This window comes from Salibacterium lacus, from assembly GCF_042684865.1.
GTDB lineage: Bacteria > Bacillota > Bacilli > Bacillales > Marinococcaceae > Salibacterium > Salibacterium lacus.
In genome coordinates, this window is record NZ_JBHUML010000002.1 from 845632 (window position 1) to 903302 (window position 57671).

The 57671-nt window shown below is 49.4% G+C and carries 53 protein-coding genes (2 of these 53 only partly in view); 1 reads left to right on the forward strand and 52 read right to left on the reverse strand.

Translation table 11 applies throughout. The features are described from left to right. From rpe to ACFSUB_RS05235, 14 genes are all read right to left on the reverse strand, one after another. Nucleotides 1-258, reverse strand: the 5' portion of a protein-coding gene (rpe, locus tag ACFSUB_RS05170; RefSeq protein ID WP_380712120.1) for a ribulose-phosphate 3-epimerase. 393 nt of this gene lie to the left of the window's left edge; 258 of the gene's 651 nt are visible here — the first part of the coding sequence; the start codon lies at nucleotides 256-258; the stop codon falls past the left edge of the window. 2 nt (nucleotides 259-260) lie between these two features. Further along, nucleotides 261-1139 carry a ribosome small subunit-dependent GTPase A gene (rsgA, locus tag ACFSUB_RS05175; protein ID WP_380712121.1) on the reverse strand — a complete coding sequence of 293 codons (879 nt, stop codon included), beginning with the start codon at nucleotides 1137-1139 and terminating at the stop codon, nucleotides 261-263. Nucleotides 1140-1155: 16 nt separating this feature from the next. Then, complete coding sequence (gene pknB / locus ACFSUB_RS05180) at nucleotides 1156-3135, reverse strand: Stk1 family PASTA domain-containing Ser/Thr kinase (protein WP_380712122.1); 1980 nt, start codon at nucleotides 3133-3135, stop codon at nucleotides 1156-1158. Continuing rightward, nucleotides 3136-3888, reverse strand: a complete 753-nt coding sequence (locus tag ACFSUB_RS05185; protein ID WP_380712123.1) for a Stp1/IreP family PP2C-type Ser/Thr phosphatase — start codon at nucleotides 3886-3888, stop codon at nucleotides 3136-3138. It lies immediately after the preceding gene. Nucleotides 3889-3896: 8 nt separating this feature from the next. Next, on the reverse strand, nucleotides 3897-4982 hold the full coding sequence (rlmN, locus tag ACFSUB_RS05190) for a 23S rRNA (adenine(2503)-C(2))-methyltransferase RlmN (RefSeq protein WP_380712124.1): 1086 nt from the start codon (nucleotides 4980-4982) through the stop codon (nucleotides 3897-3899). A 21-nt stretch (nucleotides 4983-5003) separates the two neighbouring features. Further along, entirely contained in the window at nucleotides 5004-6353 is a 1350-nt protein-coding gene (rsmB, locus tag ACFSUB_RS05195) for a 16S rRNA (cytosine(967)-C(5))-methyltransferase RsmB (protein WP_380712125.1), read from the reverse strand. Next, complete coding sequence (fmt, locus tag ACFSUB_RS05200) at nucleotides 6346-7305, reverse strand: methionyl-tRNA formyltransferase (protein WP_380712126.1); 960 nt, start codon at nucleotides 7303-7305, stop codon at nucleotides 6346-6348. Before fmt ends, rsmB begins: the two co-directional genes overlap by 8 nt. 95 nt (nucleotides 7306-7400) lie before the next feature. Then, nucleotides 7401-9815, reverse strand: a complete 2415-nt coding sequence (gene priA, locus ACFSUB_RS05205; RefSeq protein WP_380713181.1) for a primosomal protein N' — start codon at nucleotides 9813-9815, stop codon at nucleotides 7401-7403. Then, on the reverse strand, nucleotides 9812-11020 hold the full coding sequence (gene coaBC / locus ACFSUB_RS05210) for a bifunctional phosphopantothenoylcysteine decarboxylase/phosphopantothenate--cysteine ligase CoaBC (RefSeq protein WP_380712127.1): 1209 nt from the start codon (nucleotides 11018-11020) through the stop codon (nucleotides 9812-9814). Before coaBC ends, priA begins: the two co-directional genes overlap by 4 nt. Before the next feature lie 200 nt (nucleotides 11021-11220). Then, nucleotides 11221-11427 carry a DNA-directed RNA polymerase subunit omega gene (rpoZ, locus tag ACFSUB_RS05215; protein ID WP_380712128.1) on the reverse strand — a complete coding sequence of 69 codons (207 nt, stop codon included), beginning with the start codon at nucleotides 11425-11427 and terminating at the stop codon, nucleotides 11221-11223. A 1-nt stretch (nucleotide 11428) separates the two neighbouring features. Beyond that, nucleotides 11429-12043, reverse strand: coding sequence for a guanylate kinase (gmk, locus tag ACFSUB_RS05220; RefSeq protein ID WP_090925561.1), 615 nt, complete (start codon nucleotides 12041-12043; stop codon nucleotides 11429-11431). Nucleotides 12044-12070: 27 nt separating this feature from the next. Beyond that, complete coding sequence (remA, locus tag ACFSUB_RS05225) at nucleotides 12071-12334, reverse strand: extracellular matrix/biofilm regulator RemA (protein ID WP_090925560.1); 264 nt, start codon at nucleotides 12332-12334, stop codon at nucleotides 12071-12073. 85 nt (nucleotides 12335-12419) lie between these two features. After that, nucleotides 12420-13304, reverse strand: coding sequence for a YicC/YloC family endoribonuclease (locus tag ACFSUB_RS05230; protein ID WP_380712129.1), 885 nt, complete (start codon nucleotides 13302-13304; stop codon nucleotides 12420-12422). Between the two features lie 75 nt (nucleotides 13305-13379). Continuing rightward, on the reverse strand, nucleotides 13380-16019 hold the full coding sequence (locus tag ACFSUB_RS05235) for a calcium-translocating P-type ATPase, PMCA-type (protein WP_380712130.1): 2640 nt from the start codon (nucleotides 16017-16019) through the stop codon (nucleotides 13380-13382). 100 nt (nucleotides 16020-16119) lie between these two features. Here ACFSUB_RS05235 and ACFSUB_RS05240 point away from each other — a divergent pair, with 100 nt between their 5' ends. Then, entirely contained in the window at nucleotides 16120-17838 is a 1719-nt protein-coding gene (locus tag ACFSUB_RS05240; protein WP_380712131.1) for an Rqc2 family fibronectin-binding protein, read from the forward strand. A 64-nt stretch (nucleotides 17839-17902) separates the two neighbouring features. On the opposite strand, the gene pyrE is transcribed toward ACFSUB_RS05240, so the two are convergent. The 38 genes from pyrE to rsmH form a co-directional block, all read right to left on the reverse strand. Then, nucleotides 17903-18553: an orotate phosphoribosyltransferase gene (pyrE, locus tag ACFSUB_RS05245; protein ID WP_380712132.1), complete on the reverse strand. Its 651-nt coding sequence runs from the start codon at nucleotides 18551-18553 to the stop codon at nucleotides 17903-17905. 1 nt (nucleotide 18554) lies between these two features. Beyond that, the gene (gene pyrF / locus ACFSUB_RS05250) at nucleotides 18555-19262 is read right to left on the reverse strand and encodes an orotidine-5'-phosphate decarboxylase (protein WP_380712133.1); all 708 of its coding nucleotides are present in this window, start codon (nucleotides 19260-19262) and stop codon (nucleotides 18555-18557) included. Continuing rightward, nucleotides 19259-20176: a dihydroorotate dehydrogenase gene (locus ACFSUB_RS05255; RefSeq protein ID WP_380712134.1), complete on the reverse strand. Its 918-nt coding sequence runs from the start codon at nucleotides 20174-20176 to the stop codon at nucleotides 19259-19261. Before ACFSUB_RS05255 ends, pyrF begins: the two co-directional genes overlap by 4 nt. Then, nucleotides 20173-20949: a dihydroorotate dehydrogenase electron transfer subunit gene (locus ACFSUB_RS05260; RefSeq protein ID WP_380712135.1), complete on the reverse strand. Its 777-nt coding sequence runs from the start codon at nucleotides 20947-20949 to the stop codon at nucleotides 20173-20175. The genes ACFSUB_RS05255 and ACFSUB_RS05260 overlap by 4 nt, the downstream gene beginning before the upstream one ends. Beyond that, nucleotides 20946-24170, reverse strand: coding sequence for a carbamoyl-phosphate synthase large subunit (gene carB, locus ACFSUB_RS05265; RefSeq protein WP_380712137.1), 3225 nt, complete (start codon nucleotides 24168-24170; stop codon nucleotides 20946-20948). Before carB ends, ACFSUB_RS05260 begins: the two co-directional genes overlap by 4 nt. 13 nt (nucleotides 24171-24183) lie before the next feature. Continuing rightward, the gene (locus tag ACFSUB_RS05270; RefSeq protein WP_380712138.1) at nucleotides 24184-25272 is read right to left on the reverse strand and encodes a carbamoyl phosphate synthase small subunit; all 1089 of its coding nucleotides are present in this window, start codon (nucleotides 25270-25272) and stop codon (nucleotides 24184-24186) included. Continuing rightward, nucleotides 25269-26213, reverse strand: coding sequence for an aspartate carbamoyltransferase catalytic subunit (locus ACFSUB_RS05275; RefSeq protein WP_380712139.1), 945 nt, complete (start codon nucleotides 26211-26213; stop codon nucleotides 25269-25271). The genes ACFSUB_RS05270 and ACFSUB_RS05275 overlap by 4 nt, the downstream gene beginning before the upstream one ends. A gap of 53 nt (nucleotides 26214-26266) precedes the next feature. Then, the gene (locus ACFSUB_RS05280; RefSeq protein ID WP_380712140.1) at nucleotides 26267-27601 is read right to left on the reverse strand and encodes a uracil-xanthine permease family protein; all 1335 of its coding nucleotides are present in this window, start codon (nucleotides 27599-27601) and stop codon (nucleotides 26267-26269) included. 155 nt (nucleotides 27602-27756) lie between these two features. Further along, nucleotides 27757-28305, reverse strand: coding sequence for a bifunctional pyr operon transcriptional regulator/uracil phosphoribosyltransferase PyrR (pyrR, locus tag ACFSUB_RS05285; RefSeq protein WP_380713182.1), 549 nt, complete (start codon nucleotides 28303-28305; stop codon nucleotides 27757-27759). 204 nt (nucleotides 28306-28509) lie between these two features. After that, complete coding sequence (locus tag ACFSUB_RS05290; protein WP_380712141.1) at nucleotides 28510-29427, reverse strand: RluA family pseudouridine synthase; 918 nt, start codon at nucleotides 29425-29427, stop codon at nucleotides 28510-28512. Then, nucleotides 29420-29908 (reverse strand): signal peptidase II, encoded by a 489-nt coding sequence (gene lspA / locus ACFSUB_RS05295; RefSeq protein WP_380713183.1) that lies wholly within the window; start codon nucleotides 29906-29908, stop codon nucleotides 29420-29422. Before lspA ends, ACFSUB_RS05290 begins: the two co-directional genes overlap by 8 nt. Before the next feature lie 40 nt (nucleotides 29909-29948). Continuing rightward, on the reverse strand, nucleotides 29949-32726 hold the full coding sequence (gene ileS / locus ACFSUB_RS05300; RefSeq protein ID WP_380712142.1) for an isoleucine--tRNA ligase: 2778 nt from the start codon (nucleotides 32724-32726) through the stop codon (nucleotides 29949-29951). 368 nt (nucleotides 32727-33094) lie between these two features. Continuing rightward, complete coding sequence (locus ACFSUB_RS05305; protein ID WP_380712143.1) at nucleotides 33095-33616, reverse strand: DivIVA domain-containing protein; 522 nt, start codon at nucleotides 33614-33616, stop codon at nucleotides 33095-33097. An 81-nt stretch (nucleotides 33617-33697) separates the two neighbouring features. Then, a complete protein-coding gene (locus tag ACFSUB_RS05310) occupies nucleotides 33698-34489 on the reverse strand; it encodes a YlmH family RNA-binding protein (RefSeq protein ID WP_380712144.1) in 792 nt (263 codons plus the stop codon). Beyond that, the gene (locus tag ACFSUB_RS05315) at nucleotides 34490-34744 is read right to left on the reverse strand and encodes a YggT family protein (protein WP_380712145.1); all 255 of its coding nucleotides are present in this window, start codon (nucleotides 34742-34744) and stop codon (nucleotides 34490-34492) included. A 25-nt stretch (nucleotides 34745-34769) separates the two neighbouring features. After that, entirely contained in the window at nucleotides 34770-35183 is a 414-nt protein-coding gene (locus tag ACFSUB_RS05320) for a cell division protein SepF (RefSeq protein WP_380712146.1), read from the reverse strand. A 29-nt stretch (nucleotides 35184-35212) separates the two neighbouring features. Further along, nucleotides 35213-35908 carry a YggS family pyridoxal phosphate-dependent enzyme gene (locus ACFSUB_RS05325; protein ID WP_380712147.1) on the reverse strand — a complete coding sequence of 232 codons (696 nt, stop codon included), beginning with the start codon at nucleotides 35906-35908 and terminating at the stop codon, nucleotides 35213-35215. Between the two features lie 7 nt (nucleotides 35909-35915). After that, nucleotides 35916-36791 carry a peptidoglycan editing factor PgeF gene (pgeF, locus tag ACFSUB_RS05330; RefSeq protein WP_380712148.1) on the reverse strand — a complete coding sequence of 292 codons (876 nt, stop codon included), beginning with the start codon at nucleotides 36789-36791 and terminating at the stop codon, nucleotides 35916-35918. A gap of 58 nt (nucleotides 36792-36849) precedes the next feature. Then, a complete protein-coding gene (locus tag ACFSUB_RS05335; RefSeq protein WP_090925541.1) occupies nucleotides 36850-37095 on the reverse strand; it encodes a YlmC/YmxH family sporulation protein in 246 nt (81 codons plus the stop codon). A gap of 178 nt (nucleotides 37096-37273) precedes the next feature. Further along, nucleotides 37274-38059 carry an RNA polymerase sporulation sigma factor SigG gene (sigG, locus tag ACFSUB_RS05340; protein WP_380712149.1) on the reverse strand — a complete coding sequence of 262 codons (786 nt, stop codon included), beginning with the start codon at nucleotides 38057-38059 and terminating at the stop codon, nucleotides 37274-37276. Nucleotides 38060-38241: 182 nt separating this feature from the next. Beyond that, entirely contained in the window at nucleotides 38242-38955 is a 714-nt protein-coding gene (gene sigE, locus ACFSUB_RS05345) for an RNA polymerase sporulation sigma factor SigE (protein ID WP_380712150.1), read from the reverse strand. Between the two features lie 22 nt (nucleotides 38956-38977). Continuing rightward, a complete protein-coding gene (locus tag ACFSUB_RS05350; protein WP_380712151.1) occupies nucleotides 38978-39904 on the reverse strand; it encodes a sigma-E processing peptidase SpoIIGA in 927 nt (308 codons plus the stop codon). A 168-nt stretch (nucleotides 39905-40072) separates the two neighbouring features. Further along, nucleotides 40073-41221, reverse strand: coding sequence for a cell division protein FtsZ (gene ftsZ, locus ACFSUB_RS05355; protein WP_380712153.1), 1149 nt, complete (start codon nucleotides 41219-41221; stop codon nucleotides 40073-40075). Nucleotides 41222-41332: 111 nt separating this feature from the next. Continuing rightward, a complete protein-coding gene (gene ftsA, locus ACFSUB_RS05360) occupies nucleotides 41333-42616 on the reverse strand; it encodes a cell division protein FtsA (RefSeq protein WP_380712154.1) in 1284 nt (427 codons plus the stop codon). Between the two features lie 193 nt (nucleotides 42617-42809). Next, nucleotides 42810-43154, reverse strand: coding sequence for a DUF1290 domain-containing protein (locus tag ACFSUB_RS05365; RefSeq protein WP_380712155.1), 345 nt, complete (start codon nucleotides 43152-43154; stop codon nucleotides 42810-42812). After that, on the reverse strand, nucleotides 43154-43846 hold the full coding sequence (locus ACFSUB_RS05370) for a DUF881 domain-containing protein (protein ID WP_380713184.1): 693 nt from the start codon (nucleotides 43844-43846) through the stop codon (nucleotides 43154-43156). Before ACFSUB_RS05370 ends, ACFSUB_RS05365 begins: the two co-directional genes overlap by 1 nt. Nucleotides 43847-43856: 10 nt before the next feature. After that, nucleotides 43857-44549 (reverse strand): DUF881 domain-containing protein, encoded by a 693-nt coding sequence (locus ACFSUB_RS05375; protein ID WP_380712157.1) that lies wholly within the window; start codon nucleotides 44547-44549, stop codon nucleotides 43857-43859. Next, nucleotides 44536-45324, reverse strand: coding sequence for a cell division protein FtsQ/DivIB (locus ACFSUB_RS05380; protein ID WP_380712159.1), 789 nt, complete (start codon nucleotides 45322-45324; stop codon nucleotides 44536-44538). Before ACFSUB_RS05380 ends, ACFSUB_RS05375 begins: the two co-directional genes overlap by 14 nt. Nucleotides 45325-45339: 15 nt before the next feature. Beyond that, nucleotides 45340-46254 carry a UDP-N-acetylmuramate dehydrogenase gene (murB, locus tag ACFSUB_RS05385; protein ID WP_380713185.1) on the reverse strand — a complete coding sequence of 305 codons (915 nt, stop codon included), beginning with the start codon at nucleotides 46252-46254 and terminating at the stop codon, nucleotides 45340-45342. 3 nt (nucleotides 46255-46257) lie between these two features. After that, nucleotides 46258-47376, reverse strand: a complete 1119-nt coding sequence (murG, locus tag ACFSUB_RS05390) for an undecaprenyldiphospho-muramoylpentapeptide beta-N-acetylglucosaminyltransferase (protein WP_380713186.1) — start codon at nucleotides 47374-47376, stop codon at nucleotides 46258-46260. 21 nt (nucleotides 47377-47397) lie between these two features. Further along, complete coding sequence (gene spoVE / locus ACFSUB_RS05395) at nucleotides 47398-48504, reverse strand: stage V sporulation protein E (RefSeq protein WP_380712160.1); 1107 nt, start codon at nucleotides 48502-48504, stop codon at nucleotides 47398-47400. 109 nt (nucleotides 48505-48613) lie between these two features. After that, complete coding sequence (gene murD / locus ACFSUB_RS05400) at nucleotides 48614-49975, reverse strand: UDP-N-acetylmuramoyl-L-alanine--D-glutamate ligase (RefSeq protein WP_380712162.1); 1362 nt, start codon at nucleotides 49973-49975, stop codon at nucleotides 48614-48616. Beyond that, nucleotides 49972-50943, reverse strand: coding sequence for a phospho-N-acetylmuramoyl-pentapeptide-transferase (gene mraY / locus ACFSUB_RS05405; RefSeq protein ID WP_380712163.1), 972 nt, complete (start codon nucleotides 50941-50943; stop codon nucleotides 49972-49974). Before mraY ends, murD begins: the two co-directional genes overlap by 4 nt. Nucleotides 50944-50945: 2 nt before the next feature. After that, nucleotides 50946-52427 carry a UDP-N-acetylmuramoyl-L-alanyl-D-glutamate--2,6-diaminopimelate ligase gene (locus ACFSUB_RS05410; protein ID WP_380712165.1) on the reverse strand — a complete coding sequence of 494 codons (1482 nt, stop codon included), beginning with the start codon at nucleotides 52425-52427 and terminating at the stop codon, nucleotides 50946-50948. A 67-nt stretch (nucleotides 52428-52494) separates the two neighbouring features. Further along, complete coding sequence (locus ACFSUB_RS05415) at nucleotides 52495-54429, reverse strand: stage V sporulation protein D (protein ID WP_380712166.1); 1935 nt, start codon at nucleotides 54427-54429, stop codon at nucleotides 52495-52497. Nucleotides 54430-54509: 80 nt separating this feature from the next. Continuing rightward, nucleotides 54510-56693 carry a penicillin-binding protein gene (locus ACFSUB_RS05420; protein ID WP_380712168.1) on the reverse strand — a complete coding sequence of 728 codons (2184 nt, stop codon included), beginning with the start codon at nucleotides 56691-56693 and terminating at the stop codon, nucleotides 54510-54512. A gap of 130 nt (nucleotides 56694-56823) precedes the next feature. Next, entirely contained in the window at nucleotides 56824-57192 is a 369-nt protein-coding gene (ftsL, locus tag ACFSUB_RS05425; protein ID WP_380712169.1) for a cell division protein FtsL, read from the reverse strand. A 13-nt stretch (nucleotides 57193-57205) separates the two neighbouring features. Further along, nucleotides 57206-57671, reverse strand: the 3' portion of a protein-coding gene (rsmH, locus tag ACFSUB_RS05430) for a 16S rRNA (cytosine(1402)-N(4))-methyltransferase RsmH (RefSeq protein ID WP_380712170.1). Its footprint extends 473 nt past the window's final position; only the last 466 of its 939 coding nucleotides appear in the window; the start codon falls outside the window, past its right edge; the stop codon is at nucleotides 57206-57208.

Sequence of the window (57671 nt, forward strand, 5' to 3'; positions counted from 1 at the left end):
CAAAATATCGGCCCCTGCCCGGGCAAAGTCTTCAACGTAACGCTCCGGCTTTTCGATCATCAGATGGACATCGAGCGGAAGGGACGTGTGAGGACGAATGGATGATACAACAAACGGCCCCATCGTAATGTTCGGGACAAAATGGCCGTCCATCACGTCTACATGAATATAATCGCCCCCTGCCTGCTCTGCATCTTCAATTTCTTCTTTCATACGGGAGACATCTGCTGCAAGAATCGATGGCGCTACTTTTGTCATGATTAATACCTCCGTCGCTGTGCGAGTTCTTCAAAAAACTGAGTATAGTGCTCATATCTGAAAGACGCAATGTCCCCGTCTTCCACAGCCTGCTTAACAGCGCATCCTGGTTCTTTCCGATGCGTGCATCCCCTGAATTTACAGGATGGCATCCGTTCTTTCATTTCGGGAAAACAGATATCCAGATCTTCTTCGTCCAGTTGTTCAAATTCAAGGGAGCTGAACCCCGGAGTATCGGCAATGAATCCATTTCTGCAGGGAATCAGCTGTAAGTGTTTGGTCGTATGTTTACCCCGTCCGAGCCGCTCTGACACTTCAGCCGTCTCCAGATGAAGAGAAGGAATGATCAGGTTCAAAAGGGTCGTTTTACCGACACCTGACTCTCCGGTTACCATGCTGACACGGTCACTGATGTAATCCTGAAGCTTCTGTACCCCGGCTTCTGTTATGCCTGATACAAGATGAAACGAATACCCCATCTTTTCATACGTTTTCTGATAGTATGTGAGCTCCTGCTGAAGATCCTCACCCGCCAGATCTTCTTTATTGACAATGATGACCGGGTAAATGTCCAACGCTTCCATATGAACAAGAAATCGATCCAGCATAGCAGTCGAAAATGAAGGCTGCCGGGCTGAAAAAATGATAAACGCCTGATCAATGTTAGCTGCAGGCGGCCGGGTCAGCTCATTTTTTCTGTCCCTGATCTGAAGCAGGTACCCTTCTTCTTTATTTGGTGCATCGTATTCCACCATATCTCCGACCAGTGGTTTGATCTTTTTTTTGCGGAATAGTCCTCTTGCTCTGCATTGATAGATGTCACCCTGGTCGTAGATGTAATAGAATCCGCTGACCGCTTTCACTATTAAACCTTCTGCCATATTTCCTCCTGTCCTCTTATTCCCCGTAGGAAAAGCTGTTGGACTGTACCTCTTCATTATCGACATACAACGTGTACGTTCCGTCGGTCTGTGGTGTTACTTCAAGCGGAACCCGGTAGGTTTTTGTTTCTGCGATCGTTTCTTCAGCGAAAATGGTCGGCCCGCTCGTCCCGGCATCTTCGTAAACGATGCGGATACTGTATTCCCTGCCCTGCTCCTGATCTTCTTGTGAGACTTCAACCGGAATAACGGCCTCTACCTGTTCCGACGGCGTTTCCTGCTGTGCTTCCGGTTCTTCCTGCGGACCTTTTGAAATGACAAATGTAATGGTTTCTCCTTCGGTCACCATCGAATAAGGGGCCGGTGACTGTTCTATAACATTTCCCTCTTCGACTGATTCAGAGAACTGTGTTTCAAACGTCCCCTCAAGATTAGAGGTTTCCAGATAACTTTCCGCTGCTTCACGGGATTCCCCCTGCAGATTCTGCAAAGAAAATTCTCGTTCTGTGCTGTACGTCAATTCAACCGTTGTATCCCGGGGAACAACGTTTTCTTCTGCCTCCGGATTCTGTTCAATAATTTGATCCGGCGGGTATTCTGAGGTCTGGGAAGGACTGAACTCCACCCCGGCGTAATCGCTCAGCATCTCTTCCGCCCGGTCGCGGGACACTCCGTTTAAATCCGGCATACTCTCTGCCTGAGGCCCGCTGCTCACGTAAAGCTGTACGGCACTGTCTTCTTTTACGGTGGATCCGGCCCCGGGTTCCTGGCTGATGACATGACCCTGTTCCACTTCGTCATCTGCCACACTTTGTGTCTCTCCGTTCAAACGGGCGTTTTCAAGCTCCTGAACGGCTTCTTCTTCGCTCATATCTCTTACATCCGGAACATCGACATCATCTGCCATCAGTAAATCCGGCAAAATGGTGAAAGCGGCGATGACGGCGCCGAAACAGAGCAGAAACAGAAGCATCATAATCTTCCACCAGCTCTTTTTTTTCTTTTTAGGAGCCGCTGGGTTGTCTGACTGCTTGTCTCCTCCGTTTCCAACTGCGCCGGTGCGTGCCTGAATCGTTGCGCCCTCATCCCCGTTTTCGTCTTTTATGGCAGGTACAGCTTTCGTTGCATCTTCATCCACCGGCAGTACGAGAGGGGCTTCATTTCTTCTCTCGTGATTCAGTGCCGTCTGCAGATCCTGCTGCATCTGTGAAATATCGGTGTAGCGGTCTTCCATTTTTTTTGCCGTTGCCCTGATGATGACATTTTCAATACTCTGCGGAAGGCCGGGTCGGTCTTCCGACGGAGACGGCAGGGGTTCCTGAAGGTGTTTCAGGGCAATTCCTACAGCTGAATCGCCTGTATAGGGCAGTGTGCCGGTTACCATTTCATACAGTACAACCCCAAGCGAGTAAATGTCTGACTGGGCCGTGATGGCCCCCCCTTTAGCCTGTTCCGGGGACATATAATGCACAGATCCCATTACCGAGTTGGTGTGGGTGATGGTAGCCGCTGAAGAGGCACGAGCAATTCCAAAATCTGTTACTTTCGCCTCCCCTTCCTCGTTCAACAGAATGTTATGCGGTTTGATGTCCCGGTGAACAATCTGGTTGGCATGGGCATGACGGATAGCATCAAGAACCTGCCCCATAAGACGGACAGCCTGTTCAAGGGGGAGAGGCCCTGTCTGTTGAATTTTTTCCTTTAATGTGACACCGTCTATATGTTCCATCACGATATAGTACAGTTGCTCTTCTTCGCCGACATCATAAATATTGACGATATTAGGGTGGGCAAGGCTGGTAGCAGCCTGTGCCTCCCGGTAAAAACGGCGGATAAATTCCTGGTCATCATTATACTGCGGCTGCAGCACCTTCACTGCCACCGGGCGCTCAAGAATCGAATCTTTGCCCCGGTACACATGAGCCATGCCTCCCCCGCCTATCATCTCCAGGATGTCATAACGTTCACTGATTCTCCTCCCGATAAGGCTGCTCAATTACTCCACCTCTTTCTCCAGAGAAGACTGTAAAATCACGGCTAGTGTTATATTGTCTTCTCCCCCTCGTTCCTTGGCTGTATGTATGAGCGAGAGAGCCCGCTCATGTAAGGAACCCGGAGCTTGAAGATGTTCATGAATCTTTTCAGCTTCCAGTTTATTGGTCAAACCATCGGAACAGAGCAGCAGACCCTCTCCAGTCTGCCACTGGAGCGACACTGTCTCAATATTTACATCCGGCTCCGTGCCGACCGCACGCATCAAAACATTTTTGCGGGGATGCTCTTTCGCTTCCTCTTCGGTCAACTGCCCCTTCTGTTTCAGCTCATTAACCAAAGAATGGTCTTCTGTCATCAGATTCAGTTCATGTTCTGATATGTGATAGGCACGGCTGTCACCGACATGAGCAATGACCGTATAAGAACGCATGCAGACCGCAGCAACGATTGTCGTGCCCATCCCCGCCATTTTCTGATCAGAAGCTGCCTGGTCATACACGCGCCGGTTGACATGCCGGATCTGTTCTTCAAGCCAGTGCCCGGCCTCCTCCACAGAAAAGGAATGGTGGATGGGTTCCCAGAAAGAGCGCAGCAGATTCACGGTCATGCTGCTGGCAACATCCCCTGCCTGATGCCCCCCCATTCCATCTGCCACAACAGCCAGATAATCGCCGGCTTCATTAATGAAAATACCACCGTCATCCTCGTTGTGTTCCCGAACTTTTCCTGTATCCGTTACATACACATTATTCACCGGGGGTCTCACCTCGTTTCTTCTGCACGTTCATTAGCACGCAGCTGGCCGCAGGCTGCATCAATATCATGGCCCTGCTCACGGCGGATTGTCACGTTTACACCTCGTTCTCTAAGTGTCCGTTCAAATTCAAAAATGTCATTTCTCGTCGTCCGCACGTAATCCCGTTCCGGAACGTCATTAACCGGGATAAGGTTGACGTGGCATTTCAATCCTTTAATCAGATCAGCCAGTTCTTCGGCGTGTTCCACCTGATCATTCACGCCGCCGAAAAGACCGTATTCAAACGTGACACGGCGGTTCGTTTTTTCCTGATAATAATGGATGGATTCCATCAGCTTTTCAACAGGCCACGCCCGGTTGACCGGCATGAGCCGCCCTCTTATTTCAGAATTAGGTGCGTGCAGGGAAACGGCGAAATTAATCTGAAGCTGTTCATCGGCAAAATCGTAGATTCTTGGTACCATACCGCTCGTTGACAGCGTAATATGGCGGGCGCCGATATTCAGGCCGTTATCGTGATTGATAATCTTCAGGAAAGAAATGACTTCATCATAATTATCAAAAGGTTCGCCGATTCCCATAAGAACGATGGAGTCCACCCGCTCTCCAATCTTATCCAGGTCCTTTTGGATTTCCATAATCTGAGCTGTAATTTCGCCTGCTTCCACATTGCGTTTCAGTCCGCCCAGAGAAGAAGCGCAGAACGTACAGCCGAGACGACAGCCGACCTGTGATGTCACACAGACACTGTTTCCGTAGTCATGTTTCATCATGACCGTTTCAATCGTATAGCCGTCTTTGAGTTCAAACAGATACTTCACTGTTCCATCCACCGATTCCTGATGGGTCACTTCCTTCAAAACAGTAATGGAAAATGTTTCGCTCAGATTATTGCGGAGACTCTTCGATAAGTTGGTCATTTCTTCAAATGAAGTCACTCTCATTTGGTACAGCCAGTAAAAGATCTGCTGGGCGCGATACGATGGTTCCCCCTGTTCCTCCAGCCATTCCTGGAGCTCTGTGTATTCCAGGGAATAAATGGACGGCAGACCGACGCTTTCGGCCGCCACTTTTGTTTTTAATGCTTCCATGGTGTAGTACACCCTTTCTATTTATGATGATTCTATTTTCCTCAGCGCTGCCATAAAAAATCCGTCCGACTGATAATCCTGGGGCAGAATCGTCAGCATACTGTTTTCCTTCAGGTCTTTTTCTGCCGGTTCGGGCAGATTTCGTGCTGCCTGTTCATCTATTACAAAGCCGGGATTTTTTTCGAGAAAAGCTTCCACGACTTGTTCATTTTCTTCGGTTCGAACCGTACACGTGCTGTACACCAGACGTCCTCCGGGAGCCGTCACAGCTGCTGCTTCTTCCAGGATGGCCAGTTGAATCCCTGGAAAACGCTCGAGTCCTTCCTGCGGTCTCCATTTCAGTTCCGGCTTTTTCCGGATGACACCGAGACCACTGCAAGGGGCGTCCACAAGCACGCGATCAAAAGACTCCTGGTCATACTGCTGCTGCAGATTTCGTGCATCGAGAGCAAAAGCCTGGATGCTGGAAAGCCCTAGTCGTTCTGCCTGCTCGGTAATCAGGCGGATTTTTTTCTCATGTAGGTCATGAGCCCTCACCCTGCCCCCGTCGTTCATTTGTTCTGCGGCATACGTTGTTTTTCCGCCAGGGGCTGCACAGGTATCAAGCACACTCATTCCGGGCTCCGGCCCGAGCAGGGCAGCGGCAAGCATCGAGCTTTCGTCCTGAACCGTAAAAAGGCCTTCTTTAAAAGCTTCCGTCTGAAACACATTTCCTTCCTGAACAAGAAGCGCATCCGGTGAAATGTTCCCATCTTCAACACGGCAGCCTTCTTCACTCAACTGTTGCTTCAATTCCTCCCTGTTGATTTTTACACGATTCACACGAATAGTCAAAACAGGGGATTCAAGATTCGCGTGCGCCATATCGAGTGCCCGTTCCCTGCCGTACGCCGTTGTCCATTCCGTGAGAAGCCATTCCGGGTGACTCGTCTCAAGGACATCACGCGCTGTACTGGTGTTTTCCGATCCAATATCAGGAAATCCATCCCGGAGCATCGAACGGAGTACACCGTTCACAAGACCGCTGATGCCTTTATGTCCCTTTTTCTTTGCAATCTGAACCGCTTCATGGACAGCTGCTCTTTCTGGTATACGGTCGAGAAAAACAATCTGATAAACAGTCAGCCGCAGAAGCTCCAGTACCCAGAAAGACAGAGAATCCGTCCCTTTCTTCACAAACGGGGCGATATAGAAATCGAGGGTGTTTTTGCGTTTTATCGTTCCATTGACCAGTTCGGTCAACAGCGGGGCGTCCTTACCGGAAATGCTGTTGTCCTGCAGCGCATGCTGCAGAAGAATATGGCTGTACGCCCCTTCTTTTTCAATCCGGATGAGGAGCTGCAGCGCTTCTTCTCTTACATTTTTATACATTCTCTTCGTCTCCGTTAAATCGTTCTCCCGGCGTCAGTTCATGGGTTCCTCTGAGAAAGTCAGCTGCCTTCATCGCTTTCTTTCCGGACGGCTGCAACGAGGTGATGTTCACTGCCGTGTCACCGGCGGCAGCTGTCAAGATGCCGTCCTCCTCCAGAGAAAGGATGGTTCCCGGTACCGTTTCCCTGGAAGACGGTACATGTACTTTTTTTGTTTCCCAGATTTTTATCGATTTCCCTTTATACATCGTGTAGGCTCCGGGCCAGGGATTCATTCCTCTTACCTGATTATAAATGACATGTCCCGGTTGATTCCAGTTAATCTTTTCTCTTCCCCTCTTAATGTTGGGGGCAAATGTTGCTTCCTCCGGATTCTGTGGTTCCGGGGTGAGCTCATGATCCGCGAGACGGGGCAGTGTTTCAAGCAGAAGACTCCGTCCGGCGGCGCTCAATTTATCATGAAGTGTACCGGCTGTGTCTGTTTCGGTAATCTCCACTTCCCGCCGGGCCAGTATATCTCCGGCATCCATCTCTTTTTCCATATACATAATGGTCACGCCGGATTTCTCCTCTCCGTCAATGACAGCCTGATGAATAGGTGCGCCGCCGCGGTATTTTGGAAGCAGGGAAGCGTGAACGTTAACAGCCTTATAAGGCGGCGTGAAGAGCAGGGATTCCGGAAGCAGCTGCCCGAAAGCGGCCGTCACAATCACATCCGGTTGAAGATCCAGTACCGCCTGTACATTTTCTTCCTTTTTCAGGGTCTCCGGCTGCAGCACCGGAAGGCCGTGCGCGTTTGCAGCCTGTTTAACCGGAGGGGGCGTAAGCCTTTTTTTTCTGCCTTTAGGACGGTCCGGCTGTGTGACAACGCCTGCCACTTCCCAATTCTCCTCCAGAATGCCTTCCAAAATAGGAACGGAAAAATCCGGAGTACCCATAAACACGATTTTCATTTTCTATCCCTCTGCTTTCTCTTGACACGAAAAAATGGACACCTGTCATTAAAACAACCCCGTATCAGGTAACGTTCATCAACGGGGCTGGTGCATCACATAAACATCTGCGGTTCCATATCAATGGAAATGGTGAGATTTTCTTCTGCCATTTCTTTTTGGTACTGCGCATTCAAGTCATTCAGTATCCGGATCAGTTCCGGTTCATTTTTGTATTTTATCATGCATTGATACCGATATCTATCTTTGATTCGGGCAATGGGTGACACAGTCGGTCCCAGGATCCTTGCTTCCGGCGAAACCTGCTTTCTTAAGTGGTCCGCAATCCGTGCTGCTGTCTTCATTACTTTGGCTGCATCTTCGTGGGCGACGGTGATAAGCGTCAGATAAAAGTAGGGTGGATATCCCCCCCGTTTGCGCTGGGCCATCTCCTCCCGGGCAAACGAATGAAAATCATGCCGTTTCGCATGCTGTATGCTGTAATGCTCCGGGGTGTAGGTCTGAACAATCACTTCACCGGGAAGCTTGTCCCTGCCCGCTCTTCCACTCACCTGTGTTAAAAGCTGGAAGGTTCGTTCCGACGCACGAAAATCCGGCAGATGCAGCATCGTGTCGGCAGCAAGCACCCCGACAAGTGTTATTTTCGGAAAGTCCAGTCCTTTGGCTATCATCTGGGTGCCAAGTAGAATATCCGCTTCGCCTTTGCGGAAAGAATCCAGAAGTTTTTCATGGGACCCTTTACGGGACGTCGTATCGACATCCATTCTTATAACATCGGCCTCAGGAAGAAGTCTGGTAATTTCTTCTTCCACTTTCTGCGTCCCGGTGCCGAAAAATCGGATATGCTCACTCCCGCAGTCCGGGCAGGTCTGCATTAGTGGTTCCCCGTAGCCGCAGTAATGGCATTTCAATTTCCTGCCGGTATGGTGGTAGGTCAACGTAATCTCACAGTGCGGGCAGGACGGGGTATAACCACAGCTTCGGCACATAACAAATGTGGAGTAACCGCGCCGGTTGAGAAAAAGAACGATCTGTTCCTTTTTTTCCAGCCGGTCCTGCATTTTTTCGAGGAGCTGTTCGGAAAACGCGGACCGGTTTCCTTTCTTCAGCTCCTCTCTCATATCCATCACTTCCACTTCCGGCATGACAGCTTCGTTGACCCGCCTTGGCATCTCAAGGAGACGGTAGACATTCCGGGATGCTCTTGCGTAGGATTCAAGCGACGGCGTAGCGCTTCCCATCAGAACCGGACAGCTGTGCCAGCGCCCGCGCCACAATGCGACCTGTCTCGCATGGTAACGTGGATGATCTTCCTGTTTGTAACTTCCCTCATGCTCCTCATCGATAATCAGAAGTCCCAGGTTACTAAAAGGGGCAAAAACAGCGGACCGGGCTCCAACCGCCACTTTCACTTCGCGGCGGTGGATTTTCCGCCATTCGTCGTATTTCTCCCCGGATGAGAGAGCACTGTGCAGAACCGCCACCTCGGAACCAAAACGTGCTTTAAAACGCTCCACCATCTGTGGAGTGAGTGATATTTCCGGAACGAGAACAATGGCTTCCTTTCCTTCCTTGAGAACACTTTCAATCGAACGCAGGTACACTTCCGTTTTTCCGCTCCCTGTCACCCCGTGCAGAAGACAGGGTTCGTACCTCTGTTCCAAAAGAGCATGCTGCACCGGTGCCAGTGCTTCCTCCTGCTGCTCTGTCAGCGAAGGTCGTTTCGACTCGGTAAATACACGGTTTTGGTAAGGATCTCTATAGGCTTCGATCGATTCTTCAAGAAGGAAACCTTTCTTTATCAGCGTCTGCAGGACACCGGACGTCACCTGGGCGTTCTCCTGCACTTCCCGTACAGGAACCGCTTGATCGGCGTAATGACGGGAAATCCAGTTCATCACCTGTATCTGTTTGACTGCTTTGGCACCGAGAATGCGGCTGTAATCTTCATCGGTTTTCCCGCCTTCGATACGCACCATCCGCGTCATCTTTTTTCCGGTTTTATCTTTGAGCAGGTAATCAACCATAACGGATCCATCCGCTGTCATTTCTTTCAATGCCGAAGCGGCTTCTTTTGTCTGGACGACATCATCCCAGGCTGCTTCGGTCTTTCCCTCAAAAAACGGCTTCAATACTTCCGGCAGCTCCGCGTTTTCCACATTTGTCCGGATGATTTTTTTCGGTTTTGCCCGAATGGCCGATGGAACCATTGACTGGTAAGCGGTTATTAAAAAACAGACCGTCTCCTCTGCGATCCATTCCCCCAGCTTAAGCATTTCACCGGTCAGTACCGGCGAAGGATCCAGTATTTCTTTGACGGGCTTGACCCGCGTCAATTCCGTATGCTCTGTCACTCCCCATACAAACCCCTGGATGCTGCGCGGCCCAAAAGGTACCATGACACGCATACCGGGATGGACCATTTCTTCCAGTTCCTCCGGTATCAGATAATCAAAAGCCTTGTCTGTCCGGGCGGCAGCCACATCCACAATGACTTTTGCATACATCAGGATTCATCCTTTTTCAGAAGTGGTTCCGCCGCATCAAATATCCGTACTGCCGCCTCCGTTTTTGTAAGAAGCGGGAGCTTTTGCGGTTCACCGCCGCTCTGCAGAATCATCATTTCATTTGTATCACTCTGAAAACCTGCATGGTCCGACCCGATGAGGTTCCCGACGACCATATCCAGATTTTTCTTTTCAAGTTTGCTGCGCGCATAGTCCTCAAGGTTCGACGATTCCGCGGCAAAACCAATCAATACCTGGTTCGTTTTTTGACGTCCGAGCTCGGCCAGTATATCTCTGGTGCGCTGCATTTCTATAGAAAAAGTTCCATCTTGTTTTTTCGTTTTATCCGGTGATACAGTAACCGGGCGGTAATCGGAGACAGCCGCTGCTTTCACAATAACGTCCATATCCGGATAAAGTCTGGTAACTGTCTCATACATCTCCGCTGCTGTCGTAACATTAATCCGTTCTACACCCGGAGGAGTTTCAAGCTGTACCGGGCCGGCTGCCAATGTCACATCTGCACCGCGCGAAGCTGCTTCCGCTGCAGCGGCAAATCCCATTTTACCGCTGGAAGGATTCGTAAACACCCTGGCCGGATCACTGTATTCGTGGGTCGGTCCCGCCGTCACAAGCACTTTTTTTCCGGAGAAAGCAGACTGGTCTCTATCATATTCAGCGGACAGAAATGCAGTAATATCTTCAGGCTCGGCCATTCTCCCTCTGCCGATCCATCCACAGGCAAGATACCCGGCTCCAGGTTCAATAAACCGGACCCCTCTGTCTTCCAGCGTCTGCATATTACTCTTTACGGCCGGATGTTCATACATATTTACATTCATGGCAGGAGCCACGTATACCGGACAGCGGGCGGCAAGCAGGATCGTTGTCAGCATATCCCGGGCATGACCGGTTGCTGCCTCGGCCAGAATATCCGCGGTGGCAGGTGCAATCAAAATAAGATCCGCCCAGTCAGCCACATCGATATGGGCTACTTTTTCCGGCTCTTTTTCAGCAAAAGTGTCGTCGTACACGACATCCCGGGTCAATGCCTGAAACGTAAGCGGTGTGATGAACTTTTCTGCATGGGCGGTCATAACCACTTTCACTTCTGCCCCGGCCTGTATCAGTTTGCTGGCAAGCGCAGCCGATTTATAGGCGGCAATGCCTCCGGTGACCCCGAGAACTACATGTCTGCCTTCAAGCATCGTCCCGTCCCTCCTCTTTATTTATCGGTAAAAACAATGGATACGTTTTATTAAAAGAAAAGCCCGCGAAAAACATGATGACAGCAGTTGAAAAAGACGGACAGGCGCTGCAGCTCCCGCCTCTCTTTTTTCGGATGATCTGTTTTTCCCGGTATATGTAAAGAAGCTGTACCGTCTGATACAGCCTCCTTCCGGTATTGTTATTCCGTGTGTTTATACCCCAAAGTACCTTCATCAATCTCTTTCAATGCCTTTCCGACCAGTTTCGAAGAATCATAATCTTCACCGGAAAACCCGGGATCCTGCTGCTGCTCCTTAAGTTCACGGGCACGAAGGGCGGAGATGGTGCACAATGTGTATTTGGAATCAATGTGATTCATGAGTGTGTCTACAGATGGATAAAGCATGTTATTCAACCTCCACTAGTTGTTGATATTTGTTTATAAGCCTGTCTTTTCTGCAGTGCTCGGCGGTAACAATGGAACGGATGCGTTCTACAGCCAGACCGACTTCATCATTTTCCACGACATAATCGTAGTGCTTCATCATGTCAAGTTCTTCCCTGGCCACCGTCATTCGTTTATTTATCAGCTCTTCGGTTTCGGTTCCACGCTCTGTAATACGGGAACGCAGTTCCGCAAGACTCGGTGGCATTAAAAAGATATACACGCCTTCGGGATGTTTTTCCCTGACTTTTTTGGCCCCCTGGACTTCTATTTCCAGTATGATATCCTGTCCGGTGCTGATTGTATCCAGCACATTATCAAGCGGTGTACCATAATAATTGTCTACATATCTGGCCCATTCGAGAAGGCGGTCTTCTTCAATCATCTGTTCAAATTCCTGTTTTGATTTAAAGAAGTAGTTCACCCCGTGGGTTTCTCCTTCTCTGGGGTTTCTGGTTGTAGCTGATACAGAGTACTGAATGTCTGTATTCTGCTCCCGCAGCGCCCGGCAGACCGTACCTTTACCAACTCCGGCAGGTCCGGACAGCACAATCAATAAACCTTTATCATCCTGCATGGATTCCAACGCCTTTCTGCAAAATAATTATGAATCGTCGGTGGAATCATCCCGTGTCGTCAGCCGCTGCGCAACCGTTTCCGGCTGTACAGCCGATAAAATGACATGATCGCTGTCAACAATGATGACGGCCCGTGTGCGGCGGCCGTATGTTGCATCAACGAGCATATCCCGGTCTCTGGCCTCCTGAATAATCCGTTTGATAGGTGCTGATTCAGGGCTGACGATGGAAATAATCCGGTTTGCCGACACGATGTTGCCAAACCCGATGTTAATCAGTTTAATATTCACAACAATCCCTCACTTCATCCAAAGCGGCGGCTTCGCTCTATGTTTTTTGAGCTTTTTGTTCTGCAATCGAAAATGCGTTCGGTGTCTACTCTATATTCTGCACCTGTTCTTTCATTTTTTCAAGCTCACTTTTCATTTCTACTACAATCTGGCTCAGTTCAGCACTTCCAGCTTTTGAACCGATTGTATTTGCTTCCCGGTTCATCTCCTGTACAAGGAAATCCAGTTTTCTGCCTTTGATCCCTTCTTCATCCAGAATGGAAGAAAACTGGCTGCAATGGGAAAACAGGCGGGTTACTTCTTCCTGCACGTCGGCTTTATCGGAAAAAACCGCTGCTTCCGTCAACAGCCGCTGTTCATCGGGAGCATACCCGGATTCCCTTAAAGCTTCCTGCATTCTTTCGTAAAGCCTCATCCGGTAATCCTCCACTACCGACGGTGCTTTTTGATTGATGTTTTGAATTTCCTGCTTAACTCCGGCGAGTCTATTCTCCAGATCCACCTGCAGCGCATCTCCTTCTTTTTTCCTCATTTCCGACAAATGCGCTGCCGCTTCTGCCACCGCTTCTTCTACGCCTGATTCAAAGGCCTCGTTCAGTCCGCTTCGTTCTTCTACGGCTGAAATGTCCGGGTGGAGCAGAAAATCCTGCAGCCGAAGCTTTGCATCAAACACGTTCCATTGTTCCATTTCATCGGCACGGTCGAGGAACTGGTGAAGAAGCCCCCAGTCTACATTCACATCACGTGTGGAACGGGCCTGCCCCTCCATAGATATGAAAACTTCCACTCTGCCCCGCTCCACCTTCTCCTGAATCCGGCGGCGGAGTGTATCCTCCAGATAATTCAAGGCTCGCGGCATACGGAACTGAATGTCACAGAAACGATGGTTCACCGATTTCATTTCCACCGTTATCTGCCCTTCTTCCGTCTCTACTGTGCTGCTTCCATAGCCGGTCATACTTTTTAGCATTCTATCACTTCCGCTTCTCCTATTCTAGCTAATTTTATCACCCTCTACAAGCCGAAGAAAAGGGAAATCCCTGTATCAGTTTCGATCGTTTTTCCAACTCCGGCCTCCAGCAAGGGCAAAAGTCGGGATGGACGCCAGGGCCAGAACGAGAAGCCATTCCATGGTCGTAAGCGGCGTAGTGTGAAACACGGGCTGAAACAGCGGAACATAGATGACAATCAAAAGCAGCAGCACAGACGATAAAACAGACATCGTAAGAAATGTATTCTCAAACGGTCTCCGATCAAAGATGGACGAAGACGCCCTGCAGTCAAACACATGAATCAGCTGTGCCATCACCAGAGTGGAAAAGGCAATGGTCTGTGCACGGACAAGATCCTGCGGGTGCTCCCAGAGCGCTGTCATAAACCCAATCAGGGTGACAATGCCGATTAAAAACCCGCGGCTGACAATCTTTTTTCCCATGCCGTCTGCGAATATACTTTCTGATTTTGACCGCGGCGGCCTGTTCATCCCGTCGCGTTCCGGTTGATCCACTCCAAGAGCCATCGCAGGCAGACCGTCTGTGATTAAATTGATCCAGAGGATCTGTATCGGAACAAGCGGCAGCGGCAGCGCAAGCATGACCGCAAACAGCATGACAAGAATTTCTCCTACATTGGAGGCCAGCATATAACGGATAAATTTCCGGATATTATCATAAATGTTGCGTCCCTCTCTAATCGCTGCGCGGATCGTTGAAAAATTGTCGTCCCGCAGAACAAGAGCAGCAGCTTCTTTGGCAACATCTGTCCCTGTCCGTCCCATTGCAACCCCAATGTCAGCGGCTTTCAGCGCAGGCGCGTCATTCACCCCGTCTCCCGTCATGGCAACAACGTGTCCTGCTTTCTGCAGTTCCTGTACGATATCGAGCTTGTCCCGCGGACTGACTCTGGCAAACACATACGTCCGCTGCAGCAATTCCCGTTTCTTCTCAGGAGCTGTCGTATTCCATTCTTGTCCACTCATCACCTTTCCATACTTAGGAAGAATGCCGATACTCCGGGCAACTGCTGCGGCTGTTGTTTTATGGTCGCCGGTAATCATAACCGTTTTGATACCGGCTTTACGGCATTCCCGGACGGCGGCGGCAGCTTCCGGGCGCGGGGGGTCCATCATACCGGCCATGCCTGTGAATGTCAGCTCCTTCTCAGCGTCAGCTGCCGTTTCGATTCGTTCATGGGATGAAAGAGTCCTCGATGCCACAGCAATCGTGCGCCAGGATTGGGAGGCCATCGTTTCAATCATCTGCTTGATTTCCTTCATATCTCCACGGGAGAGAGGGGCGGCGCTGTTCTGCTTCTGCAGGCGTGTACATTTTTTCAGCAGCACATCCGGGGCCCCCTTACTGATCACAAACCGCCGTCCCTGCCTGTCCTTGACAAGCATCGTCATTCGTTTACGCTCCGAGTCAAAAGGAAATACCCGCTGCACCTCGTATTCCGAAAACAGATCCGGAAAAGAGATTCCCAGCTCCTGAGCTGCTTCCATTAACGCAGTCTCTGTGGCGTCCCCTCTGCTCGATGCGCCTTCAAGGTACGTATCAACGGCGTGTTGACTGGCAAGAACGGACTGGATAAGAAGATTTTCGCAGCGGCGCCGGTCGAATTGGTCTTTTCGCTTTTTACGCACCGATAATCCGTATTCATTCCATATACCCGTCACGGTCATCTTGTTCTCGGTAAGTGTTCCTGTTTTATCTGAACAGATGATGGATGCACACCCCAGCGTTTCCACAGCCGGCAGGTGCCGCACGATGGCGTTCTGCTTAATCATGCGCTGCACTCCAAGGGCCAGCACTACCGTCACAATCGCCGGTAGTCCTTCGGGTATGGCAGCGACCGCCAATGACACACCGGAAAGAATCATCTTGTAAAATGGCTGCCCCTGTATAATACCTAGTAACACGACGAGTGCTGTTAAAATCAGTGCTCCACTGATTAATATTTTTCCGAGATGGGCCAGTCTCTGCTGCAGCGGCGTCTCGTTAGTCTTTGATTCTGACAGCAGATGGGCAATTTTCCCCATTTCCGTCTTCATTCCGGAAGCGACCACAACTCCTTCCCCCCGGCCTTTGGTGACAAGCGTACCGGAAAAAGCCATGTTCACTCTTTCTCCGACGGGGAGATCTTTATTCTCCAGTGCTGCCGCCTCTTTTTCAACCGGCTGGGACTCCCCGGTTAAAGCAGACTCTTCCGTCGTCAACCCTTGAACGTTGATCAGGCGGATATCAGCGCTGATTTTGTCACCACTTCTTAGTTTCACAATGTCCCCCGGCACCGCATCTTCAGAGGGGATCGTTATCCAGGAGCCGCTGCGTTGAACAGTTATCATAGGGGAAGATAACTCTTTCAGCGTATCCAGAGATTTCTCCGCTCTATTTTCCTGTACAAAGCCAAGGATCCCATTCAATAAAACAATACCAAGAATGGTAAACACATCCGCGTATTCGCCCAGCATCGCTGAAACAAGAACCGCGCCAATCAAAAGGATAATCATCATATCCTGAAACTGCTGCAGGAAAAGTTTCCACTGCGGAGTTTTTTTCTTTTCTTCAAGGCGGTTCGCTCCGTGCTGTTTCTTTCTCGCCGCAGCCTCTTCGTCTGTCAGTCCCGACGCTGCCGACACGTTCAGAATCCGTTCCAGTTCTTCCCGGGATTGGTTGTACCAGTTCATTCCGCTCGCTCCTTGTCGTTCAACGTATCATCACATTGTATTCAGACAAGCCGTCATTCATGCTATACTTGTGAGACAGCAGAAAGGAAGGAATGTCCGTATGTCTTTTGATGGAATCATGACGAAAGCAGCCGTTGATGAATGCAGCCATACATTCCTGAACGGCCGTATCACTAAAATAAAACAACCTTATAAAACAGACCTGCTCCTCACTGTCCGGGCAAATCACCAGAACCATCAGGTTTTGTTATCAGCGAACCCCGGCTTTGCACGGATGCATGTCACTGGAATGAAAATCGATAATGCAAAAGAACCTCCGATGTTCTGCATGCTTCTCCGCAAACATATCGAAGGCGGTTTTATCCGGGAAATCAGACAGGAAGGGATGGAAAGGATTGTTACCTTCGTCATTGAGGGGAAAAACGAGCTCGGAGATACGTCCATAAAGCACCTCGTCGTGGAGATTATGGGCAAACACAGTAATATCATGCTCGTCGATGAAAAGACCGGAACCATTCTTGACAGTATGAAACACCTGCCGCCATCGGTGAACAGCTATCGGACCATCCTGCCGGGCCGAGAATATGTCCACCCGCCTGAACAGCACAAAGAGAACCCTCTCGAAGCCGATGATGAAACTGTCATCCGAAAGCTGGATATGAACGCGGGGAAACTGGATCAGCAGCTGGTTCAGCAATTCACGGGGATTTCTCCGCAGACAGCAAAAGAAGTCATCCACCGAAGCGGCAGCGGAGCAAGTGCTCCAACCATCGCCTCCACCTTCACGACGTTGATGAAGCAGGCAGCAGATGAAGACTACACGCCGCAGATTATCGTGCAGGACGCCAAAGAATATTACGCTGTTCTGGATATGAACCACCTCGGGGGAGAACAGAAGACGTTTTCTTCCACGGGCGGAATGCTGGATCGTTTTCACTCCGGAAAGGCTGAACGGGATCGCGTCAAACAGCGGGCTTACGATCTGGAGCGTATGCTGCGCAATGAATGGCAGAAAAATAAAAAGAAAATCAAAAAGCTTGAAGAAACAGAAAAGCGGGCGGAAAATGCTCACGAGGCACAGAAATTCGGTGAACTGCTGACGGCAAATCTCCATATGGTCCATGGAGGAGAGAAAGAGATAAATGTCATAGACTACTATGATGAAAACGGCGGGACCATAACGATACCGCTCGATCCTTTAAAAGCTCCTTCAGACAATGCACAGGCGTTCTTCCGGCAGTACAACAAGGCAAAGACGTCGCTTGAGATGAGCAGAAAGCAGATCACAGAAGCCCGGTCCGAAATGCAGTACCTGGAGCAGCTCATCCAGCAGTTGGAAACCGCTGCACCTTCAGATATCGAAGAAATCCGTGAAGAACTGTCTGAAGAAGGTTATATCAAAAAAAGGCAGGAGAAAAAACGCAAAAAGAATAAGCCTGCCAAACCGGTTCTTGAAAAATACAGAGCTTCGGACGGCACGGAAATTCTGGTGGGCAAAAACAATAAGCAGAATGAATATTTAACATCACGTGCTGCGAACCGTGGAGATACGTGGCTTCACACAAAAGATATCCCAGGCTCCCACGTTGTAATCCGAGACAGCGATCCTTCGCCGGAAACACTGCTCGAAGCTGCTAACATCGCCGCCTATTTTTCAAAAGCCCGGGCATCCGGGTCCGTCCCCGTCGATTACACCAGCATCAGACACGTCTGGAAACCAAATGGATCAAAACCAGGTTTTGTTACCTATGACAACCAGTCTACTGTGTTTGTCACTCCCGACCAGGACCTTATCCTCCGCCTGCACGCAAAGGAATAGAGAACATCACAAAAAACCTGACTTCCATCCCATGCAGTGGAAGTCAGGTTTTTTGCATAGGTTGTTACGAAGGAAACACTTCATCGGTCTGCATCCAGCTCTCGTCTTCGGGATCCTGCTTCCAGCGGCGAAGCCGCCCGGCTTCTTTGCCGCTTAAATAGTCGTTGTCGAGCGCCGTTTCAATTAAGGTGCCGTAATCGGTGAGTGTTTCCCACTCAAGCCCTGCCTGCTGCAGCTGGCCTTCTCCCTTCTGAAGTCCGTACGTAAAAATGGCAGCCGTTCCGAGGACCTCGGCTCCGTTTTCAAGCAAAGCATCCTTTACTTTGACAACGCTCCCTCCGGTGGATATAAGATCCTCTACAATGACCACCTTCTGTCCGTTCTGAATTTCTCCTTCAATCCGGTTTTCCTTTCCGTGGGACTTCGAGGAACTGCGGACATAAATCATCGGCAGTTCAAGTATATCCGCAGCGAGCGCGGCATGGGCAATTCCTGCTGTTGCTGTTCCTGCCACGAGATCGGCCTGCGGATATTTCCTGCGGATCATATCCGCCAGACCTCCAGCGATCGCTTTGCGCAGAGCAGGATAAGACAACGTTAACCGGTTATCACAGTAAATGGGGGATTTGATACCGGATGTCCACGTATACGGTTCATTCGGGCTTAAACTCACAGCCTCGATTTTTAACAGTTCCTCTGCCAGCCATTCTCTCATTTTAATACTCCCTCCATTGTTTCCTCATCATCCGGTACTTCTGAAGCGGATCTTCTGCCAGGGTTATGCTGCGGCCTGCAACAATTGCATCACTGCCGTATTCCCTTGCCCGATCCGGTGTAACAACCCGTCTCTGGTCGTTTGCTGCATCTTCTTTCAGGCGGATACCGGGGGTAACAGCCTTCATGGCTGGTATCTGATTTTTGATGGACGCTGCTTCCCACGCCGATGACACGACATGGTCGATTCCTGCTTCAGCGGCACCCGCTGCATAGCGAAGTACCGATTCCTCCAACGTTCCCTGAATACCGATTTCTTTGTTCATGATGTATTCGGTCGTGCTTGTCAACTGGGTCACTGCCGCACAGGCCGGAACGGGTCTCCCTGCCGGTGTGCCCGCTTCCAGACCTTCACGCGCCGCTTCCATCATCTGCGTGCCGCCGGCAGCGTGCACCGTTGTTATGTCTACTTCCAGGGAAGCGAGCTGACGGGCGGCACTCTTTACCGTGTTGGGAATATCGTGCAGCTTCAGGTCCAAAAACACACGGTGTCCTTTTTCCTTCCATGCATGAACGAGCGCCGGTCCTTCCCGGTAAAACAGTTCCATCCCGATTTTTAAAAACAACTCCTCTTCTCCAAACTTCTCCAGAAAAGCACCGGCTTCTGTTTTGTCTTTAAAATCCATAGCAATAATCAGCGGATAGTTCAACGCACACCAGCCTCCTCTGCACGCAGATCATACAGATGATCCACCTGTTCGTTTTCTAAAATACCGTCCAGCTCCGCAATCAATTCAGGGCAGATAAAAGGATTCGTGAAATTGGCGGTGCCTACAGCAACCGCGTCAGCACCGGCCATAATAAATTCCACAATGTCGTCTGCCTCCATGATGCCGCCCATTCCGATGATCGGCAGCTTCGTCTGCTGCCGGAGGGCGTGAACCATCCGGATAGCAACCGGCTTAACCGCCGGGCCCGATAATCCGCCGGCCTGATTGGCAAGCAGCGGTCTGCCTGTCTTCCGGTCGATTTTCATTCCCGTCAGCGTGTTAATCAACGTTAAACCGTCTGCTCCCGCTTTCTCCACCGCTTCGGCAATCAAAGTGATATCACTTGTGTTCGGTGATAGTTTCACATAAACCGGAACATTTGATACAGCCTTCACCCGTTCAGTCAACTCTGCTGCCAAGGCGGGATCGGTACCAAAGGCAATGCCTCCTTGTTTCACGTTCGGACATGAAATATTCACCTCCAGTGCACCAACTGCCCCGGTACTTGAAAGTGCGCCGGCCACCGCTTCATAATCTTCCATCGTACTTCCGGCAATATTGGCAAGAAGCGGTACATGCTTGGAGGAAAAAGAAGGAAGTTTTTCCGATATTACCTTCTCCAAACCGGGGTTCTGCAGCCCGATGGCATTCAGCATACCCGAAGATGTTTCAGCCACACGCGGCGTTTCATTCCCGTAACGCGGTTCAAGCGTCGTTGCTTTCAGTGCAACCGCACCCAGTTCGTCGAGGTCATACAAGGCTCCGATTTCTTCTCCGAATCCAAAACAACCCGAAGCCGGCATTACCGGGTTTTTCATTTCAAGTCCCGGCAGACTTACTGATGTTCTGCTCATAAAAGCACCTCTCCCCATGAAAATACTGGTCCGTCACTGCAGATTTTCCGGTAATCCGTTCCGTCTGTATCTTCCCGGCTGTGACAGACACATGCCAGACAGACTCCGAGGCCGCACCCCATCCGTTCTTCCAGTGAAATGCTGCCCCGCGCTTTTGGATACACCTTCTCGAGAGCTTTCAGCATCGGGACGGGACCACAGGCAAAAATCCGGTCAAAAGACAGTTCCTCTTCGGCCATCACGTCTGTCACAAAACCGGCGGTGCCGTAACTTCCGTCTTCTGTTGACACGTACACATCTCCAAGCTTTCGGAACGGTTCTTCATAAAACACCGCCGCTGCATCAGAGAATCCCAGAACCGTCGTCACCTGTATCCCTTTCTCCCTTAAGTCACAAGCCGTATCATACAAAGGCGGTACACCGATTCCGCCGCCGGCAAGCAGTACATGCTCCTGCGTGGATACGCCGGCTGCCGGAAACCCTCGCCCGAGCGGTCCCAGTACATCCAGGCTGCTTTTTTCCGGAGCCCGGGCCAACTGGTTCGTCCCTCTTCCCTCGGCACGGTAAACGATTGTTAAGCGGCTTCGTTTTTTGTCCGTTTTACAGATGCTGACCGGCCTCCGCAGGAGCATCGAACCGCTGGAAGGGGGCAGGATGTGAAGAAACTGCCCTGGTTCTTCCACCTCCTGAACGAGGTGCCCCTCAAGTTCCATTTCATAAATATCCCGGGCGATGCTGTGGTGGGCGGTTATTGTCATGTTCTCTTTCTTCATACCGTTACTCCGTTGGATGACGGCGTCGTCCGTTTTGTCATTTCCGGCACAGCCTCGGTAGAGAACGAAAACATTTCCAGCACTCTCAGCAGCGCATCCGCTGTGTCCATCGATGTCATGCAGACCACTTCGTTTTCCACGGCTTCACGCCGGATACGAAATCCATCCCGTGCCGGCTGCTTTCCCTTTGTCAGCGTGTTGATGATAAATTGAGCCTGTCCTTTTCGGATAACGTCCAGCAGATCCGGAGAAGACTCGGATACTTTATTTACCGTTTGGACAGGTACATTGTGCCTGCGCAGAAAATCCGCCGTCCCCTTGGTCGCAAGCAGCGTGTAGCCGATGGCATGAAAACGCTGTGCCAGTTTCAATGCTTCTTCCTTATTTTTGTCCGCCACCGTGAACAGTACTGAACCATGCGCAGGTATGCTCATGCCGGATGCAATCAATCCTTTATAGAGCGCTTTTTCAAGAGAAGCGTCGCGGCCGATGACTTCACCTGTAGATTTCATTTCCGGCCCGAGCGAAATATCCACGCGGCGCAGTTTTGCAAAAGAAAATACCGGAACTTTCACAGAAACTTCTTTTTTCTCCGGCAGCATACCGTCAGTGTATCCCTGTTCCACAAGCGTTGTGCCTGCTATGGCTCTCGTTGCCGCGGCCGCAATGGGAACACCGGTGATTTTACTTAGAAATGGTACGGTCCGGCTTGCTCTTGGATTCACCTCGAGAACATACACATCATCTTCATGAATGACAAACTGGATATTGAGCAGTCCTTTAATATTCAATCCTTTGCCGATAGCCATCGTACGTTCCACGATTTTTTGTTTGACTGCCTCGTCAAGAGTCCACGAAGGATAAACAGCAATGGAATCGCCGGAGTGAACCCCCGCTCTTTCAATGTGTTCCATAATACCCGGGATAAAGACAGTCTCTCCATCGGACACAGCATCGACTTCCACTTCTTTACCAACCATGTAACGGTCAATGAGTACAGGATGTTTCTCATTTACTTTGACAGCCCGGTCCATATAAGAGCGCAATTCCGTCTCGTCATCAACAATCTCCATCGCTCTGCCTCCGAGTACATACGACGGCCGCACGAGCACCGGATAGCCAATATCAGATGCTATCTGCTGGGCTTCGCTGGTCGAAACCGCTGTTTTGCCGAGAGGCTGCGGAATATCCAGCTGATGAAGAGTATGTTCGAATTTATCACGGTCTTCAGCGCGGTCCATATCTTCAAGCGTCGTCCCGAGAATCGTTACGCCGCGGGCATGCAGTTCATCTGCCAGATTGACGGCAGTCTGTCCTCCAAACTGAACGATGACTCCCTCCGGCTGTTCCAAATCCACCACGTGCATAACATCCTCTACTGTCAACGGTTCAAAATAAAGCTTGTCGGACGTGCTGAAATCCGTCGATACCGTCTCCGGATTATTGTTCATAATAACAGCTTCATAGCCTTCTTCCTGCAGCGCCCACACAGCGTGCACCGTGGCATAATCAAATTCAATCCCCTGACCTATACGGATAGGCCCGGATCCAAGGACCAGAACAGATGGACGGCCGCTTCGGCTGCTTTCATTCTCCTGTTCATACGTGGAATAGTAGTAAGGAGTTTCCGATTCAAATTCTGCTGCGCACGTATCCACCATTTTGTATACCGGCATGATTCCTTTACGGCGGCGCAGCGCATACACTTCTTCTTCCTGCCAGTTCCACGTCCGCGCGATTTCTGTATCAGGGATGCCGATTTCTTTGGCTGCAGTCAGGTTTTCGATATGTCCCGGTTCGTACGATAATTCTTCGCTCATTCTGACAATCCCCAGAAGTTTTTCGAGAAAGAAAGGATCGATTCCTGTAAGATGCTGCAGATGATCTACGGTCCACGCCCTGCGGAATGCTTCTCCGATGAAAAACAGGCGCTCGTCTTCGGCGTACACGAGTTTGTCTGTCAGTGTTTCATCCGAATACTCCCTGTATTCCGGTGCACACAAATGATGCCTTCCTATTTCAAGGGAGCGGATGCCTTTCATGATGGACTCTTCCATATTCCGTCCGATTGCCATCACTTCACCGGTGGCTTTCATCTGCGTCCCCAGTTTCCGGTTGGCTGCTTCAAATTTGTCGAACGGCCAGCGTGGAATTTTGGTCACGACATAGTCAAGCGCCGGTTCAAAACTTGCATAGGTCGTTCCGGTGATCGGGTTTTTCAATTCATCCAGGCGGTACCCGGCTGCTATTTTTGCGGCCAGCTTTGCAATCGGATAACCTGTTGCTTTGGACGCGAGCGCGGAGGAACGGCTCACCCGCGGGTTCACTTCAATCAGGTAGTAATCGAAACTGTCCGGTGAAAGCGCGAACTGGACGTTGCAGCCGCCTTCGATTTCAAGAGAACGGATAACCTTCAGCGATGCATTGCGGAGCATCTGGTACTCCCGGTCGGAGAGGGTCTGGCTCGGTGCCGCAACAATGGAATCCCCGGTATGAATACCGACCGGGTCGATGTTTTCCATGTTACAGACGACGATGCATTCCCCGGTGGCATCGCGCATGACTTCGTATTCGACCTCCTTGAAACCGGCAATACTTTTTTCAATCAGGCACTGGGTTACCGGGCTGTATTTCAGGCCGGTTTCCACGGTTTCGGCCAGCTCATCTTCATTATGAACAAGCCCGCCGCCGGTACCGCCGAGTGTGTACGCCGGACGGACAATGACCGGATAACCGATGAATTCGACAAAATCCTGTGCCTCTTCAAGGTTGTGTACAATCTCACTTTCGGGAACCGGCTCATTCAGCTCTCTCATCAAAGAGCGGAATACTTCCCGGTCCTCGGCTTTCTCAATCGCTTCAAGTTCTGTACCGAGAAGAGATATCCGGTGGTTTTCAAGTACACCTTCCCTGTACAGCTGCATCGCCATGTTCAGGCCGGTCTGGCCGCCTAGTGTCGGCAGCAGAGCATCCGGTTTTTCTTTGCGGATCACACGGGTTACAAAGTCAAGACTGAGCGGTTCCATGTATACTTTATCAGCCATCGTCGTATCCGTCATGATGGTGGCGGGATTAGAGTTAACGAGAATGACTTCATATCCTTCCTCTTTCAGCGCCTGGCATGCCTGGGTTCCGGCATAATCGAATTCTGCGGCCTGCCCGATTGTAATCGGCCCGGAGCCGATGACAAGTATTTTCTGAATATCTGTGCGTTTTGGCATCTCTCTCTCCCCTTTATACTAAAGATGTCGTTGTTCGCTCTTTGTCCATCATTTTCATAAACTCATCAAACAAATCGTTGGAATCCTGCGGCCCTGGAGCTGCTTCCGGATGATACTGCACACTGAAAGCAGGATGTTCATTGTGAGCAATTCCTTCGACTGTTCCATCATTTACATTGACATGAGTCAACTGCAGGTCCGTTCCCATCAAAGACTGTCTGTCAATGGTATACCCGTGGTTTTGGGATGTCATATCAACCCGCCCCGTCCGTACATCTTTCACTGGATGATTCGCCCCGCGGTGGCCGAACGTCAGCTTCGATGAAGAAGCTCCGCATGCCAGGCTGAGAAGCTGATGGCCAAGGCATATTCCGAATATGGGGATGTGCCCGAGCAGCGCTTTCAATGTTTCCACAGATTCCGGGACATCTTCGGGATCCCCCGGGCCGTTACTGAGCATGATCCCATCCGGGTTCAGTTCAAAAATATCTTCAGGCGGGGTGTCATATGGAAGAACGAAGACGTCACACCCCCGCTGAATGAGATTCCCGGCAATCCCGTGTTTCGCACCGTAATCCATAAGGACGACGCGGCGGCCGCTTCCGGGCGCATGATAGGCTGCGCGGGTCGACACTTTTTTCACTTTATTGCGCGTCGGCTGCAGAGCACGAAGTTCTTCCAATATCTCTTTTTCATCTTCTTCCACGTTGAACATCCTCCCGTAGAGTGTACCGTGCTCGCGGATGATACGGGTCAGCATCCGGGTGTCTATCCCGGACAGTGCAGGGATATCTTTATCTTTCAACCAGTCATCAAGACGGGCGGCACTCCGGAAATTACTTGGGTGATGAGCAGATTCTTTCACAATTAAACCACCTGCTGCCGGGTGAAGCGTTTCAAAATCATCACGGTTAATACCGTAGTTACCAATTAAAGGGTAGGTCAGGGTAACAATCTGATCACAATAGGAGGGATCAGATAATATTTCCTGATATCCTGTCATACTTGTATTAAATACTACTTCCCCTGCTGTTGGGCGCATACTTCCGAGCGCCTCTCCTGTAAATACGCTTCCGTTTTCAAGCATCAGCTTTCGTTTCATTGATCGAGACATCCTTTCTGTTTTTCCAGTACGTGATGCAGCACTGCCATCCTCACGAACACTCCATTTTTCATCTGCTTAAAGATCCTGGACCGGTCGGACTCCACCAATGCATCAGCAAGTTCCACATTCCGGTTGACCGGTGCCGGATGCATGATAACAGCGCCTAGTTTCATGCGTGCTGCTTTCTCTTCATTCAAACCAAACCGTTTATGGTATTCCTCGGGACCTGCCACCATCTTGACTGTATGACGTTCATGCTGAATACGGAGCATCATCATGACATCAGCAGTTTCCACGGCTTCATCCATCGGCAGATACCGCTGGAGAAGCTCTTCACTCATCCATTCTTTCGGACCGCTCACATACACGTTTGCCCCAAGTCTTTTAAGCACTTCCATGTTCGAACGGGCTACACGGCTGTGAAAAATGTCTCCGGCAATGACGATATTCACATTGGTAAAGGTGCCGAATTCCTGGCGGATCGTGAGCAGATCCAGAAAAGACTGGGTCGGATGGTGGCCGCAGCCGTCGCCTCCATTGATAATCGGTATATGGACGTGTCCGCGAAGTTCATCAAAAAAACGCTCCCGGCCGTGGCGGATCACCACAACATCCGCTCCGATACTTTCCAGGGTTTTGACGGTATCGTACAGGCTTTCTCCTTTGATAACACTGGATGTATCCGCTTCGAAATGGAGCAGATCCAGACCGAGGTTCCGTTCCGCCGCTTCAAAACTTATTTTCGTGCGGGTGCTTGGTTCAAAAAAGAGGTTGGCGGCGTACAGGCGCTGCAGCGGCAGTTTTTCCGGGTTGTCGGCAAAATACTGGGCTTTTTCAAGCAGTGCATGAATAGCACTCACATCCCAGTCTTCCATCGTCAGTACGTGCGCCGGGCCGCTGCTTGTTTTCGTTTTGTCATCAGCATCCATTCGAATCATCGGCTGTTCCTCCTTCTTTTTCGTGTCTGAAGAACGCGGGGCATATGAGTAAGTCAGGCGGCTTCGTCTTCTTTCATGCTCTCCTCAAGGGATTCAAACATGGCACCGTTGCCGAACCCGTATTGTTTTCCAGGCAGAACCGCGTTTAGAATAATACCGGTTATCGTTGCAAGGGCCATTCCCGAAACTTCAAGGTTCTCATTGATCTCGATGAAAGCACCTCCTATACCGATAACGAGTATGACAGAGACGATGATCAGATTTCGTTTTACACCGAGGTCAATCTTATTATCTATAAGCACCCGAAGACCGGACGAGGCGATAATGCCAAACAGCAGGAGGGATACCCCGCCCATTACCGCACCCGGAATGCTTGCTATCAGAGCCTCAATCTTCCCGATAAATCCAAAGACAATAGCGAGAACCGCTGCCCCTCCAATGACGTACACACTGAAAACTCTCGTGATCGCGAGTACGCCGATATTTTCCCCGTAGGTGGTATTTGGCGGTCCGCCTATGAGGGAAGCAACAATGGTTGCTGCTCCGTCTCCCATGATAGAGCGGTGCAGACCCGGCTTTTTTACATAGTTTTCGCCGGCGACTTTACTTAGGACGAGTTGATCGCCGATATGTTCGGCCAGAGTAACGACGGCAATCGGCGTCATGATGAAAATAATGCTCCATGACCACTGCGGCTCAAATCCTATAAAAGGTACAACCAGATCCGGGACCCGGAACCAGGAGGCCTGCGCAATGCCGCTCATATCTACGATGCCGGCTTCAAGTGCGATTGCGTAACCTCCCGTCAGTCCTATAAGAATCGGAATGAGATTCAAAAACCCTCTCACAAAAACAGAAACGATAATCGTTATAGCAAGGGTCGCCAGAGCAATGCTGAAATGAAGGGCCGGTTGTACGTACTGCCCGCTCTGATCATCAAAGTTCATCGCCATATCCACCGCTGTGCCAGCCAGACCGAGCCCGATGACCATAATGACCGGTCCGGTTACAACGGGCGGAAGCAGATTCATCAGCCACTGTACGCCTGTCTCTTTTATAAGCAGCGCCGTAATACTGTAGACAACACCGGCTGCGAATGTCCCGATCATGACTCCTTCCGGACCCCCGAGAGCCATGGCGGATGTGACGGGCATAATAAAGGCAAACGATGACCCCAGATACGCAGGAATCTGCCCTTTGGTAATGATCAGGTAAACGAGGGTTCCCAGTCCACTCGAAAGGAGCGCAACAGCCGGGCTGAGGCCCGTCAACGCCGGAACGAGAATAGTGGCCCCGAACATGGCGAATAAATGCTGCATGCTCAGGATAAGCCATTTGTTCCATTTTGGGATGTCGTTTTTTTTCAATTTCACCTGCGTGTCTTCCATATGTCATCTCTCCTGTTCTGGTTGATGTTCTCTTCAACGGGCAAAAAAAATCTTTGCCCGTCAGGCAAAGAGGTACAAACAGGAGACAGGAAGACACGTTTCTCCTGCTCCATTTATACCCCTTTTCAGCCTCACTGGACTGATTTAAAGCGGGTTTAACTGTTTTTATTCTTGATGGTCACTTCATCAAACCGGTCTGTCTCTTGCAGTTTCACGGCGATGATTTCTTCTTTGGATGTAGGGATATTTTTTCCGACAAAATCCGGCCGGACCGGAAGCTCCCTGTGTCCCCGATCGATAAGCACTGCCAGCTGAATGTGGGCGGGTCTGCCGAGGTCCATGACCGCATCCATGGCAGCTCTTACCGTACGGCCGGTGTACAGAACGTCATCCACCAGGATAATTTTTTTGTCTTTGATATCCACCGGAATATCGGTTCCCCGAAGCTCCGGCTCCCCTTCACCGGTTCGGTACGTTAAATCATCCCGGTACAATGTAATATCAGCCTCGCCGACGGGTACTGCATTTCCTTCAATCCGTTCAATGTTTGCGGCTATACGATTGGCAATGTAAATGCCTCTTGTTTTAATACCGACGAGCACGCATTCTTCCACACCTTTATTTTTTTCAATAATCTCATGCGAAATCCGTGTCAATGCCCGCCGCACCGCCTGTTCATCGAGTAATGTCCGATCTTCGCCCACTCGTCCCACGACCTTTCCCTTCCGAAACATTTTGTCATAAAAAAATCCTCCCGCCCGTTTGGGGGAGAGGATGTGCGACCGTGTTTGATACACCACCCCTCTTTCAAAAAGGGGCGGCAGCCGTTTCCTTCCCAGCCTCACAGGACTGTCTTTAAAGGATTTTCATATCGTTTGTATAGATTATGTCAGATTATGCTTCCGGGGTCAATCCTTTTTTCGAAGATCTTGAAGCATGACGTTCATTTCTTCAGGGAGCGGTGCTTCCCAGTTCATCCATTCTTCGTGCACAGGGTGGATGAGAGAAAGACCCGAAGCGTGGAGAGCCTGACTGCTGAGGCCGGTGGTTTTTTTCCGGGTATATTTTGGATCTCCTGCAGCCGGGTGACCGATATAAGAGAAGTGAACCCGGATCTGATGGGTTCTTCCGGTTTCAAGACGGCACTCCACCAATGTGAACTCCTCAAAGCGCTCCATCACCCGGAAGTGGGTGACCGCCTCTTTGGAATGATAATCTGTGACCGCCATCTTCTGACGATCCCCTGTGTCCCTGCCGACAGGAGCTTCAATGACGCCGGTATCATGCACGATACTCCCGTGCACAACCGCCTGATACACCCGCTTCATCTGCTTTTCCTGAAGTTGCGCGGCAAGATGCAGATGAGCGCTGTCGTTTTTAGCACAGACCAACAGTCCCGACGTGTCTTTATCAAGACGGTGGACGATACCCGGCCTTTCATCGCCGTTAACAGATGATAACGACGAGCAGTGATAAAGCAGCGCATTTACAAGGGTGCCTGAATAATGTCCCGGGGCTGGATGAACGACCATCCCTTTCGGCTTATTGACGACGATGATATCTTCATCTTCATGATAAATATCAAGCGGGAGGGATTCCGGAAGCAGCGGCTGCTCCTCTTCCTCTGTTTCATTGACTGCCACCTTATCGCCGTTTCGTAGAACATAATTGCTTTTTACGGCGTCTTGATTGACGAGAACCTTCTCTTCGCCGGCCCACTGCTGCACTTTCGTTCTTGACCAGCCGCTGCCGGAGCCGGCCAGAAATTTGTCAATCCGGCTTCCGGCGTCTTCTTCTGTTATCTGCCATGTGTGGTACTTATCCATGTTTCTCTTTCCTCTTTTCTTTCCAGTCGTCTGCCGCCATTTTCACAATGAGCATCAACACCCCGGTGACAAGTGCGGAATCAGCGATATTAAATATCGGATAATTGTACGAAAAAATGTAGACATTGAAGAAGTCCACCACTTCCCCGAAAAGCACCCGGTCGATAAAGTTACCAAGCGCTCCCCCGAGAATAAGGGCCAGGGGAATGCCGTACCATTTACTCTGCATGCCGTAGCTGTGCAGATAATAGACAATGAAAACAGCCACAATCACCGTCACGATGTAAAACAGCCACATCTGTCCCTGGAGCATGCCAAAAGCGGCCCCTGAGTTACGGTGGGATGTTAAATAGAAAAACCCCTGTATAACCTCTATACTTTCTGCTACATCCATGTACTGAACGATAAGCCATTTAGTCAGCTGGTCGACCGCAATGGTGAACAGTGCCAGTCCATAATATAATAACTTTTTCATATTTATTGGAACACCTGCTTTTCTTCAGCCGCATCCGGCCGAAACATTAGTCGGCTGTATTCACGTGACTGTAATGATTTTTAACAATACCGGCACATTTGCTGCACAGACCCGGGTGGTCCGGATCGCTTCCGACATCCGTCCGCACAGTCCAGCAGCGTTCACATGTATCACCTTCGGCCGGGTGCACTTCAACAGCGGTATGCTCGAAATGCTCTGCGGAATCGGGAGCCGCTTCTTTTGTGTCTGCAAGTTCAGCTTTAGAAACGATAAACAGCTGTTCCAGGTTTTCTCCTGACAAAAACGGATATACATTATTTCCGGCATAAATGGTAACAGCGGCTGTTAGTGACTTGCCGATTTCCTTGTTGTTTCTGGCCTCTTCCAGCGCCTTTAATACCTCGTCACGGATTTCCATAAGGGTATCCCATTTACGTCTCAGTTCTTCGTTCCCCTGTTTTTTGACAGCGTCGGGCATATCCGTCAGCTGCGGCGTTGACGCTTGTGTTCCCGGAATATACTCCCACACTTCATCAGCTGTGTGCGGCATAATGGGCGCTGATAACTGCACAAGGGCAACTAACGTGTCATACATGACCGTTTGGAAAGCACGCCGCGACGAATCATTTTCCGGGTGGATATAAAGCGTGTCTTTGGCAATATCCATATAGAAGGAACTTAAGTCAATCGTGCAGAAATTATGGAGAGTGTGATACACGTTCGCAAATTCATACTGATCATATCCACGCTTGGTTTTTTCCACCAGATCATTCAGGCGGAGCTTCATATAGCGGTCCAGTTCGGACAGTTCTTCCTCAGGGACACGGTTCGCGCCTGGATCAAAATCCTGGAGATTACCGAGCAGAAAACGGAAAGTGTTTCTCATTTTCCTGTATACTTCAGCGACCTGTTTCAGTATCTCGTCTGAGATGCGTACATCCGCCTGGTAGTCGACCGAAGCCGTCCACATCCGCAGAATGTCAGCTCCAAGCTGCTTCATGATATCATTTGGCACCATCACGTTACCGAGTGATTTACTCATCTTCCGACCGTAGCCGTCCAAAGCAAAACCGTGACTGATAATCATGTCGTAGGGAGATGCACCATTGGTCGCCACACTGGTCGTCAGTGATGAGTTGAACCAGCCTCTGTATTGATCGGACCCTTCCAGATAAACATCCGCAGGGCGTTTTAGTTCCTCCCGTTCTTCGAGCACCGCTTCATGGGATGAACCACTGTCAAACCAGACATCCATAATATCCATTTCTCTTGTGAACCCGCCGTTTGGACTTTTTTCCGACGTGTAGCCGTCCGGCAGAAGGTCATTTGTCTCCCATTCAAACCAGATGTTTGACCCGTGTTCCCGGAACAAACGGGATACGTGCTCAATCGTTTCATCGGTAACAATTTCGGTGCCGTCTTCCTCATAAAAGACCGGAATCGGCACGCCCCACGCACGCTGTCTGGAAATGCACCAGTCCCCGCGGTCTCTGACCATGTTGTAAAGACGTGTCTCTCCCCATTTAGGCAGCCATGTCACGCCGTTTACAGCTTCAAGCAGCTCGCTGCGTACATCTTCAATGGACGCGAACCACTGAGCGGTCGCCCGGAATATAACCGGCTTCTTTGTACGCCAGTCGTGGGGATACGCATGCGTAATGAACGTAAGTTTCAGCAATGATCCAACTTCATCAAGCTTTTCGGTGATAGGTTTATTGGCATGATCGTAGAATTCACCCTCAAATCCGGGGGCTTCCTCCGTGAAGTACCCTTTGTCATCTACCGGACAGAGAGTTTCCAGACCGTAATGCTGGGCAATCCTGTAGTCATCTTCCCCGTGTCCCGGAGCAGTATGCACGCAGCCCGTTCCTGCATCAAGTGACACATGGTCTCCGAGAATTACAATGGAATCTCGGCCGTATATCGGATGCGCTGCCGTCAGATGTTCGAGTTCTTTCCCCTTTACTGTCTGCAGAATCTGAGGGGTTTCCCACTCCAGTTCCGTTTCCAGATTTTCCACGAGATCACGCGCAACGATATACTTCGCTTCCTGCACCTGTACAACGGCGTAGTCCAGCTCCGGATGAACAGCCACGGCCAGATTGGCCGGAATGGTCCATGGCGTGGTCGTCCAGATAATAAACTGTTCATCTCCATCCAGAACCCGGCCGCCGTCTTTCACATCGAAAGCTGTATAAATGGACGGTGATTTTTTATCATGGTATTCGATTTCTGCTTCAGCAAGTGCCGATTCCGAAGAAGGAGACCAGAAAACGGGCTTTTGTCCTTTATAGATATACCCACGTTTCGCCATTTCTCCAAAAACCTGAATCTGCCGGGCTTCGTACTCTTTGTTAAGAGTGATATAAGGATTGTCCCAGTCCCCCCGCACACCGAGACGCTTAAACTGACTGCGCTGACGGTCGAGTTGATTCATCGCATATTCTTCGCAGGCTTTCCGGAATTCCGCCGTCGACATCTTTTTGCGGTCCACTTTTTTGTTTTTGGTGAGTGCCGTTTCAATGGGGAGCCCGTGGGTATCCCAGCCGGGAACATAAGGAGCATGGTAACCGTTCATCGATTTGTACCGTACGATAATATCTTTGAGTATTTTGTTCAGGGCATGACCCATGTGAATGTCGCCGTTTGCATAAGGCGGACCGTCATGAAGGACAAAGAGCGGCCGTCCTTTCGTGCGTTCCTGCACCTTTTCATACATATTTTCTTCTTCCCACTGCTTCTGCCGTTCCGGTTCTTTGTTGGGAAGATTTCCTTTCATCGGAAATTTAGTCTTCGGCATTAATAATGTTTCTTTATAGCTCATGATTGATCCTCCTATTGTATTCTCATACCGCTTAAAATCATTTTGGAGCATGTACCTCTCCAGGAACACGGTGCAAAAAAAGCCTTCCCGCCCCTGTAAAGGGACGAGAAGGCCTCGCGGTACCACCCTGATTGTATGACAGATATCGGTATCCATCATCCTCTTGATTCGGTATAACGGCCGCAAGCCGCCTCACGCCTCCTTTATTCGGCGTGGGAACTCCAGGGTGATGTCCTTCAATGAGACCGCTGCTGTGCTCCCACCATCCACAGTTCGCTGAACTAAACGGTTTCTCTCATCAGGCTCGTCCCTTTCTTCGTTCAGATGACTATTCTTTTATTGTAAAAGTATAGAACAGATGAGATCTTTTAGTCAACCTGCCGGGATTCCCCGGTGTGTACACTTTCCTGAACGTTTTCTTCGTTTTCGGTGTCCACCACCTCATCCCAGTCTTCATTATGCAGCATCTCAAGCTGGGCCTCGATGAGCATTTTGAACCGCGTGCGGTACACGGATGCCTGTTTCTTCAGCTCTTCAATTTCAAGTTCAATCTTTCTCGACTTATTCAGGGCATCATTTATGATGCGGTCGGCATTTTTCTCGGCTTCCTTAATGATGAGCTGAGATTCTTTCTGGGCATTACGCTTCACTTCTTCAGCAGACTCCTGCGCAACCAGGATGGATTTGTTCAACGTTTCTTCAATGTTGGAGAAATGCTCCAATCTTTCTTCCAGTTCATTTACTTTCGTAAACAGCTCATTTTTTTCCTGCATGACACTTTCATAATCTTTAATGACCTGATCGAGAAATTCATTTACTTCATCTTCATCATAACCCCGGAATCCTCTTGTGAATTCTTTATTATGAATATCGAGTGGTGTTAATGGCAAATTACCGCACCTCCTGCTATCCTTCTGATAATTATGTCTTCCTGTGTTATAACGTTCGACATCTTCTGTCTTTTTCCTGCTTTATGTGTTTTTGTTATCTGTTTTTGTTCCGTACGTAATCCGGACCCGCTGTTTTTTTGTTTCTCCCGCCGAGCCGATAAATTTTCTTCTGCCTTTGCCCCGCACCGATACATAATCCCCGGGTTCCAGAGTAAAAGAAGGTTTATCTTCGGTTCTCCAGTTGACTTTCACTCTCCCCTTTTCTATAAAAGGCAGGGCCTTGCTGCGTGAAAGCTGATACATGCCTGCAACCATAACATCCAGGCGCAGCGAAGAAACCGTCGTATGTACTTCCTCCCAGTGATCTTCAAGCGGAAGCATCTCTGAAAGGGGGAGAATCTCAGTCCGTACGGAAGCTTTTCCAACCTGTTCGAGGTTCATCTCGATATACAGGGAAATATCAGCCGCGGCCGTAAAATGAAAAATTCCGTCACCTTTCACAATGTCCCCGTATTTCTCCCGTTTGAGACCCAGACCCGTCAACGACCCCAGAACATCAGGATGGGTAAGGGTGACGAACTTTTGCGGGTAGGTAATCTGAAACAGCTGAATATCAAAATCGTCCTCGGTGATCTCTTCATAAAACGGGTAAAGGAGCGCCCTTTTCCGTTCACAGTGCTCCTGTCCTCCCCAAAAAGATAGATAGACGACCTCATCCCGCCCGACGATGGAAGCCAGAATATCCTGTTCTCTTGGATTCAGGAATCCGGTCAGCCTGCGTTGATACATCGTTTCGACCGTGTTTTTCCATTCCAGTGCCTGCTCGACAAAAGGGTGCTCTTCTTTGCGGAAATGTTCAAGTACCGGCATCATCTAAAAAAACAACGCCATTACACCGAATCTTGCGAAATGCAGGGCTACAATGGCAACAATCGGCGAAATATCTATCATACCAAGCGGCGGTATAATCCGGCGGAACGGTTCCAGGTAAGGTTCAACCATCGCGCCTAGTATCCGGCCGAAAGACGATTCCCGGGCATTCGGGAACCAGGACATCAGGATGTAAATAATGATGATATACGAATATATCTCCATCCCTCTTATAAGCAGATTTCCTATGAGTTGCATGCAGGGCATTCTCCTTTATTTATTATTAATCCTGAGGATATAATATTTCAGAAATATCACCGGAAACATCCACATTATCCGGCGTACACAAAAAGTTACTGGGACCGATTTTTTGAATCTCCCCTCCCACAGCATAAACAGTACCGCTCAGAAAATCAACGATTCTTCTGGCCTGCTGGGAATCGACACGCTGCAGATTAATAATCACCGATTTCCGGTTTTTCACGTGATCGGCAATTTCCTGGGCTTCGTCGTATTCGCGCGGTTCCATCAGAATCACTTTGGAAGACTGCTGTACGCTCTGCAGACTCACCACATTCCCGCCTTTTTCCTCTTTTGCGGAATCTGTCCGTTCCTTTTCGGGCGGACGCTCCACTTCTTCTTCGACGACGTCGTCTTCGAGTTCAAAAAAGCGTTTAAATTTGGACTTGAAGCTCATCGGTTTTCCTCCTTGATGGTCCTCCGGATCTATCCGTGCCGGCTCCCGACCAGATCTGTACCAATACGCACAAAAGTTGCTCCTTCTTCGACTGCCACCGCAAAATCGTTCGACATTCCCATCGATAGATGATGACAGGGGGCGTGGGGGTGCTGCTGCTTTTGTATGTCATCACGCAGTTCCCTGAGTTTCCGGAAAACAGGGCGTGTCTGTTCCGGATCTTCTTCAAACGGCGCCATTGTCATCAAACCTACCACCTGGACGGCAGGGTATTCTTTCAGATCAGCGATAAAACCTTCCAGGTCCTGCGGAGCAACTCCGGCTTTGCTGTCTTCCCCGGAAACATTCACCTGTACCATACAGGGAACGACGTGGTTGTCCGGACTTCGTTTCTGGAATTCGCGTGCAAGACCGAGTCTGTCCAGAGAATGAAAGTAGTCATATTTATCTACGATATCTTTTACTTTTTTGCTCTGCAGGGATCCAATAAAATGGAGAAAAGCCTGTCCGCGGCATGTTTCCCACTTTTCAAGAGCTCCCTGCAGACGATTTTCTCCGATATGACGGATGCCTGCATCCACAGCTTCAAGTGCTCTGTCCGTCGTAACGTATTTCGTTACAGCAATGATATGTACATCCGAGCGGTCTCTTCCCGAGCGGTTGCAGGCAGCCTGTATCTCCTGTTCAATCCGGGAGAGATTTTCCTTCACATTCACTAGCAGCATCTCCTTTTTACCTTCCTGTTCCGTTCATCCCGATAAAAGCCGCCATCCGGCCGGAAGCACTGCCATCCCTCCGGTGGGAAAAAAAGTTCTCTTCCTCAAGGTATGTACAGTGCGAGCTCATATAAATCTGTTCCGGCGGCACTCCCGCCTGTTCCAGGAGCAGACGGTTCATCTCTTTTACAGAAAGGAACCATTTTCCGGAAGGGGAAGCTTTCCATGGAGCACGTTCATCTTCCGGGAGCACGTTTTTCATTGCGTCAATGACACCATCGTCCACTTCATATACCGTTTCCGACACAGCCGGGCCGATGACAGCATAAACGTCCTCTGGAGGAATACCTTCCTCCGTGTGCCAGGTGGAGACAAACTTTCCGGCTATATTCATGCTCGTTCCTCTCCATCCTGCGTGCGCGGAGCCGATACAGGCATGTCCCGGAGCCGAGAAAAAGAGCGGAACACAGTCCGCGTATAAACTGACCAGAAGAATGCCGTTTTCGCGCGTATAGAGCCCGTCATAATTCCCCGCATTGCTCTTGCGGTCCAATGCTCCCATGCCGCAGTGCTTATTGTCCACTTTTAATATATCTGCCTGATGAACCTGCTCGGCAGCCACCCAGTTTTCCAGCGGAAATCCAGCAGATTCTGCTGTGAGACGCCTGTTTTCACGGACAGCGCGGGAATCATCTCCAACATGAAAAGCTGTGTTGAGAGAGTCATACGGACGTTCGCTCACCCCTCCTGAGCGGGACGATATGCCGGCTGTAACTTCATATGGCAGAATTTCTGCTTTCACCCGCCAGTGGCGGTTGTCAAAGCGGTAAAACGGTTCCTGTTCCATCCAATCTCTTCCTTTTTTGAAGGATGTCGTTTTCGTTGTATCCATTTTAACATATTTCCCGTGTTTGCAATAGAAAAGCTTTCTTTTCCAGTTTTTCAGCGGTTTAGTCGGGGTCCGGCTCATATAGATTGACAAGAATCACATCCGAACCAATTTTTACTATATGTGTCCACGGTACCATAAACTCGTCTTCTTTATGAAACAGGGCCATCATTTTAGCAGATCCTCCTACAATCACTGCTTCAATATGTCCCGTCTCCACATTGATATCCACGTCTCCTACGTGGCCGAGACGCTTCCCGGTATGCATATTAACAATATCCTTTGCCTGCAGTTCCGATATCCGCATCGAATTATCCCCTTTACGTTCAGGTTCGTACCTTTGTCCGTCCTCCATGGTTTCATGCAGCGCGCGGCAGGAGAGAATGTAATTCATTATATGCAGAGAGTGCGGTCTTCATATTCATTCCGGCAAAAAAAGCCTTCGTCTTTTTTGACGAAGGCAGAACCCCTTATGATTCATGTCATCACATGCTTGAAAAACGGGTCATTTGGGATATGGCTCCTTTTTCCAAACGTGAAACCTGTGCCTGCGATATCCCGATTTCATCAGCCACTTCCATTTGAGTCTTTCCCTGAAAAAAACGCATATCCAAAATCATTTTCTCCCGGCCGTTCAATTGAACCATTGCTTCCTGAAGGGCCAGATGATCGGTCCACTTATGATCCTGCTCCTTGTCATCACTGAGCTGATCCATCACATAAATCGGATCTCCGCCGTCGTTGTAAATCGGCTCAAACAGCGATACAGGATCCTGAATGGCATCAAGGGCAAATACGACATCTTCCTTTGGCATTTCCAGTTTTTCTGCCATTTCCTGAACGGTCGGTTCCTTTTCACGATTTTCTTCCTCCATGAGCCTGTCCCGCATCTGAAGTGCTTTATACGCCGTATCCCGCAGCGATCTTGAAACGCGTATTGGATTATTATCGCGGAGGTAACGGCGTACTTCACCGATAATCATTGGTACCGCGTATGTCGAAAAACGTACATTCTGGCTGAGATCAAAATTGTCGATCGATTTCATTAAACCGATACAGCCGACCTGAAAAAGGTCATCCATATGTTCTCCGCGGTTATTGAAACGCTGAATGACACTTAATACGAGACGAAGATTTCCATTCACCAACTCTTCCCGTGCCATTTCATCACCATGCTGCATTTGACTGAACAACTCGCGCATTTCCTTGTTTTTTAAAACGGGAAGCTTGGATGTATCTACACCACATATTTCAACTTTACTGCGTGCCAACGTTTTCCCCCCCAGGTCTGGATGTCGAAATGAACCGCAGACGGCTTCATTTACTCATCTTGTCTGTTCATGTTCAGTATGTCCTGACGAGGGAAAAATATGCAGTTGGATAAGAGACCATCCCTTTATCCATCTTCCTTGCAGGAAGCGGCGCAAAGGCTTTTGAACCTGTTTTTCAGGCTTCACACCATTTTATTGAATTCTTTGCGGAGACGTTTAATAATCCGCTTTTCCAGACGCGATATATAGGACTGGGAAATGCCGAGCAGATCCGCTACATCTTTTTGCGTCTGCTCCTGGTTTCCAGCCAGCCCAAAGCGCATCTCCATAATTTGTTTTTCCCGGGGGTTCAGTATTTCAAGAGACTTTTTCAGGAGCCGCCGGTCTACTTTTTCTTCTATGCCTTTTGTAATAATGTTTTCATCCGTTCCCAGAATGTCCGACAGGAGCAGTTCATTTCCATCCCAGTCAATATTCAGCGGTTCATCAAACGATATTTCAGAACGGAGCTTATTCGTCCTCCGCAGATGCATTAATATTTCGTTTTCAATGCAGCGGGAAGCGTAGGTGGCAAGCTTAATCTTTTTTTCCGGATTAAAGGTGTTCACTGCCTTTATCAACCCTATCGTTCCGATGCTGATGAGATCTTCTATATTAATTCCCGTATTCTCAAATTTCCTGGCAATATAGACGACAAGACGGAGGTTTCTCTCAATCAGTACGGACCTGGCTGCTTCATCGTTTTCAGGAAGTCTGCTGATATAATGAGCTTCTTCTTCTTTGGATAAGGGAGGGGGCAGGGCTTCACTTCCACCAATATAATAAAGGTCATCCGGCTTCCATCCAACTTTTCTTAGTATTTTCATCCAAAATACAGTGATTGTTCCTTTCTTCAAGCAAATACCTCCTGTCTCAAGATTAAGCACTCCGGGAAGCGTTGGATTCCGGGAGCGCTTCCGCCGGAATAATCATTTGAAAATCATTCGTTCCTGAAAGGGGATAAGGATCGACACCCACCAGAAGCGGGACCGATTCATGCTGTTTCTCTTTCAGATACACTCCGTCCGGACGCAGGGCAAACATCCATTTCATTTCCTGGCCCGCTGAACGGTAAGGGATTAATTTCCACCGCTTTTTCCATATGCTGAAGTCTTCCAATTTCCCCACTGCTCCATTTTCCATTACCTTTTTCCATGTGTTGTACTCTTCTTCCGTCAGAATGGAGGCAAACAGCTGCAGTTCCACTATCATGACAGGCGTGCCGGAAAGCGGATCTTTTAACTGGTTGCCGGTGTCCACCAAGGCGGAAGCTTCCCACCGCTGTCCGTCAATTTCTAAAATGACCTTAGTGGTTTTTTCGATTTTCGTTTCCCGGTTTTTTCCGAGAGTCTGCAGCATATGAATGGTTACGGCTGCAAGAAGAACCGCAGTTAAAATAAATCCATAAGAAAGAGATGCTCCCGGCATCCAAGCCGAACCTTGTCCAACTTGAAAATACACCATCATATGAAGGCCGGTTATGATACCAGCAGTTAAAAAACCGAGCATATAAAACACAAACAGCTGCTGAAGAAATAACGTAACCGAATAAAAGCCAAGCGCTGCCGGTACGAGCACCACAGAAAGAAATAACGCGCTGCCGGGCTGCAGCAGCCAGTCTTCAAATGGAGTCAGAACTGTAAAAACGCTGCAGGATCCTGCCGCCGATACTATCCACACTCTTTTGGCGGACACCTGCTTTCTTGTCCACTTTGCGGTACCCCAAAAGAGCAGCAGGTGAATGCAGACATTCATTCCCCATAAAAGGTCAACATAATATACAGCTCTCCCCTCCCTTCGTTTCATGAACAGGAGAAGTACTGCTTATTATAAATCGGTTCTCGTACAAAGTGTGTCATTTTATGGCAGGCATTTCTTCTTCTTTTCACTAATTTTGTCAAGCTGCCGTCTTTTTCCGTCTGCACAAAACAAGCTCCCTCGGCATAGGAGCCGAGGGAGCTTGTTGGGCAGTATTTATTTTCTTCTGCGGCGGTTCCGCAGAAATGTTGGAATGTCGAGTGTGTCCTCATCTTCGGAGGATTCCTGCCGCTGTTCCTGTGGTTCTTCTGCAGGTTTTTCTTTTTCCGGTGCAGGGCGGGAAGAAGACTGGGACACTTCTTTGCGCTGCTGACCTGCTGGTTTACGTTCTGTCTGCTGCTTCTGGTCATTATTATCTTCAAAACCGGTCGCAATAACGGTAACGACAATCTCATCGTTCAGGTTTTCATTAATGACAGACCCAAAAATCATGTTCACATCGTAATCCGAAGCTTCCGATACAATTTCCGCTGCCTCGTGTACTTCAAACAGACTGAGATTCGTACCCCCGGTGATGTTCATCAGGACACCCTGTGCGCCGGTAACAGACGTTTCAAGGAGAGGGCTTGATATGGATTTTTTTGCAGCTTCTGCAGCACGGTTTTCCCCTGTAGCAATACCAATGCCCATCAAAGCGGATCCTTTTTCGCTCATAATAGTCTTCACGTCGGCAAAGTCCAGGTTAATGAGCCCGGGAACTGCAATAAGATCGGAAATTCCCTGTACACCCTGGCGGAGCACGTTGTCTGCTTCGCGGAAAGCTTCAAGCATCGGCGTATTTTTGTCTACGATTTCAAGAAGCCGGTCGTTTGGAATAACGATCAGCGTATCCACGTTTTCTTTCAGTTCGGAAATGCCGTCTGAGGCCTGGGTCGATCTTTTCTTTCCTTCAAACATAAACGGGCGTGTCACAACTCCAACTGTCAGTGCTCCTACTTCACCTGCTACTTCGGCAATGACAGGTGCGGCACCTGTACCGGTTCCGCCTCCCATACCGGCAGTGATGAAGACCATATCTGCACCGGTCAGAGCTTCTTCAATCTGTTCTTTGCTTTCCTCGGCAGCCTTCTTGCCGATTTCAGGATTGGCTCCAGCACCAAGTCCTCTTGTCAGCTTTCCGCCAAGCTGCAGTTTCGTTTCAGCATGGGACAGCTGAAGGGCCTGTGCATCTGTGTTTACGGCGATAAATTCAACACCCTGCAGTCCGTTTTCAATCATACGGTTTACTGCGTTGGAACCGCCGCCTCCTACACCAATGACCTTAATCTGTGCGAGTGATTCCATATCCATTTCAAATTCCAACATTAAAGGTCCTCCTCATTCGTCAGATCTTTCAAATTACCGTGCACCTTGTTCCAGAACGTCCTTTCCCGTCGTTTTACGGGTTGAAACGTGGAGGGCTGCCGCACGAATCCGCTATTCAAAAAATACCTTAAAGAAATTTTTCATTTTATCCTTCACGCCGGGATCATCTTCCTGTTTTTCTCTTTTTTCCGGCTTGGCCCGTTCAGGCGCAGGGGCCGCTTCCGTTTTACCGGAAGAGACGGAGGCAGAAGGCTCCCGGCCCTGGATTTTCACATTTTGATGGGCAAACTCTATCAAACCGATGCCGATAGTATAAACGGGCTCCCGCACGCCGATATAGTCCGGCACAGCTGTCCGGACGCTCAGGCGCAGCACATCCCGGGCCAGCTCAAGGGATCCGGGAATCATGATGGTGCCGCCGGTGAGCACACAGCCGCCGGGTAGATCCGAATAACCAAGTTTGCGAATTTCATCATCTACCAATTCTAATATTTCTTCCATTCTCGGTTCAATAACATGCGCAATCTCGTATTGTGAATATTCCTCGGGCTCCTCACTGCCAATGGAAGCCACTTCAAACGTTATTTCATCGGAGGCATCATCAATAAAGGCATGTCCATTCTCGCGCTTTATCCGTTCGGCTTCTTCCGAAGAGGTCCGGAGTCCGACGGATATGTCGTTGGTTATATGGTCGCCGCCAATATTCAGAACCGACATTGCCTGCATTTTCCCGTGCTGGAAAATAGAAACCGTTGCGGCCCCGCCGCCGATATCTATCAGCGCGACACCGAGGGCTTTTTCATCTTTGGATACGGCAACCGTTCCGGCAGCCAGGGGCTGAAGACAGATATCTGCCACAGTCAGCCCGGCTTTTTCCACACACCGAAGTAAATTATGTAATGCCGTTTTGGCTCCGGTAATAATAGTGCCTTCCATTTCCAGACGGACACCCAGCATACCGCGCGGGTCGTTGATTCCATCCAGACCGTCAACGATAAACTGATTGGGAATAACATCAATGATTTCGCGTTCAGGGGGGATGGAGAGAACCTGTGCTGCGTCCATGACCCGTTCAATGTCTTCATTATTGATTTCACGATCAGGGCTTGAGACAGCCACAACCCCGCTGCAGTTCTGCATATGAATGTGATTACCGTTTACCCCGACAACCACCTGTTCAATTTCAAGACCGACCATCCTTTCCGCTTCCTGAACCGCGTTTTTGATGGATTGGACGGTTTCATCAATATCAACAATCGCGCCTTTCTTCAGTCCGGTGGACGGAGCGTTGCCCACCCCCATTACTTTCAGGGATCCACCGGACATTTCTCCGACAATGACCCGCACTCCGGACGTACCGATATCCAGGCTGACGTACGTATCTTCGTTGTTCATCTCATGGCACCTCCTACTGCATATGTCTGCTGTATCTGATATGCCTTCTCTTAAGACAGTTGATCTCTATTCCATCATATCATGTAAACCGGCGGTACGTGTGGAAAATGACAGAAAAATTAATTACGTTTTATTTTCAGTGCTGTTACACTTCGCTTTGCCGATCTGATTTTCCTGCATTGACCTGCAACATTCATTTATCTGAACGAATAAGGGAGAGAATTTCCCTTCTGATAACAGCGGTATTTTGAAAGATTCTTATACCAAGCGCTATCAGCGGTGCCAAATATAATTCTACACCAAGTTGGCGGCCCAGAAAAGCCAGTCCCCATGCCAGCAGCAGGCTGAGAAACAGACCGGTGAGAAAAAGAATGTTGGAATAGCTTTGTTTCAGGGTTTCCTTTAATGCTCCGAAAAGGGCGTCCACCATAACGAGCAGAAGAAGAAGAATGTAAACATGATAAGCCGGCGGGATTTCCACTCCAGTCAAAAGTCCAATCAGTATACCTGTTAAAAGCCCGAGTACCGGAAGCCACATTATTCATCTTCCTCCATAACTTCCATATGCTGAACCCGTCTCACTTCATTATGGGAAGGAACAGTGAGATTTTCTTTCTTTTGAACGTTTAATTTCATATTTTCCAAAGAAAAATATTCTTTTGATTCAGAGACGAGCAGTTCGTTGTATAACTGATCCGTATTTTCCGCCACTACTTTTATTTCAAGGGGAATATCCGGAAGTCTCCGGCCGTCGATATGGGTGACCCCGTCTATACTCCGGAAAGCCGTCGTTTCCAGTATACGTTTTCCTTCTATGGACACTGCCCCGGCCCCGAACTGGTTCAGTTCATTTACCATCCGCCGCAAAAGAACCGGCCGGACTGATCTCCCTTTGCCGGTATCTGCATTTCCGGATGGCGAGATCGTTATTTTTACACCGTTTCCACTTTCTTCTGTCATTCCCGCTTCTGCCTTTAGATCTTCTACAGCTTGCTGCATCGCATATTCCCTGCTGTTTTTCTGTTCGGTATTATACTCTTTCAGTAGACTTTCGTTTTCTCTGATGCGTTCATAAAGTTCCTGCCTTCGCTCCTGCTCTTCTTCCAGCGTTTCCTGAAGTTTGAGCACGTCATTACGGTCGGAGGCGTTCGTGAAAGGGATCTGTTCTGTTTTGGATGCTGCGACGTACCCGCAGAGGACGGTCACCAGGAGGACGGCTGTTTTCAGCACAACCCGCAATCTATTCACTCCTTTCTCCCACGGCCGGCATCGTTACGAGATCTTTCTTTTGAATACCTACTTCCACATTCTCATTAACCAGCTGGTCCTTTACACCTCCGTTCATTTCCAAAGCCGCCTCGAGTTGTCCGGATTCTCCAATCGCCTGTATGACAAAAGGAGCGGAGGACGTATGACCATCAATGGTAATGACCGGCCCTGTACATTGAATATATGTATTTTCGGTCACCCGGTAACCGTTGACAGATACAGCTTCTGCACCGGCAAGAAAGAGCTCGTCCATCACCTGCTGGATGTGGCGTTCGTGCACTAAGAACTGGTTTGGATTTTCATCGTCGGGTACGTATTGATAATCATTTAGAGTGACAGCAATACCTTCTCCCCTGACCGAAACTTCTCCGGTGAGCATTCTCATTTTCTTCAATTCTTCCACCAGATTAAAAGAAGATGTTTCACTTTCAGCCAGACTTTCTTCCATCTCCCTTACCTGCTGCTGAAGATTTCTCCATTCTTCTGTCAGCTCTTTGTTCTTCTCCTGCTCTTCAAGTACGCTTTCTCTTAATCGGTCCTCTTCCCGATCATTCGTGTCTTGATCCTGCTGTCCCCCGTCCGCTGCTGTTTGATAGGTTACAGCAAGAAGAAACCCAATCATGAAAAGCAGAGCGGTAAACCAGCGGATATTACTCTTCTTCAACGCTCTCCTCCTCTCCTTCTGCCGCATCAGACTGTTCCGCTTCAAAATAGGGACTCATTTTCATGTGAAGTATTCCTTCTGCCCCGGGATCGACCTGCCTTGCTACAGAAGGGTACTGCGCCATGTGGGAAGCAAAGTTCTGAATCGTCGACTCTACTTCAATTCCATCATTCATATAAAGTCTCAGTCGATTTTGATCATCTTCAACAGGGGAATAAATGACTTCAGAAATACGGTTCATAACCCCTTCTCCAAGATTACTTAGTTCTTTAGAAAAAGCTGCAAGCTTGTCCCTGTTTTCAAAATTCCGCAGAATCGGAGCATCAGAAGGCAGTTCTTCGTACGTTTTTTCCGAAAGAATCTCTCCGTTTTTCAAAACAGGAACAAACGAACCGGTGGTTTCCACGTAAGCCATACGCTGATATTCCTGAACTTGGATGGTAACGGTGGAGGGAAAGGAACGGTCCACCGTTACGTTCTCGATCTCCTGGTGGCTTTGTACGGACTCTTCAGCCTGGGACAAATCCGCCGTCCACATTCCGTCCCCTGTCTGCAGATGGATACGGTCTATTATATTGTCCTGTGAGGTATGCTCATTCCCTTCCACCGTAATATGGCGGATATGACTGAGCGGTGACTGAAAATAAACAACGAGCAGAATAAGGAAAAAAAACACAGAGAGGTATGTGATAAGCCGGCGGTTGGTGCGTTTTTTTCGTTTTTCCTTTAATGCCGGTATCTTTTCTTCTGCGGGTATTACCTTTTTGTCCGCCACCTGCAGACCCTCCTGTCATAGGTTCGCGTTTCGTTCTACTGTCTCCACTTCCGTCTGCATGGTAATCCCGTATAGTTCGTAAATGGTATCCTGAACATGTTTGATGATGGCTGAAACATCCGAAGCTTTGGCCTGATCTACATTAACGATGAAGTTCGCGTGCTGTTCTGAAATACCGGCCCCTCCGTGATGATACCCTTTTAATCCTGCCTGTTCAATCAGGGCTCCGGCATGATCGGGAAGGGGATTACGAAATACACTGCCTGCACACGGATAATTCCATGGCTGGGTGCTGCGGCGGTAATCTTTATGTTTTTTCATTTCTTCCACCACTTCGTCTTTGTTACCTTCTGTCAAAGCCAGAACTGCTTCACAGACCACTGCCCGTTCTTTTTGAAGAATGGAAGTGCGGTAGGAAAATTGCAGCTCCTCGTTGGTAAGCCACACCAAGCTGCCATCCGGATAGAGAACGTGAGCTTTCACTACAATATCAGACATATCCGAGCCATGTGCTCCGGCGTTCATAAAAACAGCCCCGCCGACGGTTCCCGGAATGCCTCCGGCAAATTCAAGGCCGGAGTACCCTTTTTTACTCAAAATCGTAGCAAGTTTAATAAAAGAGAAGCCGGCCCCTGCCCGGATCTGCATATCTTTTTCTTCCATATATTCCATGTTCCGGCCGAGCTTAATGACAACCCCTTTAATACCGGCGTCATCCACCAGAAGATTCGATCCTCTTCCCACAGCCCGCCACGGTACATTCCATGTTGTAATAACGGCCATAGCCCGCTGCAGTGCTTTTATTCCCTCTGGTTCAATAAGCACATCCGCCGGTCCGCCGATTTTCCAGGTCGTATGTTTGGACATTGGTTCCTTCCAAGCCACTCTTCCAATGTCAGCATCCTGCAACTCGCGGAAAACCTGTTCCATCATTCATCGTTCCTCCTTATCGCAGCCGTCCGGCTGCATTAAATGCTGCATAACGCGGAAGATGTCGGCTGCAGCATCCGGCGCAGCCAGTGTTTTCGCTGCTTCATGCATCGTTTCCCATCTTTTTTTATCAGAGAGGATAGCATCTGTTTCATGAAGGAGTGCCGGACCGTTCCATTCATTTTCCTTATACACAACGGCTCCGCCGGCACGGCTCAGCGATTCTGCGTTTTTTTCCTGGTGATTGTTCGTAACATATGGGCTTGGTATAAGAATCGAGGGGACTCCGAGCGCTGTAATTTCTGCAAGCGTTGTGGCGCCTGCTCTTGATATTAACAGGTCCGTAAACGCCAGCACTTCAGGCATATGATGAATAAAAGGCTGAATGATAACATTATCCGGATTACCGGCTTTTTTCGTTTCTTCTATCACTTTATCATAATGAACCGTCCCCGTAACATATAGATACTGCCATTCTTTTTCTGCTGTTTCGGGTAGAGCTTCCAGAAATGAATCATTTATCGGCTTAGCTCCCCGGCTCCCGCCTACAATGAGTACCGTTTTTTTGTTTGGATCAAGACCAAGGGCGGGAAGCGGGTTTTCTGTGCGTGTCCCCGACACTTCTGAGGCTCTCGGGTTCCCTGTAAAACGTACTTTGGAGGCAGGAAAATAAGCAGCGGAATCCTTAAATGACACAGCGACATTATCGACAAATCTGCTTAAAAACTTATTTGTCAGGCCCGGAATGCTGTTCTGCTCATGAATGACAGTCGGAATATCCAGTTTCGAGGCGGCAAATACAACCGGACCGGCCACATAACCACCGGTTCCGATAACAATATCAGCACCAAAGGAAGTCAGCATCTCCTTCGCTTTTTTTGTTCCCCGCCAGAAACGCCATACCGTTCTTACATTTTTCCAGGTCAGGCTGCGCTGAAATCCGCTGATGGTGATCGTTTCAAAACGAATACCCGAACGTGGCACAATATCACTTTCAAGTCCCTGCTCCGTCCCGATATATAAACACTCGCTGCCTGGTTCCAGACGCTCTATTTCTTTAATAAGAGCAAGGGCCGGATAAATATGGCCGCCGGTCCCTCCACCTGTTACAACAACTTTCATCATATCCTCCCATATCCCCTTTTAATCATAAGTTGTTCGGTGCTTTGTGATGTTCAGCAGAATGCCGGCTGCCGCCAATAAAAGAGTGAGCGAAGACCCTCCGTAACTAAGAAATGGCAGTGTAATGCCCGTAACCGGAAACAAACCGGTGACAACACCCACATTGATCAGCACCTGTATAAAAATCATACCGCAGATCCCGGATGCAAGCAGTGCCCCAAACATATCCGGCACGGTCATCGCGGCGGCAAGTCCTCTCCACAAAAACACTCCGAATAACACAAGTACAAATCCAGCTCCGATGAATCCTGTTTCTTCAGCCAGAATAGCAAAAATGAAATCGGTCTGCGGTTCCGGCAGGTAATAGTGTTTCTGCCGGCTTCCGCCAAACCCAAGTCCAAATAATCCGCCGGGACCCACAGCGTACAGGGACTGGATAATCTGAAATCCTGCCCCAAGCGGGTCTGACCAGGGATCCAGAAATGACGTAATCCGCTGCAGACGATAAGGAGCCGAAACAATCAATCCCGCCAGACCGATAATCCCGGCACCGCCCAGTATAAAAAAATGCCTGATTCTCGCTCCGGCTGCAAACAGCAGCACAAAGCATGTCCCCGTCATAACAGCACCGGTACCAAGGTCCGGCTGCATCATAATCAGACCAAACGCCGCAAAAATAAGGGTGAGTACCGGAAGCATTCCCTTTCCAAAGGACGTTATCCGCTTTTGATGGCGCGTTAAGTAGAAAGCGAGGTATATAATCATTCCAAGCTTCATAAATTCAGACGGCTGGATCGAAAAAGCGCCTACACCTATCCAGCTTCTCGCGCCCCCCCGGACCATTCCAATACCAGGTATAAGAACAAGCACCAGCAGCAGGTAACAACTGAGTAACAGCACAGGGGACCAGCGCTGCCACACTCTGTAATCCGTCCGGCTCAGTACCGCCATGGCCGCCAGACCGGCCGCCGTAAACAGAAATTGGCGCTTCAGAAAATAGTAAGGATCCTGCCTGGCGTCTTCCCCGACCACCGTTCCTGCGCTGTAGACCATAAATAATCCTATGATTAACAAACAACAAAGGGAACAAAGCAGTATTTTATCGACGGGCTGCACATGTTTTTTCACAACGGCCACCTCTTTACATGGAAAAGTCTTTTTCCACTATTTATATGCCGGGTGAAATGGAACATGCCTTCTCAACGTGCAGCACTCTACGTAAAAGGTTTTTTTCAAATTACCGGGGGATCTGCACCGATTGAACGGCTTTTATAAACGTATCTCCTCGTTCTTCAAATGTTTGAAACTGATCCCAGCTCGCGCATGCCGGAGAAAGGAGAAAAACATCTTTTTCATCGGTCAGCTGAAACCCTTTGTCCACCGCTTCTGCCAGAGTATCGGCAAACTGCCACGATTCCAGTCCCGCTTTCCGGGCCGCCTCCGCCAGTTTCTCCCTGCTTTCACCGTAAAATACAGCGGCTTTTGTCTTCTGCAGGGAAGGGATGAGTTCATCAAATGAATTGCCCCGGTCCAGCCCTCCGGCGAGTAAAACAACCGGAGCTTCAAACGCTGCCACTGCTTTTTCAGCGGATAATATATTGGTGGACTTGGAATCGTTGTATATGTCCCTGTTATGAATACTGCCTACAAACTGCAGCCGGTGTTCCACTCCCTGAAAACGACGAAGAGTCGTTCGTACAGCGTCTGGTTCCGCGCCGTTAAGTATGGCGCAGGCGATGGCTGCCAGCATATTTTCCTGGTTATGACGACCCGGCAGCGCTGCTTCGTCCGCAGAAAGAATCGCAGTATCACAAAACCAGTACCAGCCATCCCGGATAAAGGCCCCCTCAGTGGACCATCCATTGACAGAAAACGGTACAAGAGCGGCATCTGACTGCTCTGCTATAGAGGCTGCCACAGGGTCTTCCGCATTATAAACGGCTGCATCCGACGCTTCTAGATTCGCAAAAATCTTTGCTTTGGACTGCTGATAATCGTCTCTGGTCCCGTGGTAATCTAGGTGGGCATCCACGATATTCAAAAGCACTGCTGTCCGGGGGTGAAATTCTTCGGTACCTTTTAACTGAAAACTGGATACTTCCGTCACCATCACTTCCCCCGGCTGGACAACCGCCGCTGTCTCACAGGCAACCCGCCCAATATTACCGGCTGCATAAGATGGAACACTGCTTTCCAGAAGCATCTCATGAATCAGTGTCGTCGTCGTTGTCTTTCCATTAGAGCCGGTAACAGCAGCGATGCTGCCTCCGCAGACCATACCGGCCAGTTCAATTTCTGTCACAACAGGCAGTCCTTTGTCGACAGCACGGCGGATAATCGGGGTATCATAACGGATACCTGGATTTTTCACGACATACTCGATACCTTCATCCACAATATGTAAGGGGTGACTCCCTGACATAACACGGACCCCCATATCTTCCAGTACCGATTTTTCCTTCGTGCCTGTCATATCCTTTGCTTCATTGACAGTAACCACTGCCCCCATCTCATGTAAAAGCCTTGCAGCAGCCATGCCGCTTTTAGCAAGCCCTATGACCAGTACTTTTTTACCTTTAAACCATTGTGTATTTCTCATATCCACACCTCAATATAAATACCGGCCACCGCACACACAGCTGCGGCCGTCCAAAAGGTGACGACAACGCGCCATTCGGACCATCCGGATAATTCAAAATGATGGTGAAGGGGGCTCATTTTAAACAGCCTTGTTCCCTTCCATTTGTAGAAAAATACCTGCAGGATAACGGACAGAGTTTCCATAACAAAAACAAATCCGATAATCACAAGCAGCAATTCCATTTTTGTAATAATGGCCAGCGCAGCCAGACCGCCTCCGAGCGCAAGAGATCCGGTATCTCCCATGAATACTTTGGCAGGATGGGCGTTGAATACGAGAAAGCCGAGTACCGCACCGGCTGCCGTTGCAGCAAATACTGCAGCATCAGCCATTTCAGCATGCCAGGCCAGAACAGCAAATGCTCCAAATGCCACAGCCCCTGTGCCGGCCAGCAGTCCATCCAGTCCATCTGTCAGGTTTACAGCATTGGAAGAACCGACAAGCATAACAACAACGAGCAGAAAGTAGAACCACCCGGCTTCAAAAGACCAGGATGTACCCGGAACGGCAATGTCTGTGCTGAAAGAACTATCGTTTAACACACTGAAAAAAATGACGGCAATCAGAATCTGTCCTGCCAGTTTCTGGCGTGAGGTTAATCCCAGATTGCGTTTTTTTGTTATTTTTATATAATCATCGATGAAGCCTACCATTCCAAACCCGATTGTCACCAAAAGAAGAAGAAACGTATTGGTTGACCAGGATAGAACGATACCCTGGATGAGAATGGACGCAGCGAGAACCGACATTAAAATCATGATCCCGCCCATTGTAGGAGTGCCGCCTTTTTTCATGTGGCTCTCCGGCCCTTCCGTCCTGATGCTCTGCCCGAACTTCAGTCGTTTCAGGAGGGGGATGGTAAGCGGCGAAAAGATTACTGTCAGTAGAAATGCCGTAATAAGACCGGCGGTAATAGCAGCAACCATATTTACCTGCCCCCTTTCCTGTTCCACTTATGAACGGCTTTTTCCGCCTCGAGGCGGTCGTCAAAATCAAGAACGTCTTCGCCGGTAACCTGGTAGGTTTCATGCCCTTTCCCGGCAATAATGACAACATCTTCGGGCTCAGCCTGTTGAATCACCCATTCAATTGCTTCCCTTCGGTCGGGAATAATGGAGACATTGTCCCTTTCCGGCGCACCTGCTGCCATCTGCTTTAAAATGGTATCCGGATTTTCCGAACGCGGATTGTCGGAAGTAAATACGGCATAATCCGCCAGCGAAGCGGCGATTCGTCCCATTTCCGGCCGTTTGGCCGTATCACGGTCCCCCCCGCAGCCGACGATGACATACATCGTTTTTTCGGTCATTTCCGATGCTGTCTGGAGGATATTTTCAAGGCTGTCGGGAGTGTGGGCGTAATCAACAACGACAGCAAATGGCTGTCCGGCATCCACGGGTTCAAACCTGCCCGGCACACCCTTTATCTCTGACAAGGCTTCAGCAATGATCTCGGGATGTACACCTTCAGCCATACAGGCAGCAGCGGCGGCAAGCGCATTATATATACTGAACCTTCCGGCGATCGGAAAATGGACGTCTGTACTCCCAAGCGGGGTTTTCAATTGAAATGACGTCCCGCCTGCCGACATCACCGGATTCCCGGCCTGGATATCAGCCGGCGTGTCTATCCCGTATGTCAGAACCGGAGCCGCCGTCATTTTTTTATAGTCCTCAGCAGCTGCGTCATCCGCGTTCAGAACCGCTGTCTGCCTTTCTCCATCATAAGTATTGCCAAGTTGGGAAAACAAGAGACCCTTGGACTGTTTATATGCTTCCATCGTTTTATGGTAATCCAGGTGCTCTGCGGTCAGATTGGTGAAAACAGCTGTATTGAATGCAGATCCTCTGACGCGGCCTAGATCCAGAGCATGGGAGGATACTTCCATCGTACAGACGTCGACTCCTGCTTCCGCCATTTGATGAAACGTCTGCTGCAGAACGAGGGATTCCGGAGTGGTATTACTCGTTTCTGTAACGCCGGTGCCGATTTTTGTATACATCGTGCCGATCAGACCCGTTTGTCGGCCTGCTTTTTGAAAGATCTGCTCAATAAAATGGGTGGTTGTCGTCTTCCCATTGGTTCCTGTCACTCCAACAAGGCAAAAAGACCTGGTCGGGTGGTTATAATAAACGGCGGCCAGAACGGCCATGGCCCGTTTCGTATCCGGAACGACGACCTGCACAACGTCCAGATTCAGTTTTTCTTCGGTGATAACAGCCGCCGCACCTCTTGCAGCTGCTTCTTCTGCGAAATCGTGGCCGTCGACCGTATAACCTCGTATGCAAAAAAATAAGCCCGCAGGCTCCACGGTGCGTGAGTCCATGTGCAGCGAATAAATGCCGGGATTATCCATCGTATTCTGTTGTTTTACTGGAAGATAAGATATCAAGTTGTGTAATGTTTTCATTTTCGAATTCTCTCCTGAAGCAATATTCAAGCTTTATTTATTCGTGCATTTATGCACTTTATCTATTCTAATCGGAAGATGTCGATTTGTCATCCAGATAAAGCCGGATAACGCCACCTTCTTTGATTTTTTCTCCCGGCTGCGGTGACTGCGCCGCAACGGTGGTTCCCTCTCCTTCTTTTTCAATCCGGAAAGGATAATACGCCTCGTGCAGTTCTTTTAATGATTTGCCGGTCACATCCGGTGTTTCGACGAGCGTTTCATCGTCCCACTGCTTCTCTTTTTCAATCTGATCCGACCGTTTTTCCACTCCCATGACAGATAAACTGTCTGATATAATGGTGCCGACAATAGGGGCCGCTACAACTCCTCCGAACTGAAGCGTGTCTTTAGGATTGTCGATGGCTGTATAAACAACGATTTCAGGGTCGTCTGCCGGAGCAAAGCCAATAAAAGACACGATGTGGTTATTCTCAAGGTATTTTCCATCCACCGCTTTTTGAGCCGTGCCGGTTTTTCCACCTATACGATAACCATCGACGAAAGCTCCGCGCCCCGTCCCCTTCGCTACCACATGTTCAAGCGCATTGCGGACTTTTTGAGATGTTTCCTCGGAAATAACCTGTTCTTTCATTTCGGGTGTCCTGGTAGAAATGACTTTTCCGGATTCGGGATCCAGCCATTCTTTTCCGATATACGGCCGGTAAAGATCCCCTCCGTTAACCGCAGCCGCCACCGCAGTAACCTGTTGTATCGGAGTAACCGAGACTCCCTGACCGAATGATGTGGTGGCCAGCTCGAGCGGCCCGACGTTTTCACGGTTAAACAGGATGCCTGTTCCTTCTCCCTGCAGATCGATGCCCGTCTCTTTCCCAAAACCAAAGCGGTCAATGTAATCAAATAAAACGTCTTTTCCGAGTTTCTCACCCATGGCTACAAATCCCGGGTTACAGGAGTTCTGCACGACTTCAAGATATGTCTGCTCCCCGTGTCCGCCTTTTTTCCAGCAGTGAAGTTTTGTACCACTTACTTCGATGTATCCCGGATCATGGAAATGGTCATTCTGTAAATCCACCTTATTTTCTTCCAGCGCAGCGGCCAGTGTTATAATTTTAAAAGTTGAACCAGGTTCATATTGGGACCAAACCGGCTTATTCTGGTTATAAACTTCAGCAGGCACGTCCCTGAACTCCTCCGGGTTATAGTCGGGTCTGCTGCTCATACCGAGGATTTCACCGGAGTCCGGGTCCATTGCAATAGCAAGAGCGCCATCCGGTTGATAGACAGCTTCGGCTGCATCAAGCTCCCGTTCGATAATCGACTGGACATCAGCATCAATGGTAAGCATCAAATCTTTTCCCGGCTTCGGTTTTTCATAGACTTCCGCCATATCTTTTAGTTTCCTCCCTTTCGCATCCGAAAAAAAGGAAACGTTTCCCGGTTCACCGCTCAGGTTCTCATCATAATACTGCTCCAGTCCGGTCAGCCCCTGATTGTCAATACCGGCAAATCCGAGAACATGGGATAGGTAAGACCCTTTGGGATAATGGCGGCGGCTGTCTTCTGCAATATAAATACCTTCGATACCGAGTCCGCGAACCTCCGACGCTTTTTCCATGCTGATTTTGCGGCCTTCAGGAGAAAGACGTACGAGCGACTGATTTTTGGTCAGCCAGTCATAGACTTTATCTTCCGGCGCATCAAGCACTTCTGCCAGACGGGCGGCGGCCTCTTTTGGCTTTACTATCTGCCTCGGGGCTGCCAGCACAGAAGGCGCGCTGATATTGCCCGCAAGCACCTCTTTGTTACGGTCAAGGATATCTCCGCGCTCTGCTTCAAACGGGATGTCCCTGCTCCAGGAATCCTGCGCAAACTCCGTGAGACGCTCTCCCATCGAAAACTGTACAAAAGCAAGCCTAAGCAAAAGAATAACGACTGCCGCTGCCCCGGCTGCAAGTATAAAGAAAAGACGTTTTCTTACTGTAACAAACGATACGCGCATGTCCGATCCACCACCATAACATTGTGATATGTACTATCACCTTATGTTGGTTCACCGGCTCTCAGAACAGCATGTCTGTCTCATTCCCTCTGCTGCTGCTCTTCTTCTCCGCTGTTTTCGCTTTCTTCCTGATCTGGGTCTTTTTTCAGCTCCACGGTTAAATAGCCTCCGTCCTGAATGTCTGCTCCCGGTTCTATGCTCTGCTGGGTTACATAACCGGATCCAATGTGATCAAGTTCCAGGCCCGTCAGCATACTGAGCCGCTTCACGTCCCGCAGGGACCAGCCGCTTATATCAGGCATTTCTGCTTTGCCTTCTGTCTGCAAAAACACTTTATCGCCTATAATAAGTGGTTCACCCTGTGCGGGGTACTGACTCTTGACCGTATTTTTGTTTCCAATAATGACAGGCTTCAAACCATTCTGTTTCAGACCGGATGCCGCATTATCCACCGATTCCCCGCTGTAACGTTCCGCCTTCATTCCGTCTTCTTCATACACCTTTTCTTCTTCCACATCATCCGGTGTCAAGTTCAGATAAGACAAACTCTGTTTCATGACAGGATTGAATATCTGGGACACAGGAGCCGAACCTGCCTCTGTCGGTTCAAGCTCCGGACGGTCTACAGATACGTACACGATAATACTCGGGTCATCTGCAGGGGCCATGCCTATAAAAGAAAAGATGTTTTCATCCGGACCACTTAAATAGCCGGGATTGTCAGGATCGTTAATCTGGGCGGTGCCGGTTTTTCCTGCAACATTAATACCGTCGATCTGGAACGGCTGCCCTGTTCCTTCTTCGGAAGCAACCACCTGTCTCATCCGTTTTCTCACCTTCGCCGCGGTCGATTCGCTGATCGGAGTACCGGCGGCTTCCAGCACAGCTTCATGGGAATACTCTTCCTTTTCCTGATTATACATGCTCTTCACCACAAAAGGTTTCATCATCGTGCCATCGTTGGCAATGGCAGTCGCTGCCTGAACCTGTTGAATGGGTGTTACGGAACTGGACTGTCCAAACCCAGTGATGGCGGTATTGAGTTTATTGGGTTCTGCCAGTAGACTGTCCGCTTCATTCGGCAGGTCAATACCTGTAGGCTCGGAAAAACCAAAGTCGTTCATATACTGAAAAAATGTTTCAGGTCCGAGTTTTTCGAGTGCCACTTTGGCAAACGCCACGTTGGAAGAACGCCGGAATCCTTCATCATACGTGATGGTTCCCCATCCTTCCCCGTTGTTGTGATCATTAATGGTTTCCGAAGCGACACTATAGGTGCCGGATTGATACGTTTCACTGCCGTTATAAACGCCTTCTTCCAGTGCTGCGGCAAGAGTGAACATTTTCATCGTGGATCCTGGTTCAAACCGGTCGGAGACAGCGTAATTGGTGTAATTGGTGATGGACTCATACTGATTCGGATTGAAACTGGGGCGGTTCCCCATGCCGAGTATTTCTCCTGTTTCAGCGTTGGCAACGACAGCTGTCATTTTATTTGGATTGTATTTTTCATTTACCTTGCTCATGGCCTGTTCCAGTACGGTCTGAATATTGGAATCAATCGTCAGGTGAACATCTTCCCCATCTCTGGGTTCTTTCACTGTTTCTTCCATATTCCACAACGGAATACCTTTACGGTTCTGTTGATAGGAGACTGATCCATCCGAAGAGCTTAATGCATCATCGAGTTCCAGCTCCAGTCCCATTTTGGCTTCACTCATGTTACGTTCGGTGTAGCCCAGTACGTGAGAGGCAAATGTTTGATTCGGGTAATAGCGTTTCGGTTCTGCGCGGAAATGGATGCCTTCCAGATTAAGCTGCTCAATTTCCTGTTTTTTTGAGAAGCTTAAATACTTGGAATCCGACCCAAGTTCAATCTGAAATTTCTCTTCTTCTTTTCCTTTTTCCAGCATATTCTCAAGCTCTGCGGTCTCCAGGCCAATCAAGGGCGCCAGCTTTTCCGCTGTCTTATTTACGTTTTTTACATGCTTCTCATACTCTTCATCCAAAACAGCAAACGCCGTATAAGACTGTACTTCTTCGGCAAGCGGCTCCCCGTCACGGTCGTAGATGGTGCCCCGTTCTCCTTCCAACGTCTGGCTTGTCGTCCAGCGTGATTCCGCCATCTGAGCGAGGTTTTCTCCACCAACTTCTTTATTCACCTGAACGTAAACAATGCGTCCTGTGAATACGAGAAAAAAAACAACAACGCCTCCAAGCAGGATGAAAGCCCTCATCACCATTCTTTTTCGTTGATTGTTCATTGTTTCACCACTTTCATCCCGGCGTCAGCGGTAAACGCTGATCGGCATTTCATTTCAACGGCACGGTTTTGTACACACGATAAGGGAGGCAGGCTCCATGCCTTCCCCCCTTTTTCATACAAGCATCCCATCAGGATCCTGAACCCTGAATCACCTGCACCTGCTTGTCGTCCAGTTCCATTCCGAGTTCATCTTTGGCGTAATGCATAATCCGTTCAGGGGCACTTAATTCGGATACCTCCTGCTCCAGGCTTTGGTTCGTCTCTGTCTGCTGGCTTATGGACTGGTTCAGGTTAGCAATCTCCTGCTGCTGCACGTATATCCCGGCGTAGTTTGAAACGAGAATCAGGCAGCCGGCAATAAACGCTGCCAGCATAGCCATGACAATAACCTTTTCACCTTTTGTGACTCTGCCTGGAACATGATGAGTCTTAATTTCTTTATGTACCGTTCTTTCTGTCTGTTGCTGTCTCTGCATCTTCCGGGCCAGATTATCCAACAGAATCCCCCCTCTACTTTTTTTCTGCAATCCGCAGTTTAGCTGAATGGGCTCGGTTGTTCTCTTTTAGTTCCTCTTCATCAGCGGTGATCGGCTTTTTTGTGACCATTTCCATTTCCGGTTCCATTCCTTCCGGGACAACCGGGAGGCCTTTCGGGAGATCCGGGATGGTGCTCTTTTCTTTTAATATTCTTTTGCAGATTTTGTCTTCCAGCGAGTGAAAGGTGATTACGCATAATCTCCCTCCGGAGTGCAGAAGGTCACATGCATGGCGAAGTGTTGTCTCGAATACGTCGAGTTCATCATTCACCGCAATCCGCAGGGCCTGAAAGGTCCGTTTGGAAGGATGACCGCCCGTTCTCCGGGCCGGTGCCGGAATGCCATCCTTAATACATTCATTTAATTCAAACGTCGTGTTTATCGGTGCCCTTTTCCGTCTTTCTTCGATTTTACGGGCAATCTGTTTGGCATACTTTTCT

Excerpts from the sequence above, each read along its gene's own strand:
- ACFSUB_RS05280 (WP_380712140.1), bottom strand. The coding sequence starts at position 27,601 with ATGGAAGACACGCAGGTGAAATTGAAAAAAAACGACATCCCAAAATGG.
- ACFSUB_RS05420 (WP_380712168.1), bottom strand. The coding sequence starts at position 56,693 with ATGAACAATCAACGAAAAAGAATGGTGATGAGGGCTTTCATCCTGCTT.
- ACFSUB_RS05325 (WP_380712147.1), bottom strand. The coding sequence starts at position 35,908 with ATGCTGCTAGTGAATGTGAAGGAAAATCTCTCCCGGATTGAACAGGAG.
- rpoZ (WP_380712128.1), bottom strand. The coding sequence starts at position 11,427 with ATGCTTTATCCATCTGTAGACACACTCATGAATCACATTGATTCCAAA.
- pyrE (WP_380712132.1), bottom strand. The coding sequence starts at position 18,553 with ATGAGAGAATGGCTGGCAGAGGAACTGTTAAAAATCGAGGCTGTGAGT.
- ACFSUB_RS05335 (WP_090925541.1), bottom strand. The coding sequence starts at position 37,095 with ATGCGGATATCGGAACTGCAGGCAAAGGATATTGTTAATATGCATACC.
- mraY (WP_380712163.1), bottom strand. The coding sequence starts at position 50,943 with ATGGTTGCTGCTATTACCGCCGGTCTTATTACGGCATTTCTACTGACA.
- ACFSUB_RS05350 (WP_380712151.1), bottom strand. The coding sequence starts at position 39,904 with ATGAAACGAAGGGAGGGGAGAGCTGTATATTATGTTGACCTTTTATGG.
- ACFSUB_RS05270 (WP_380712138.1), bottom strand. The coding sequence starts at position 25,272 with ATGAAACGAAAGCTGATGCTTGAAAACGGAAGCGTATTTACAGGAGAG.
- ACFSUB_RS05320 (WP_380712146.1), bottom strand. The coding sequence starts at position 35,183 with ATGAGCTTCAAGTCCAAATTTAAACGCTTTTTTGAACTCGAAGACGAC.
- ACFSUB_RS05260 (WP_380712135.1), bottom strand. The coding sequence starts at position 20,949 with ATGAAGAAAGAGAACATGACAATAACCGCCCACCACAGCATCGCCCGG.
- ftsZ (WP_380712153.1), bottom strand. The coding sequence starts at position 41,221 with ATGTTGGAATTTGAAATGGATATGGAATCACTCGCACAGATTAAGGTC.
- ACFSUB_RS05290 (WP_380712141.1), bottom strand. The coding sequence starts at position 29,427 with ATGGATAAGTACCACACATGGCAGATAACAGAAGAAGACGCCGGAAGC.
- ACFSUB_RS05275 (WP_380712139.1), bottom strand. The coding sequence starts at position 26,213 with ATGATTCGAATGGATGCTGATGACAAAACGAAAACAAGCAGCGGCCCG.
- rsgA (WP_380712121.1), bottom strand. The coding sequence starts at position 1,139 with ATGGCAGAAGGTTTAATAGTGAAAGCGGTCAGCGGATTCTATTACATC.
- ACFSUB_RS05410 (WP_380712165.1), bottom strand. The coding sequence starts at position 52,427 with ATGAAAACATTACACAACTTGATATCTTATCTTCCAGTAAAACAACAG.
- ACFSUB_RS05365 (WP_380712155.1), bottom strand. The coding sequence starts at position 43,154 with ATGTGGCTTCCGGTACTCGGGCTTTTAACAGGTATACTGATTGGACTT.
- ACFSUB_RS05310 (WP_380712144.1), bottom strand. The coding sequence starts at position 34,489 with ATGATGCCGGTACTTGAACATTTCCGCAAAGAAGAGCACCCTTTTGTC.
- ileS (WP_380712142.1), bottom strand. The coding sequence starts at position 32,726 with ATGAGCTATAAAGAAACATTATTAATGCCGAAGACTAAATTTCCGATG.
- ACFSUB_RS05240 (WP_380712131.1), top strand. The coding sequence starts at position 16,120 with ATGTCTTTTGATGGAATCATGACGAAAGCAGCCGTTGATGAATGCAGC.
- murB (WP_380713185.1), bottom strand. The coding sequence starts at position 46,254 with ATGGAACAGGTTTTCCGCGAGTTGCAGGATGCTGACATTGGAAGAGTG.
- ACFSUB_RS05235 (WP_380712130.1), bottom strand. The coding sequence starts at position 16,019 with ATGAACTGGTACAACCAATCCCGGGAAGAACTGGAACGGATTCTGAAC.
- ACFSUB_RS05255 (WP_380712134.1), bottom strand. The coding sequence starts at position 20,176 with ATGAGCAGAACATCAGTAAGTCTGCCGGGACTTGAAATGAAAAACCCG.
- rlmN (WP_380712124.1), bottom strand. The coding sequence starts at position 4,982 with ATGGAAGCATTAAAAACAAAAGTGGCGGCCGAAAGCGTCGGTCTGCCG.
- murD (WP_380712162.1), bottom strand. The coding sequence starts at position 49,975 with ATGAGAAATACACAATGGTTTAAAGGTAAAAAAGTACTGGTCATAGGG.
- ftsA (WP_380712154.1), bottom strand. The coding sequence starts at position 42,616 with ATGAACAACGAAGATACGTACGTCAGCCTGGATATCGGTACGTCCGGA.
- murG (WP_380713186.1), bottom strand. The coding sequence starts at position 47,376 with ATGAAAGTTGTTGTAACAGGTGGAGGGACCGGCGGCCATATTTATCCG.
- ACFSUB_RS05415 (WP_380712166.1), bottom strand. The coding sequence starts at position 54,429 with ATGCGCGTATCGTTTGTTACAGTAAGAAAACGTCTTTTCTTTATACTT.
- carB (WP_380712137.1), bottom strand. The coding sequence starts at position 24,170 with ATGCCAAAACGCACAGATATTCAGAAAATACTTGTCATCGGCTCCGGG.
- ACFSUB_RS05230 (WP_380712129.1), bottom strand. The coding sequence starts at position 13,304 with ATGCTAAAAAGTATGACCGGCTATGGAAGCAGCACAGTAGAGACGGAA.
- rsmB (WP_380712125.1), bottom strand. The coding sequence starts at position 6,353 with ATGTATAAAAATGTAAGAGAAGAAGCGCTGCAGCTCCTCATCCGGATT.
- ACFSUB_RS05315 (WP_380712145.1), bottom strand. The coding sequence starts at position 34,744 with ATGCAACTCATAGGAAATCTGCTTATAAGAGGGATGGAGATATATTCG.
- pgeF (WP_380712148.1), bottom strand. The coding sequence starts at position 36,791 with ATGGATACAACGAAAACGACATCCTTCAAAAAAGGAAGAGATTGGATG.
- coaBC (WP_380712127.1), bottom strand. The coding sequence starts at position 11,020 with ATGCTTGAAGGCAGACATGTAGTTCTCGGGGTCACCGGAGGCATTGCC.
- fmt (WP_380712126.1), bottom strand. The coding sequence starts at position 7,305 with ATGAAAATCGTGTTTATGGGTACTCCGGATTTTTCCGTTCCTATTTTG.
- gmk (WP_090925561.1), bottom strand. The coding sequence starts at position 12,043 with ATGCAGGATGATAAAGGTTTATTGATTGTGCTGTCCGGACCTGCCGGA.